At 70.3% G+C, this 56081-nt stretch carries 52 protein-coding genes (1 of these 52 only partly in view); 23 read left to right on the top strand and 29 right to left on the bottom strand.

Going from position 1 to position 56081, the window contains the following annotated elements; translation table 11 throughout:
• Positions 1-164: 164 nt before the first annotated feature.
• From NQK81_RS35895 to NQK81_RS35880, 4 genes are read right to left on the bottom strand one after another with little or no spacing between them, the layout of a single operon-like run.
• On the bottom strand, positions 165-638 hold the full coding sequence (locus tag NQK81_RS35895; protein WP_257485031.1) for a hypothetical protein: 474 nt from the start codon (positions 636-638) through the stop codon (positions 165-167).
• Positions 631-6999 carry a WXG100-like domain-containing protein gene (locus NQK81_RS35890; protein ID WP_257485030.1) on the bottom strand — a complete coding sequence of 2123 codons (6369 nt, stop codon included), beginning with the start codon at positions 6997-6999 and terminating at the stop codon, positions 631-633. Before NQK81_RS35890 ends, NQK81_RS35895 begins: the two co-directional genes overlap by 8 nt.
• A 13-nt stretch (positions 7000-7012) precedes the next feature.
• Positions 7013-7336 (bottom strand): hypothetical protein, encoded by a 324-nt coding sequence (locus NQK81_RS35885; RefSeq protein WP_257485029.1) that lies wholly within the window; start codon positions 7334-7336, stop codon positions 7013-7015.
• A 5-nt stretch (positions 7337-7341) separates the two neighbouring features.
• A complete protein-coding gene (locus tag NQK81_RS35880) occupies positions 7342-7716 on the bottom strand; it encodes a YbaB/EbfC family nucleoid-associated protein (protein ID WP_306856006.1) in 375 nt (124 codons plus the stop codon).
• Between the two features lie 115 nt (positions 7717-7831).
• On the opposite strand from NQK81_RS35880, the gene mycP reads away from it, so the two are divergent.
• Positions 7832-9118 (top strand): type VII secretion-associated serine protease mycosin, encoded by a 1287-nt coding sequence (gene mycP / locus NQK81_RS35875; RefSeq protein WP_257485028.1) that lies wholly within the window; start codon positions 7832-7834, stop codon positions 9116-9118.
• A 59-nt stretch (positions 9119-9177) separates the two neighbouring features.
• Here mycP and NQK81_RS35870 read toward each other — a convergent pair whose 3' ends face one another.
• A complete protein-coding gene (locus tag NQK81_RS35870; protein WP_257485027.1) occupies positions 9178-9480 on the bottom strand; it encodes a WXG100 family type VII secretion target in 303 nt (100 codons plus the stop codon).
• A gap of 18 nt (positions 9481-9498) precedes the next feature.
• On the bottom strand, positions 9499-9846 hold the full coding sequence (locus NQK81_RS35865) for a hypothetical protein (RefSeq protein ID WP_257485026.1): 348 nt from the start codon (positions 9844-9846) through the stop codon (positions 9499-9501).
• 131 nt (positions 9847-9977) lie between these two features.
• Between NQK81_RS35865 and eccCa the strand changes: the two genes are divergently transcribed.
• The 5 genes from eccCa to NQK81_RS35835 all read left to right on the top strand — a co-directional run bounded on the left by eccCa (position 9978) and on the right by NQK81_RS35835 (position 17510).
• On the top strand, positions 9978-13955 hold the full coding sequence (eccCa, locus tag NQK81_RS35860; RefSeq protein WP_257485025.1) for a type VII secretion protein EccCa: 3978 nt from the start codon (positions 9978-9980) through the stop codon (positions 13953-13955).
• A 97-nt stretch (positions 13956-14052) separates the two neighbouring features.
• Positions 14053-14463, top strand: a complete 411-nt coding sequence (locus tag NQK81_RS35855; protein WP_257485024.1) for a hypothetical protein — start codon at positions 14053-14055, stop codon at positions 14461-14463.
• A 31-nt stretch (positions 14464-14494) separates the two neighbouring features.
• Positions 14495-15871 carry a hypothetical protein gene (locus NQK81_RS45300; RefSeq protein ID WP_306856005.1) on the top strand — a complete coding sequence of 459 codons (1377 nt, stop codon included), beginning with the start codon at positions 14495-14497 and terminating at the stop codon, positions 15869-15871.
• Between the two features lie 11 nt (positions 15872-15882).
• Positions 15883-16293 carry a hypothetical protein gene (locus tag NQK81_RS35840; protein ID WP_257485021.1) on the top strand — a complete coding sequence of 137 codons (411 nt, stop codon included), beginning with the start codon at positions 15883-15885 and terminating at the stop codon, positions 16291-16293.
• 11 nt (positions 16294-16304) lie between these two features.
• Positions 16305-17510 carry a hypothetical protein gene (locus NQK81_RS35835; protein ID WP_257485020.1) on the top strand — a complete coding sequence of 402 codons (1206 nt, stop codon included), beginning with the start codon at positions 16305-16307 and terminating at the stop codon, positions 17508-17510.
• Positions 17511-17676: 166 nt separating this feature from the next.
• Here the strand turns inward: NQK81_RS35835 and eccB are convergent, their stop codons facing one another.
• Together eccB and eccD are read right to left on the bottom strand one after the other, a co-directional pair.
• Entirely contained in the window at positions 17677-19110 is a 1434-nt protein-coding gene (eccB, locus tag NQK81_RS35830) for a type VII secretion protein EccB (protein WP_257485019.1), read from the bottom strand.
• 4 nt (positions 19111-19114) lie between these two features.
• Positions 19115-20497 (bottom strand): type VII secretion integral membrane protein EccD, encoded by a 1383-nt coding sequence (eccD, locus tag NQK81_RS35825; RefSeq protein ID WP_257485018.1) that lies wholly within the window; start codon positions 20495-20497, stop codon positions 19115-19117.
• 102 nt (positions 20498-20599) lie between these two features.
• Here eccD and NQK81_RS35820 point away from each other — a divergent pair, with 102 nt between their 5' ends.
• On the top strand, positions 20600-22006 hold the full coding sequence (locus NQK81_RS35820; protein WP_257485017.1) for a serine/threonine protein kinase: 1407 nt from the start codon (positions 20600-20602) through the stop codon (positions 22004-22006).
• Between the two features lie 86 nt (positions 22007-22092).
• Here NQK81_RS35820 and NQK81_RS35815 read toward each other — a convergent pair whose 3' ends face one another.
• From NQK81_RS35815 to NQK81_RS35800, 4 genes are read right to left on the bottom strand one after another with little or no spacing between them, the layout of a single operon-like run.
• Complete coding sequence (locus NQK81_RS35815; RefSeq protein WP_257485016.1) at positions 22093-24264, bottom strand: transglutaminase TgpA family protein; 2172 nt, start codon at positions 24262-24264, stop codon at positions 22093-22095.
• On the bottom strand, positions 24261-25388 hold the full coding sequence (locus NQK81_RS35810; RefSeq protein WP_257485015.1) for a DUF58 domain-containing protein: 1128 nt from the start codon (positions 25386-25388) through the stop codon (positions 24261-24263). The genes NQK81_RS35815 and NQK81_RS35810 overlap by 4 nt, the downstream gene beginning before the upstream one ends.
• 2 nt (positions 25389-25390) lie before the next feature.
• On the bottom strand, positions 25391-26344 hold the full coding sequence (locus NQK81_RS35805) for an AAA family ATPase (protein ID WP_126734414.1): 954 nt from the start codon (positions 26342-26344) through the stop codon (positions 25391-25393).
• On the bottom strand, positions 26341-28458 hold the full coding sequence (locus NQK81_RS35800; RefSeq protein WP_257485014.1) for a fibronectin type III domain-containing protein: 2118 nt from the start codon (positions 28456-28458) through the stop codon (positions 26341-26343). Before NQK81_RS35800 ends, NQK81_RS35805 begins: the two co-directional genes overlap by 4 nt.
• Before the next feature lie 127 nt (positions 28459-28585).
• Between NQK81_RS35800 and NQK81_RS35795 the strand changes: the two genes are divergently transcribed.
• Positions 28586-29902 carry a type VII secretion protein EccE gene (locus NQK81_RS35795; protein ID WP_257485013.1) on the top strand — a complete coding sequence of 439 codons (1317 nt, stop codon included), beginning with the start codon at positions 28586-28588 and terminating at the stop codon, positions 29900-29902.
• On the opposite strand, the gene NQK81_RS35790 is transcribed toward NQK81_RS35795, so the two are convergent.
• Positions 29895-30371, bottom strand: a complete 477-nt coding sequence (locus tag NQK81_RS35790) for a TspO/MBR family protein (RefSeq protein ID WP_257485012.1) — start codon at positions 30369-30371, stop codon at positions 29895-29897. The two genes, NQK81_RS35795 and NQK81_RS35790, sit on opposite strands and share 8 nt — an antisense overlap.
• Before the next feature lie 86 nt (positions 30372-30457).
• On the opposite strand from NQK81_RS35790, the gene NQK81_RS35785 reads away from it, so the two are divergent.
• Positions 30458-31222 (top strand): nucleotidyltransferase domain-containing protein, encoded by a 765-nt coding sequence (locus NQK81_RS35785; RefSeq protein ID WP_257485011.1) that lies wholly within the window; start codon positions 30458-30460, stop codon positions 31220-31222.
• A 56-nt stretch (positions 31223-31278) separates the two neighbouring features.
• Positions 31279-31404: a hypothetical protein gene (locus NQK81_RS35780; RefSeq protein ID WP_007031507.1), complete on the top strand. Its 126-nt coding sequence runs from the start codon at positions 31279-31281 to the stop codon at positions 31402-31404.
• A 263-nt stretch (positions 31405-31667) separates the two neighbouring features.
• On the opposite strand, the gene NQK81_RS35775 is transcribed toward NQK81_RS35780, so the two are convergent.
• Both NQK81_RS35775 and NQK81_RS35770 read right to left on the bottom strand, forming a co-directional pair.
• Positions 31668-31856: a hypothetical protein gene (locus tag NQK81_RS35775; protein WP_257485010.1), complete on the bottom strand. Its 189-nt coding sequence runs from the start codon at positions 31854-31856 to the stop codon at positions 31668-31670.
• A gap of 62 nt (positions 31857-31918) precedes the next feature.
• Positions 31919-32533, bottom strand: a complete 615-nt coding sequence (locus tag NQK81_RS35770; RefSeq protein WP_257485009.1) for an HSP18 transcriptional regulator — start codon at positions 32531-32533, stop codon at positions 31919-31921.
• A gap of 105 nt (positions 32534-32638) precedes the next feature.
• On the opposite strand from NQK81_RS35770, the gene NQK81_RS35765 reads away from it, so the two are divergent.
• From NQK81_RS35765 to NQK81_RS35755, 3 genes are all read left to right on the top strand, one after another.
• Complete coding sequence (locus NQK81_RS35765; protein ID WP_257485008.1) at positions 32639-33079, top strand: Hsp20/alpha crystallin family protein; 441 nt, start codon at positions 32639-32641, stop codon at positions 33077-33079.
• A gap of 73 nt (positions 33080-33152) precedes the next feature.
• The gene (locus tag NQK81_RS35760; RefSeq protein WP_257485007.1) at positions 33153-33533 is read left to right on the top strand and encodes a DUF6292 family protein; all 381 of its coding nucleotides are present in this window, start codon (positions 33153-33155) and stop codon (positions 33531-33533) included.
• Positions 33534-33586: 53 nt separating this feature from the next.
• Positions 33587-34324, top strand: coding sequence for a maleate cis-trans isomerase family protein (locus NQK81_RS35755; protein WP_257485006.1), 738 nt, complete (start codon positions 33587-33589; stop codon positions 34322-34324).
• Here the strand turns inward: NQK81_RS35755 and NQK81_RS35750 are convergent.
• On the bottom strand, positions 34314-35099 hold the full coding sequence (locus NQK81_RS35750; protein WP_257489914.1) for a SigB/SigF/SigG family RNA polymerase sigma factor: 786 nt from the start codon (positions 35097-35099) through the stop codon (positions 34314-34316). The two genes, NQK81_RS35755 and NQK81_RS35750, sit on opposite strands and share 11 nt — an antisense overlap.
• Before the next feature lie 196 nt (positions 35100-35295).
• Between NQK81_RS35750 and NQK81_RS35745 the strand changes: the two genes are divergently transcribed.
• Entirely contained in the window at positions 35296-35628 is a 333-nt protein-coding gene (locus NQK81_RS35745) for a plasmid stabilization protein (RefSeq protein WP_126734424.1), read from the top strand.
• Positions 35629-35639: 11 nt separating this feature from the next.
• Complete coding sequence (locus NQK81_RS35740) at positions 35640-37082, top strand: aminotransferase class I/II-fold pyridoxal phosphate-dependent enzyme (RefSeq protein ID WP_257485005.1); 1443 nt, start codon at positions 35640-35642, stop codon at positions 37080-37082.
• Here NQK81_RS35740 and NQK81_RS35735 read toward each other — a convergent pair.
• A complete protein-coding gene (locus NQK81_RS35735; RefSeq protein WP_126734426.1) occupies positions 37079-37423 on the bottom strand; it encodes an STAS domain-containing protein in 345 nt (114 codons plus the stop codon). The genes NQK81_RS35740 and NQK81_RS35735 overlap by 4 nt on opposite strands.
• An 86-nt stretch (positions 37424-37509) precedes the next feature.
• Between NQK81_RS35735 and NQK81_RS35730 the strand changes: the two genes are divergently transcribed.
• Together NQK81_RS35730 and NQK81_RS35725 are read left to right on the top strand one after the other, a co-directional pair.
• Positions 37510-37887 (top strand): VOC family protein, encoded by a 378-nt coding sequence (locus NQK81_RS35730; protein WP_126734427.1) that lies wholly within the window; start codon positions 37510-37512, stop codon positions 37885-37887.
• Positions 37888-37973: 86 nt separating this feature from the next.
• Positions 37974-38756: a GAF and ANTAR domain-containing protein gene (locus NQK81_RS35725; protein ID WP_257485004.1), complete on the top strand. Its 783-nt coding sequence runs from the start codon at positions 37974-37976 to the stop codon at positions 38754-38756.
• 63 nt (positions 38757-38819) lie between these two features.
• On the opposite strand, the gene katG is transcribed toward NQK81_RS35725, so the two are convergent.
• Together katG and NQK81_RS35715 are read right to left on the bottom strand one after the other, a co-directional pair.
• Positions 38820-41054, bottom strand: coding sequence for a catalase/peroxidase HPI (katG, locus tag NQK81_RS35720; RefSeq protein WP_257485003.1), 2235 nt, complete (start codon positions 41052-41054; stop codon positions 38820-38822).
• Positions 41055-41078: 24 nt separating this feature from the next.
• Positions 41079-41504: a Fur family transcriptional regulator gene (locus NQK81_RS35715; protein WP_126734430.1), complete on the bottom strand. Its 426-nt coding sequence runs from the start codon at positions 41502-41504 to the stop codon at positions 41079-41081.
• A 126-nt stretch (positions 41505-41630) separates the two neighbouring features.
• On the opposite strand from NQK81_RS35715, the gene NQK81_RS35710 reads away from it, so the two are divergent.
• Positions 41631-42593 (top strand): NsdA family TPR-like regulatory protein, encoded by a 963-nt coding sequence (locus NQK81_RS35710; protein ID WP_257485002.1) that lies wholly within the window; start codon positions 41631-41633, stop codon positions 42591-42593.
• Here NQK81_RS35710 and NQK81_RS35705 read toward each other — a convergent pair.
• From NQK81_RS35705 to NQK81_RS35690, 4 genes are read right to left on the bottom strand one after another with little or no spacing between them, the layout of a single operon-like run.
• Positions 42569-43951, bottom strand: coding sequence for an MATE family efflux transporter (locus NQK81_RS35705; protein WP_257485001.1), 1383 nt, complete (start codon positions 43949-43951; stop codon positions 42569-42571). The two genes, NQK81_RS35710 and NQK81_RS35705, sit on opposite strands and share 25 nt — an antisense overlap.
• Entirely contained in the window at positions 43948-45006 is a 1059-nt protein-coding gene (locus tag NQK81_RS35700; protein WP_126734433.1) for a PLP-dependent cysteine synthase family protein, read from the bottom strand. The genes NQK81_RS35705 and NQK81_RS35700 overlap by 4 nt, the downstream gene beginning before the upstream one ends.
• Complete coding sequence (locus NQK81_RS35695; protein WP_257485000.1) at positions 45003-46349, bottom strand: type III PLP-dependent enzyme domain-containing protein; 1347 nt, start codon at positions 46347-46349, stop codon at positions 45003-45005. The genes NQK81_RS35700 and NQK81_RS35695 overlap by 4 nt, the downstream gene beginning before the upstream one ends.
• Entirely contained in the window at positions 46340-47323 is a 984-nt protein-coding gene (locus tag NQK81_RS35690; protein WP_126734435.1) for an ornithine cyclodeaminase, read from the bottom strand. The genes NQK81_RS35695 and NQK81_RS35690 overlap by 10 nt, the downstream gene beginning before the upstream one ends.
• Before the next feature lie 101 nt (positions 47324-47424).
• Here NQK81_RS35690 and NQK81_RS35685 point away from each other — a divergent pair, with 101 nt between their 5' ends.
• Entirely contained in the window at positions 47425-48717 is a 1293-nt protein-coding gene (locus tag NQK81_RS35685) for an amidase family protein (RefSeq protein WP_257484999.1), read from the top strand.
• An 88-nt stretch (positions 48718-48805) separates the two neighbouring features.
• On the opposite strand, the gene NQK81_RS35680 is transcribed toward NQK81_RS35685, so the two are convergent.
• Positions 48806-49225, bottom strand: a complete 420-nt coding sequence (locus NQK81_RS35680) for a GNAT family N-acetyltransferase (protein WP_126734437.1) — start codon at positions 49223-49225, stop codon at positions 48806-48808.
• Positions 49226-49318: 93 nt separating this feature from the next.
• Here NQK81_RS35680 and NQK81_RS35675 point away from each other — a divergent pair, with 93 nt between their 5' ends.
• Positions 49319-50002, top strand: coding sequence for a TetR/AcrR family transcriptional regulator (locus tag NQK81_RS35675; protein WP_192742850.1), 684 nt, complete (start codon positions 49319-49321; stop codon positions 50000-50002).
• On the opposite strand, the gene NQK81_RS35670 is transcribed toward NQK81_RS35675, so the two are convergent.
• Positions 49948-50904 carry an alpha/beta hydrolase gene (locus NQK81_RS35670; protein WP_257484998.1) on the bottom strand — a complete coding sequence of 319 codons (957 nt, stop codon included), beginning with the start codon at positions 50902-50904 and terminating at the stop codon, positions 49948-49950. The two genes, NQK81_RS35675 and NQK81_RS35670, sit on opposite strands and share 55 nt — an antisense overlap.
• 178 nt (positions 50905-51082) lie before the next feature.
• Between NQK81_RS35670 and NQK81_RS35665 the strand changes: the two genes are divergently transcribed.
• Together NQK81_RS35665 and NQK81_RS35660 are read left to right on the top strand one after the other, a co-directional pair.
• Positions 51083-52246, top strand: coding sequence for a DUF418 domain-containing protein (locus NQK81_RS35665; protein ID WP_257484997.1), 1164 nt, complete (start codon positions 51083-51085; stop codon positions 52244-52246).
• A gap of 128 nt (positions 52247-52374) precedes the next feature.
• Positions 52375-52893, top strand: coding sequence for a DUF4188 domain-containing protein (locus NQK81_RS35660; RefSeq protein ID WP_257484996.1), 519 nt, complete (start codon positions 52375-52377; stop codon positions 52891-52893).
• Between the two features lie 9 nt (positions 52894-52902).
• Here the strand turns inward: NQK81_RS35660 and NQK81_RS35655 are convergent, their stop codons facing one another.
• The 4 genes from NQK81_RS35655 to NQK81_RS35640 form a co-directional block, all read right to left on the bottom strand.
• Positions 52903-53937, bottom strand: coding sequence for an AraC family transcriptional regulator (locus NQK81_RS35655; protein ID WP_257484995.1), 1035 nt, complete (start codon positions 53935-53937; stop codon positions 52903-52905).
• A 69-nt stretch (positions 53938-54006) separates the two neighbouring features.
• A complete protein-coding gene (locus tag NQK81_RS35650; RefSeq protein ID WP_126734443.1) occupies positions 54007-54393 on the bottom strand; it encodes a hypothetical protein in 387 nt (128 codons plus the stop codon).
• A gap of 58 nt (positions 54394-54451) precedes the next feature.
• Positions 54452-54847, bottom strand: a complete 396-nt coding sequence (locus NQK81_RS35645) for a VOC family protein (RefSeq protein WP_126734444.1) — start codon at positions 54845-54847, stop codon at positions 54452-54454.
• Positions 54848-54901: 54 nt separating this feature from the next.
• Positions 54902-55648, bottom strand: coding sequence for a helix-turn-helix domain-containing protein (locus NQK81_RS35640; protein ID WP_257484994.1), 747 nt, complete (start codon positions 55646-55648; stop codon positions 54902-54904).
• 135 nt (positions 55649-55783) lie between these two features.
• Here NQK81_RS35640 and NQK81_RS35635 point away from each other — a divergent pair, with 135 nt between their 5' ends.
• Positions 55784-56081: the 5' portion of a YybH family protein gene (locus tag NQK81_RS35635; RefSeq protein WP_257484993.1), read on the top strand. It continues 131 nt past the right edge of the window; 298 of the gene's 429 nt are visible here — the first part of the coding sequence; the start codon lies at positions 55784-55786; its stop codon lies beyond the right edge, outside the window.

Here is a 56081-nt window from a genome sequence, read left to right as displayed (position 1 = left end):
CAACGCCCTTCACTGCCCGGCGTTCGCCGCGATCGGTGGGTCATACGCTCCTCGTGGGCGGCGGAGGCTCGAAGGTGTCCTGAAAGCCACTTTCAGGACACCAGACGTCTCGAAAGTGGCTTTCGCGACACGGCCCTCGTGTCACGCCGCCGTTGCCTTGCCCCTCAACAACCCGGCTCGACGGCGGTACCCCCCAGCAGCGACCGGAACTCGAAGGAGGGCGGCTCTCCCGCGTCGCGACGCGCGAACTCCTGCGCCCAAAGGGCGAAGGTCCGCGTCCACATCGAGTGGAGGAGGGCGTGCTCCTCCGGTTCGAGGCGCCGCGACTCCTCCCTCGCCTTGTCGTAGACGGCCTGGATGGCATCGTAGATCGCGAAGATCGGCCCGTCACCGCGAAGTGCCCGTGAACGCTTGATCTCGGTGAGTTCGACGTAGCCGGCCTCGTCCAGCACCGTGACGTCCTCTCCCATGGCGAACAGCACCTCGTGGACGTGCGAGGCGTCCTCGTCGATCCGTCCGGTCCTCAGGTTGAGAAGATGACCGGTCAGGCCACCGTCCGGAGTTCCGTCGACCCGGTAGGTCAAGCCGTGGTAACGGAAGAACATCGGCAGTTCGTCCGCCAGCGGGTTCTCACTCACGGTCTTTCCCTTCGTAGTCTTCGCGGCCGTCTTCGTCGTCCGCGGTCATTCCCCGGTTCGTCGCCTCCTGGAACAGTTCCCGTTCACGCCTGAGTATCAGTGCTTCGATCGCCGTCTCCTCCGGAGTCACCGCGCGGTCCTGTTCCCTGCTCACGGCCGCGAAGTCCCGCCGCACCTCGTAGAGGCTGTGTTCGTAGCGTGCCACCTCGTCGATGGACTTCAGATGCAGCCTGAATTCGGCGATATGCCCGCTCGACAGGCGAACGGACATCTGGATGTCCCGATAGCCGCTCTTCTGTGGTCCGGCGAAGCGGTCTTCCAGGTAGACGATGCTGATCGGCGACCCCTCCGAGGCCAGCCGGGCATGCAGGACCGCCAGTGCCCGGTAGACGTCGGCGACGGTGTCGAACCGCACGAGGGCACCGACCACGTCGGTCAGCACGGAGCCCGTGCCGTCGTCCTTCGCCAGCTTGTCCAACGCGCGCACCCTGCTCTTGACCTTGTCCCGGTACTTGGCGACCCCGCCCGCCTCCGCCGCCAGCCAGTCCGCCAGTTCGTTCAGCTCGTCCTGGTTCGAGCGCCACGACTCCTCCAGCCCGGACAGGAACTCGTTCTGATAGGCCAGGAGCTGCTCCGGCGTCGAACCGGCGGGCGGGGCGTAGCCGGACTGGCCAGGCTGTACACGCCGGTCCTGCTCGGGAATCCCGGACACCGCGTCCTCTACCGCCTGACGCTGGAAATCGGTCAGTTCGATCGGACCGGGCCGCGGTGTCTCCCGGTGTTCGCGAAGAATGTCCTCCGCACCTCTGGCTTCCAGTTCGGCCAGCGATTCCAGGACGATCTCGACCGCCTCCGGATATTGGAGCACGTTTCCCAGCGTCTGCGGCCTGGCCAGCAGGGAGTTCAGCAGGAACGGTGTCCGGAGAAGCGTTTCCACGAACTCCGGATGCCGTTGCAGCAGCTTGGCGATCGCGTCGCCGATATCGAATGGGACACCGTCGACCTTGATCCGCGAGTCCGGGTCCCGACGGCTGATCTCGTTGCCCCGCTGCAGCGCGTCTTGGACGTCGGCGCGGCCGAGGAACTCCGCCGTTTCGTCCCGGCCGGGGTTGATCACCGCGTCCAGGGAACTGGGCGTACCCGGGCTCCCCGGCCCGGATTCCGCCGACGGCAGGTTGCCCGGCGCCGGAACCTCGACCGGTGCCGACGCACCGGGAGTGAACCTGGCCCACCCCTTGCCGCCGGGGAATCCCTGCACCCGCAGCGATCCGTCCGGCATCACGTCCAGCCTCGCCATCGGCGCGATCACTTCGGCACCCAGCGCGTCGGCGTACCGTTGCGCCCAACCGGACGATCCGGAATGGCAGGAGTTCAACTGGACCGGGCGCCCAGGTGTGTAGTACGGACTGGCCAGCGTCGCCTCGGCCACCTGCTCGGGGCTGAGCATGAAGATCTCTTCGATGTCCCGCATCTGCTCTTGGGTCAGGCGGCTGTCCACGGTCAGGCTGAGGCCGGGGATCGGGTGGCCGTTCCCGCTTCCGTGCAAAGTGACCACGTAGGCTCGCGCGCCGTCCGGGCGCTGGGCGATCATCACCCGCATATGCGCGTTACGGGTGGTCATGTCGTCACCGATCGACATCCCGCCAGGCGCATAGAGAACGCCCTCCCCGGTGACCACGGCTCCGTCCCATGGCCCAGGAGCGACCTTTCGCCGGGCTTCGATCCACCGTGAGCCGCCCACTTCGTCGTGCCGTGACGCGCCCATCGTCGCGGGGCCGGGTGACTCGCCGAAGGTGATCTCCCCGGTGTCCGGATCGATCCGTGCGGTCGTGTACCGGCCGTTCGGATCACGGGGTGGCAGGCCTTGCGGACGACGACGGCGAGGGCCCTGTTCGTCGGTGTTCCGCGGCCGGATGACGTCGGAGGGCCCGCTCTTGGGCGGTTTGAGCTCGAGGGCGCTGTCGATCGTGTTCGGGACTCCGAGGAGGCGCACGGCGAGAAGGATCCCCATGAGGATGCGGCGCCCGGAGGACAGCACAGGGGCGTTGGCCGCTTCCATCGCCCGTTCGATCGCGTCGGGTTCGTTCGGGCTCGCGGGAATCTCACCCGGAGGCCCCGGCAATGGGCTCGGGAGGGCACCCGGCGGCGCGGCCGGATCCCCCGGACGCAGGGTCTCCGTCTCGAAGAGACCGCGAGCGAAGGTGTTGCCGCGATGGACCCGGTCCCGGCCGGGTGTGCGGCTCCCGGTGTTGAGGTCGTAGGCGTGCACGACCACCGGCTGCCCGTCCACGACGAAATCGAGCGTGAGGTTGGGGACCACCCACCCGGAGTAATGCGACGGTCCGCCCGGCGCACGGCCCTGCCCGTCGAGGGAATACGACGGTGAGGTGCGCAGCCGGAACCGTCCGAAGTGGTCGCCGAGGATCTCCTGTTCCCTGGCGACGACCTCCTCTGCGAAGATCTGCTGGATGAAGATCCCCCTCAGCGCGGGGGTCATCGAGTCGTTCCTGACGTGTTCGGCGATCTTGCGGGCCCGCTCGGACTCGGCGGGAACGAGCCCTTCCGCGAGCTTCGCGAATTCGCGGGCGGCGTGGTCGGCGGTCTCCTGCAACGCGGACCGGATTCGCGAGCGAACCCAGTGGGCCTCCAGGATTCTGGCGACGTCGCGGACGCGGACCGGCCGCGAATCGGCGGGCAGCAAACCTTGTTCGAGCAGGATCAGGCGCAAGTCGTTCCACGCCAAGCCCGCCTCGGCCATCAGCGTGCGGAGCGCGGTCTCGCTGCGGAGACTGAGGAGCAACCGACTCCGCGTGAAGTCGTGCTGGGGCAACGGATGCTCTTGCCGGGCCGGATTGCCCGGGTGGTAGAACCGCTCCGCGTGCGAGGAGGGTTGCACCGGCGGCCCCGGCGGTGGTCCGGGAGGGTTGCTTGGCGGCCCCGCGGGTGGCGACATGTCGACGTCCACGTCGCCGGTGCCCAGGGTGAACCGAGCTCGGCCTCGCCATGGCGGGTTCTCGGGATCGTCCGGTGGAGGGCCCGGCTTACCGGACTGGTCCGGGTCCGCCTCTTCTTCATGACGTTTGCGGATCAGTTCCACCGGGCCGCTCTTGGGCGGTTTGGTCTCCATGGCGCTGTCGATCGTGTTGGGCAGGCCGAGGAGCCGGACGGCGATGAGCACTCCCATGAGGAACCGCCGCCGGAGCGAGATCGCGCCGGCGGTCTCCGCCTCCATCGCCCGGCGGATGGCCTCCGGATCCTCTTGCCCGGCACGGGTTTCGTCGGCCAGCGGATTCCCTGAAGCAGCGGGTGGCAACCCCTGGGGACCTGGCGGATTCGGGGAGGCGGCGGCGGACGGTCCGTCCGGATCCCGCCGGGCGACGACGGTGAACCGCAGGCCGTTCCACTGGAGGACGGCGTCGGCACCGGCGGCGATCGCGCCGTCGACCTCGCCGGTCAGTTCGTTGCTGAACACGGCGATGACCAGCGCATCGGGGCCCGCGTCGCGCCGGTGCTTTTCGATCTGCTTGACGATCGACGTTTCGCTGTTCGCACCGACGTTCTTGACCTCGAACCGGACCTCGACGGGGTTTCCCTCGTGTGCGCTGTCCTCGAGCACTCCGTGGACATCGATGTCGGTGTCACTGGTCTTGATGCCGAGCCCGGTGACCCGCAGGCCGGTCAAGCCCAACTCGGCGAGCTGGTCCGGGGTGAGCTCGGTGAGGGCGAGAGCCACCCGGAGCTCGCCTTCGAGGCCGGTGAGATTCGCTTGGTCACCGTTCAGCTGTTCCCGGGTCGCCGGGGCGCCCTCGGCCAGCAGCCCGAGGGCACGCTGCAGATGCTTGCGGACGCTTTCGCCGATCTTGTCGAGACCCGGCACCCCGTTGACGGCCAGATGGTCGAGGATCTTGCGGAGATGGGTTTCCAGCGTCAGCGGCAATTCGGCGTTCTTGCCCTCGGCTTCGGCGGTCTCCGTCAGCTCGGCGCTGAGCCCACCGAGCTTCCGCAACTCGGTTTCGGCCACCGCCCGGCCATACGGACGCGGCTTCTTCGCGGCCACTTCGCGGATCGCGGCGCCGGCCCTGGCGGTGAACACCTCCAGTGGTGTCACCCGCGACATCCCGGCCGCCCGGTTCGCCAGCATGGCCCGGATCTGTTCGGCGTACAGGGCCTTGAGCTGCTCTTCGAGCGGACGGGTGGTCCGGTCGCGAGGAATCAGTTGCGCGAGAACACTCTTGAGCAGGCCTTCCAGTTTCCTGCCCGCGACTGCCGGGCCGGCCTCGCGGACGGCTTCCTGGACGTCCGGCGGCAGACCGTCCCACGCCTCCTCCACCTCGGGCGACAGGTCATCGGGATTCTCCGGGGGTGTTTCCTCGTTTTCGTTCCGCAACGGGCCGTTCTTCCCGCCGGACGCCCGCGGGGACGACGCCGGGACGAAAACCGGTGCCGAGGGAAGGACAGGCTCTTCCCCCGGAGTCGCCGGTTCCGCCGGATCACCTTCGGCGGGACCGTCAGGGTCGTCCGGTGGCCCCTGCTCATCGGGAACCTCGGCGGGCAGTACGGGTACGTCGGGCGCGGGCTCGGACGGGACCTCCGACGGCGTGGTCTCCCCGTCCTGGCCGGGATCCGTCCCCGGCTCGGACCGGTTCGGTTCACCCTCCGTCGGTTTCGCGTGCGGAGTCCTTCCCGGAACGTTGGCAGGGCCCGGCTGCGCCGGGTTGACCGGTGCGGAAGTGCTCTGGCTCGATCCGCCCTGGGCCGGACCCGGTTGAGCGGTGGCGGTCGAAGCTTGGGCATGACCGGGTTGGGCCGTCGCCTGTGTGGAAGCCGCGGGCGTCGAGGCCCCGTGCCCGGACGAGGCTTGTCCAGCACCGGGCTGTGCCGAATCAGGCGTCGTGGACGACACCGATGTCTGCGCCGGCGTACTCGTACCGCTTCGGGACGTGTGCTCCACGGCTGAAGCCGAGGACGAGTGGCTCGACGCTGCCGTACTGGCGCTCCGATCGCTCGCTGAAGTGTCGGTGTTCGCCCGGCTTTCTCCGCCGCTGAAGGTATCGGCGCCCCGGCCGGGTCCCGTCGTCGCTCCGGCCGAATCGGAACCTGTCGACGAGGCTCCCGTCGAAGTCGAGGCACCCGCGTGAGCACCGGCCTCTTGGCCCGCGCCGGTCGCCTGCGATGCACCGGATTCCCCCGCGACCCCCGCGGAGGTGCCCTGTCCCGCACCGACCGTGGCGGTTTCCGGGGCCATCGCTGTGGGTGGAGTCGGACCACCGGGCGGGTTCCCGGACTTCGCCACTTCTCCCGGCCCGGTCGAAACGTCTTGGCCGAAGACGGCGTTGTGCGCCTGCACACCGGCGAGGTGAGCGTTCCCTCGAATGGGGCCGATCGCCCCCGAGGTGAGCCAGTTCTCCTTGATCGACTTCTGGTAACCGGACACGTCGTCCAGCGCGCCCCAGTTCCCGTTCACCATGTTCTCCGCCGCGTAGCTGGAGATCGGTGAGGAGATCGCGTTCGTGGTGAAGGAGCTCACGGCGGTCGAAACGTGCTTGCCGACCGGGTTGTCCAGCGCGTTCTTGCCGACGTCGGTCTTGCGGATCCCCTTGCCGAGCAACGCACCGGGCGTTCCGACCACTGCGCTCACCGGTGCGCCGACCGCTCCCGCGACGGCGTTGGTGAAGCTTTCCTTGACGTTGAAGCCGTCCTGATACCCCTGGGAGATGTTGAGGCCCTGCTCGATACCGTTCGTGAGGACCTCGTCTCCCGCCTCCTTGATCGGGATCATCACGACCTTCCCGGCCTTGGCCGCCCAGTTGCCGAGGCGGCCCCCCAGGCTCGCGATCTTGACCAGGCTCGCGAGCCTGAGCGCCATCCTGGACGCGAACAACCACGGGCCGCCGGGAATGGCGAACATCAGGGCGAAGTCCACCGCCGCGTGGATCAGCTCCGATCGGATCTGATTCCGTGCCCGCGCGACCTGCTCGCCGTACTGATGGCAGAACTCCCCGATCCGGCGCATGCTGGCGGCGAGGTCCTCGTAGCCTTCGCCGCCGCCTCCGTACTGGCCCTTGTTGACCTCACGGATGAGGGCGTACATGTCGTAGCCGTTGGCGTCCGGCCAGGTCTCCTTGATCCGCTCACCCGCGCGGGCGGCGGTCCCCACCGCCAAGTCGAGGGCGTCCGCCCCCGCGATCCAAGCGTCGCCCAGCGCTTTGGCCGTGTCCGGATCGTCGGGCGGCCAGATGTCGTCGATAACCCCGCCTGCCGCGTTCCACGCGCTGACGGTCCAATCCCACAGAGTGCCGCCGACACCGGCGGCCGCCTCGCCGACGCCCGAGAACGGGAGATTCACGGAGGGATAGGACATCGCCTTCGCCCGCTCAGGTTCCGAGGATCTGGGTCGCCTCGGTCTGACCGTCCTCGTAGACGTTCGCGCCGGTTCTTCCGTTGGTCGCCACGTTCCCGTAGTTCACGGACACGGAATCGGCGCTCTTGAGCAAGAGAGGGGTGTTGGTCTTGCAGTCCTGGAACATTTCCCCCATCTTCCCGCCGCCCAGTTGCTTCGTGAGCTCTTCGATCGTGCCGCGCAAAGGCGCCCACTTCGTCTGGAAGCCGGACCCCGCGGCACTCAGCGCGTCCAGTTCCCGCCTTGTCTCCTCGAGGTAGATGTCGATCCGGCCGTCACCGTTGCGGTCCGTCGCCACGCCGCTCACCGCCCGCCGGCGCGCTCGTCGAGCCGGTGCAGCAACGGCCCGAACCGCAGATCCGTTCCCTCCGGAGTCGCCCCCTCCGGCAGGAAGCTCGCGGCGATGGCCAGCCCCTTCTCCTGGGAATCGGCCGCCGCCCGGTGCATGGTCTCGGTGATGCTCTCCGCCAGCGCGGCCGAATCCAAGGTCCGGTAGACACGAGGGTCCAGCCACAGCTCGATCAGCTCACCCGCGCCGCCGACCGTCACACTGATCAACCCGTCGCCGGAATCCGCGGTGACGCGGATCCCGGCCATCCGTTCCTGCATAGTCCGGACGTCCTCGGCAAGCCGTTCGTAGTCGGCGTACATGTCCGCCCCCGGAAACAGCGCTTCCACGGCACCTCCTAGATCGCTTACGGCCAGTCTTGCCTCCGAACCGAGCGCGAACGACGCGGTGGCCGCTTGCGGCCACCGCGTCGTTCCGGCTCATGACCGGATCGACGATGGCGGAATGAGACGACTCCGGATGTCCGCCGTCGCCGCCGTGGTGGCCGCGACGGCCGTTCAGTCCTTCGCCGGTGCGGGGACGGCGCACGCGGCGCCGCCGCCCGGTGCCTGCCGGGACCCGGAACCCGCGCGAGCGGCGGTTCCCGTCCAGCCGTGGGCTCAGCAATCTCTTGCTCCCCAACGGGTTTGGCCGTACAACCGCGGCGCGGGAGTGCTGGTGGCGGTGGTCGACTCCGGGGTCGACGCCGACCACCCACAGTTGGCCAGGCCGGGCAAGGTGCGCGCGGGCCGGGATTTCTACCTCGCCGGTGCGCTGCCGGGAGCGTTCGACTGTGTGTCGCACGGCACCGGGGTCGCGGGGATCATCGCAGCCGATCCGGTAGCCGGTATCGGTTTCCACGGGATCGCACCGGACGCGGAGATCCTGCCGGTGCGGATCAGCGACCGTGACGTCGGCAGCCAGGGCGAGTCCCTGCGGATCGATCCCCAGGTGGTCGCCAACGGAATCCGCTACGCCGCCGACCAGGGCGCCAAGGTGATCAACCTGTCCCTCGCCGGGCACGAGGATTTCGCCGTCATCCGGGACGCGGTCGCGCACGCCGTGGCCAGGGATGCGCTCGTGGTCGCCGCCGCGGGCAACACGCAGCGCGACACGGCTTCCGAGATCCCCTCCTTTCCCGCCGCCTACGACGGGGTGCTCGGCGTCGGCGCCGTCGACATCGACGGGGCGAGGATGTCCGGCTCGCAGGTCGGCCGGTACGTGGACCTCGTCGCGCCGGGCGCCAAGGTGCTGGCGCCGACACGAGTGGGCGGGCACGCGTACGCCGACGGCACGAGCTATGCCGCGCCGTTCGTTTCCGGCACCGCCGCCCTGGTCAGATCGGCCTGGCCGCGGCTGTCCGCCCCGGAGGTGGCGCGCCGGCTGATGGCGACCGCGAACCCGGCGCGCGGCGGCCTCGGCAGCCCGGCGTTCGGCGCCGGCCTGGTCGATCCCTACCGGGCGGTCACCGATGGGCTGGACACGGCGAACCCGGCCGCTTTGCCCGCGTTCGTCCCCGCGCCACCGGACCAGGCACAGCTCGATCTGATCGCCGCGCGGGAAGAGACGGGCACCGTGGCGAAATGGCTCACCGCCGCGGTATGCGGCGCGATCGTGCTCGCCGCCCTCGTGGCACTGGTGCTTCCGCGCGGTCGCCGTCGTGGCTGGCGGCCCGGCCTCGCGGCCCCCGTCTCCGCCGAACCGAAGGTGGACGAACCGCCGGAACAGATCTTCCTGATCTCCGGGAGATGACCCAAAACCGAAGCCCCGGCGCGAGATTCGCGCCGGGGCTTCGGTATGACCGATCGTCGCTAGGAGTTGACGATGTTGCTGACCCGGGCTTCACAGCTCTGGCCGATGTGTGACACGTTGCCGTAGTCACAGCCGCTCTGGTTCATGCCGTCGACGTGGTAGCCGGTCCGCTTCTGCATCAGGGCGAACTGCTGGCCCATCTCCTCGGCGTTGTTCCCGCCCCAGCCCGCGCCGATGGTGTTGCGCATCCTGGCGACCTGGTCCTCGGCCGCCTGCCCGATCTGCGCCGCGGTGTTCTGGATGTCCCGGCCGGCCGTGTCCATGGCCTCGTAGACGATCTTGAAGTGATCTCCGCCGTTCATAAGCCCGTCCTTTCGGAGCTAGGGGTTGATACCGCTGTCGATGGCGCCGCCACCGGCGAAGTTCTGCTTGGCGAACGTCTGTGCCGCGTCGCCTTGGAAGCCACCGGTGACGTTCACCACCGAACTGCCCTTTTCGACCAGTGACTGCGCGAAGGCGTGCACCTGGTCGTAGATCTCGGAACGCCCTTGATTCTGAGACAAGGCCGCGTTCTGAACGATCCCCGCGAGGCCACCACTGATGTTGTCGTAGTCCCGCCCCTGGTGGGACCGGTGCGCGCTGAGCTGATCCTGCTGACTGCTGTCGGTGTTGTTGATCAGGTTCTGCACGATCCCGAAGTCGAAATCGACCAATCCGCCGTTGCCCATCACCCCTCCGTTTCTTCAGTCGCTTTCCTGACAGAGATCAGCTAACCCCCGGAGCGGGTGGATTCGACCGGTGCGGCACGTTCCTGCCATCGCCCCCGGCGGAAGCCGTTGTTCGCGAACGATCGGTGAGTATGGCGACAGTCGTGGTGAAGAGGCCGACCCGTAAACCGGCGCCGGAGATGCCGGCCGGTGAACTGCTCCTGCAGGCTCCGCCGGAGATCCCGCCCCCACCGGGGCGGCAATGGACCCAGGTGCTCACGGTGCTACCGATGGTGGCCATGATGGCCGCGATGCTGCTGATGTACTCCGGCAGCATGGCCGGCTCGATGCGGTTCGTCATCTTCGGGATGATGGGCGTCGGCATGCTCGGCATGGTCGCCATGAGCTTCCTGCAGGGCGGCGGCCCCAGCAAACGGGAAATGGGCCACGCCCGCCGCAAGTACCTGCGGCACCTCGCCCAGCATCGCCTGCGGCTGCGCCGTTCGGTGCGTGGCCAGCGCCGCACCATGGAGTACCTGCACCCGGATCCGGCGTCTTTGTGGTCGCTGGCGGCGAGCTACCGGCTGTGGGAACGGCGCAAGGACGACCAGGATTTCGCCATCGCCCGGATCGGGACCGGACCGCAGGCCCCGGCCGCCACGCTCGTCGCCCCGGACACCAAACCACTGGAGGAACTCGAACCGCTGTCCGCGCTCGCGCTGCGCCGGTTCATCGCCACCTATTCCACCGTCGGCAGGCTGCCGATCGCCATCGCGGTCAACGGATTCAGCCGGATCCACCTGCGTGGCGATCGCGCCGCCACACTGGGTCTGCTCCGTGCGGTACTCGCCCAGCTGGTCACCCTCCAGTCACCCGACGACGTACGGATCGCGATCTGCGTGAGCGAAGACCGCCGTCCGGACTGGGAATGGGTCAAGTGGCTGCCGCACGCGTTGCATCCCGAGCGGACCGACGCACTCGGCGCGCTACGGCTGGTGGCGCCGTCGGTCCAGGCACTGGAATCGATGCTGGAAGAGGAACTCTCCAAACGACCGAGGTTCGATCCGGAGGCCGACATCCGCGTACCCGGCCCGCATCTGGTGGTCGTGCTCGACGGTGGCGCCATCGCCGGCTCCGATCACCTGATGACCGGCGGCGGCGTCGAGGGAGTGTCCATCGTGGACCTGACCACCATGCCGCCGAGGGCCTTGGACCGCACCACGGTCGTGCTCGACGTGGACGCCGACGGGGACCTGGTCAGTGAGACCAGTGACGGTGAAGCCCCGCTCGGGCGCGCCGATTTCCTCGGCGTGGTCGCGGCCGAGGGGCTTGCCCGGCAGCTGGCCCCGTTACGGCTGACGGCCGGGCTGCGGGGAGACACCCCGATGAGCACAGAGCTGGGACTCGCCGAGCTTCTGGACCTGGGTGACCCGTACGAGTTCGACCCCGCCGACACCTGGGAGCCGCGGCCGAACCGGGACCGGCTGCGGGTCAAACTGGGCATCCAGGCCGACGGTGTCCCGATCGAAATCGATCTCAAGGAGTCCGCGCAGGACGGGATGGGGCCGCACGGGCTGCTGATCGGCGCCACCGGTTCCGGCAAGTCCGAGTTGCTGCGGACCCTCGTGCTCGCCCTCGCCGTGACACATCCCCCCAGTTCGCTGAACTTCGCGCTGGTGGACTTCAAGGGCGGCGCGACCTTCACCCGGCTCGACACCCTCCCGCACACCAGCGCGGTGATCACCAACCTCGCCGACGAGCTGCACCTCGTCGACCGGATGACCGACGCGATCAACGGCGAGCTGATCCGCCGCCAGGAACTGCTGCGCGCGGCGGGCAATTTCTCTTCGCTGCGCGACTACGAGAAGGCGCGTGCCGCGGGAGCCCCACTTCCCGAGGTGCCGACCCTTCTGGTGATCTGTGACGAGTTCTCGGAGCTTTTGTCCGCCAAGCCGGACTTCATCGACATGTTCGTCCAGATCGGACGTGTCGGCCGTTCGCTGGGCGTTCATTTGCTGCTGGCCTCGCAACGGCTCGAAGAGGGCAGGCTCCGCGGCCTGGAAACCCACCTGTCGTACCGGATCGGCCTGAGGACCTTCTCCGAGATGGAGAGCAGGGCCGTGCTGGGTGTCACCGACGCGTTCAAGCTGCCGCGGGCACCCGGGCACGGATTCCTCAAGGTCGGCACCGACCAGATGGACCGATTCCGTTCCGCCTACGTCTCCGGGGTGTACCAGCGCGCCACCGGTGGCGGTGTCACCGCTTCCACCGGGGAGCAACTGGTGCTGCAGGAATACACGACGAGCTACCTCGGCGCCGAGATCGACACGGGCGAAGAGGAGATGGACGACCAAGCAGCGGAGAACGACGCCGCGGTCGGCGAAACCCTCCTGGACATCCTGGTCGACCGGTTGGCAGGCCAGGGCGTGCCCGCGCATCAGGTCTGGCTGCCGCCACTGGCGGATTCGCCCACTTTGGACGGTTTGCTGCCCGAACTGGTCGTCCATCCGCAACGAGGTCTCACCGTCGACCCGACCACGATGGCGGGGTCGCTCCGGCCGGTGCTCGGTACGGTGGACCGGCCCTTCGAACAACGTCGCGACCCGCTGGTGCTGGATCTCTCCGGCGCCGCTGGGCATGTCCTGGTCATCGGCGCCCCTCAGACCGGGAAGAGCACCATGGTGCGCACGCTGGTCACCAGTCTCGCGCTCACGCACACTCCCCGTGAGACACAGTTCTACTGCCTCGACTTCGGCGGCGGCACCCTGGCTTCGATCGCCGGGCTGCCGCATGTCGCCGGTGTCTGCGGCAGGCTCGACACCGGTGCCGTGCGGCGGACCGTCGCCGAAGTCGCCACTCTGCTGGCACAACGCGAGCGGATGTTCGCCGAGCACCAGATCGACGGCATCGTCACCTACCGGAGGCTGCGAGCCGAGGGACAGTTCGCCGAACAGCAGCACGGCGACGTCTTCCTGGTGGTGGACGGCTGGCAGACACTGCGAAACGACTTCCCCGATCTTGAGGAGACGGTCGGCGACATCGCCGCGCGCGGTCTGTCCTACGGCGTGCACGTGGTGGCGGCCTGTTCGCGCTCGTTCGATCTGCGGATGAACGTCCGGGACCTGTTCGCCAGCAGGCTGGAACTGAAGATCGGTGATCCCATCGACTCCGTCATCGACCGGCGCGCGGCGATGAGCGTTCCGCCCGACGCTCCGGGCCGCGGAATCTCCATGAGCGGGCATCAGATGCTCGTGGCGCTTCCCAGGATCGACGGCGTCACTGATACGGACGATCTGTCCAGGGGTGTGAACGAACTCGTCGAGGCGGTCAAGGCCGCGTGGCCAGGCGCTCCCGCGCCTTCGGTGCGGCTACTGCCCGGCGTGTTCCCGTACGAGGAACTCCCCGCGAAGGACGAGATCACCGGGACGGAGGCGGGGCTCGCGGTCGGCATCCACGAGCACGACCTCTCCCCGATGCGGCACGACTTCGCGGCGGACCCGCACTTCTTCCTGCTCGCCGACACCCAATGCGGAAAGACCTCCTTCCTGCGGACGCTGGCCCGCCGGATCGAAACCACCTACCAGCCCTCGGAAGCCCGGATCGTGCTGGTGGACCACCGGCGCGGGCTCCTCGGCGAGATCGGCGACGAATACCTTCTCGGCTACGGCACCAACGACTCGCACAGTGCCGGGCTGATGACCGAGGTCGCCGCTTCGCTTGCCAAGCGGCTTCCGGGGCCGGACGTCACACCGGAGCAACTGCGGGCCAGGAACTGGTGGCACGGGCCGGAGATCTTCGTTCTGGTGGATGACTACGACATGGTGGCCACCCACGAGAACCACCCGCTGATGCCCCTCCTGCCGCTGGTCGCGCAAGGCTCGGACATCGGCTTGCACGTCGTGCTCGCCCGCCGTTCCGGTGGTGCCGGCCGCGGACTGTTCGAACCCTTCCTCACCCGGCTGAGGGAAGTCGGTACCCCTGGCCTGATGATGTCCGGTGACCGCGACGAAGGTCCGCTGCTCGGCGGGATGCGTGCCCAGGTACTGCCGCCCGGCCGCGGCTGGCTGATCGACCGTCGTGGGCACAAGGGCCTGGTCCAGCTCGCGTGGCTTCCGCCGCGGCATCCCTGAGGTATGGCCGGAAGCTGCCGGAGGCCCCACCGGGGCTCGTGGTCGTGTTTGGCTTTCGGTGCACGACTGGGTTTTCGCCGCTGTTCCGGGAGGAAACATGGGAATCAACGCTTATCTGCCCGCCATCCAGAAGTTCGCCGACACGGTCTCGCAGCAGGCGTCGAGCCCGCCGAGTATCGACCGGCCGTTGAACGACGGCTGCGGTGAAATGGCGGAATGCGGGCTGCTCGCCACCGCCGACCGGGAAAGCACCGAGGCTCTGCGGAATTTCCTGACCGCCGCCGAGAAAGGTGTCCGCGGGTACATCTCCATCGCACGGCAAAGCCTGAGCACCTATCAGAACGCGAGCGAGGCCGCTGTCTGGGAGCTGACGAAGAGGTCACGTCCGGACGAATCCCGTGTCCCTGTCGAGGGACTGGCGCCCACCACGCTGGGACCGAGCCCGCTGGCGCCCGTCGCGGTCTTGCAGCCGGGAACGGGCACCGTGATCGACCTCCTGCCGCATTGATTCCTCCGCGCCGAGCAATCCGGGACTTTCGATGAGCTATTGCCAGACCCCGTTCATAGACCAGGTAGGAATTCTCCGGGCCGAAATCGCGCACACCCGGCCCCGGCTCCATGCCGCCAAGAAGATGTGGACGGACGCCGAAAGATGGATCGACCGCACGCACATGATGCTCCGGGACGCGGCGGACGCCGTGTCTTCGGGCTGGCTGGACCGGCCAGGGGAAGAGTTCGTGGATCGGCTGAGGGCCAACTGCCTCTACTCCTTCGGATCGTGGGGAGGTTTGGAAGGGTCGAAGGACACCAAACTCCCCTCGTTCGCGGGCACGCTGTTCGGTCAGCCGGTCGACGGCGGCATCACGGCATCGGGTGTGATCACCCAGCTGGACATGGCCGACGCTCAGCTCGTGGTCGGTGCCTTCGTCGCGGCGGGTGAGATCTCCAAGGTCGAGCAGAACGCCGATTACACGCCTCAGGCCCAGGAGAACCTCGGCAGGAAACTGGACGAAATCGCGACCCAATATCGGGTGACCGCCCAGGCGATGCTCGCTGCCCGCGGCCGCCCCTGGGACGGCCCGAGTGCCGAAGCCGGCTCCGGCCTCCCCGACAACGGCTCGGTACCTTCGGCGGCCGGAACCGGCGGGCCGAACCAGAACGGCGCGCCGGTCGACCCGGGCACACCCGAGGTTCCGGGCGAGCCGAGCCCGCAGAATCCGCAAGAAGACCCCAGCGCGCTCGAACAGGCTTCGAACGCGCTGAGCGCGTTGAGCCAGGCCGCGGAGTCCGCGCAACAGTTACTGGGCAACGGCTCCTCCGTGAACCTGCCCGACCCCAACGCGATCGATCCCGCGGATTGGACGCTTCCGCCCTACGACGGCTCCGCCTATCCGGGGCTCGAAGACCCTCTCGGCGCGCCGGGTGGCTCGGGTATGCCGAGCCTGGCGGGTAGCGGCGGCTTGCCGGGTTCCGGCGGTGGGATGGGCGGCCTCGGCGGTATGCCCGCCATCCCGGACCTGAACGGCTCACCGGGAGGCGCGGCGGCAGGCGTCGGCTCGATGCCCGGGATCGCTTCCGCGGGAACGGCGGGAAGCTCCGGCTCCGCCTCGGGCGCCGGAGGAATGCCGCCACCGATGGTGCCACCCAACGGTGGCGGGAAGAACTCGCCGTCGGGCATCAAACCGGGCGACGCGGAATACACCGGCTCGAGCAGGCAGCGCGGGCCGAAGGGTGGTGGCACCCCCGGTGTCACGCTCCTCGGCCGGTCGCGAGGCGGCGGCACCCGGCCGGCCACGGCGCAACGCAGGTGGGACACCGAGAACGACACCGTCCAGTTGCTCGACGACGAACTGTGGCAAGTGCAGGAAACGACCGATTCGCACGGCAAACCGGCGAAGTACCGCGCCGGACACTGAGGAGGGGGCATATGCCCGGAACCGAGATCAACGGCAACATCACCGCGATGAGCGCGGTGTCCCAGCAACTCAGCGCACCGGACCTGCCACCTTCACTGGCGAGGCTCGGCACCATGCCCAGCCTCGCGGGACTGTTCGAGGGCATCGCGATGTCCGTACTGGACAAGGCCGCGACCGCCAGTATGAGCGCGTTCATGGGGAAGGTGACCGAGGACATCGCGACCTTCTCCGGCAAGACCAGGACGGCCGCGATCACTTACAGCGCCGCCGACGTGGCCAGCGCGCTGGAACTGGCCGGCAAGGCGACCAAGGTCATCAAGCAGGGCGTGGACTTCGTGAAACAGTCCTCGGCCGCCCAGCCCGTCGAAGAGAAACCGTCCACCACCGAACCCTCCGGCGAAAACCCGCCGGCCTCCGTCTGAGGAGCCGAACCATGACCGCCGTTTACAACGCGTTCCCCATGGAAGTTCTCATGGGGATGATCCGGGCCGAGTTCGCGAACGTTTCGACCCTTCACGACGCTGCGAGGATGTGGACCGAAGCACGGGCGTGGATCGAGGAAGCGCAAGTACAGCTCAACAGCAGGATCAGCGAGCTCACTCCTGAATGGACGGACAACAACGGCCGCCAGCTCCAGGAGAAGATGGAGCGCTCGGCCGCCGAGCTGAAATTCTGGGGAGACCGCATCGACCTGGCGAAACCCGCGGAGACCTTGACGACGCTGGCGTCCGGGATCACGGAGACGCACGCGACGATGCTGGGGATGGAGGCCGCGTACTCGGCGGCCGTCGCGGCGTCGCTCCTCAATCCGTTCGCCGCCATGGAAGCCCTGGCCATCCAGCAGGCCGCCGGGAGCAAGATGACCCAGCTCGGCGGGGAGTTCGACCTGTCGATGCTGCAGGTGGTCGAAGCGTCCGGGATCAAGTCGCCCGACCATATGGTGCCGACGGCCGCCCCTTCCGCCGAAGGCAACACCCCGGCCGATTTCATCGCGGCCGCCCAGGCCGGCATGGACACGCTGAGCGAATTCCAAGGGCTGGGCGAGTCACTGGGTGCCGGCGGCGGCAGCTCGAACGTCTCCCTTCCGGAAATTCCGGGCTACGACGGCTCTTCCGGTGTTTCGCTCGCCGGCCTCGCTCCGCTGCCGCCCTCGGCGAACGCGCTCTCTCCGCTCGGAGGGCTACCCGGTGGTTCCGGCTCCGCGCCGGTCTCGGCGGGATTGCCGGGCGGTTTCGGCGTCGCGGGCGGTATGGCCGGCCTTCCGGTGGCAGCGAAGCCCGTCGGAGCGAAGAAGGCGCCCAGCCTCGCGTCCGAGGTCCTTCCGGGCACCGCTGCGTCGTCCGGCGCGAAGGCGAGCGCCAGCCCGATGTCGCCGATGATGCCCCCCAGCGCGGGTGGGCAGTCCACCGCGGGCACGCTGCGCCCCGGCTCGAGCGACCAGCCGACGGGACGGAACGGTGCGTCGCGAAGGACGTCCTCCGGCGGTAGCGACGGCGTTCCGGCGAAGCTGCGCGGCCGGGCCGCCAACGGCAATCCCGACGCGGGGTTCACGCTGACGCGCGGACGGCGGCCGGGTGAGTCGGAGTCGGGTTCGGTGCAGATGCTCGACGAAGACCTCTGGCGGCCGACCTCCCGCTGAGCAGATACGTGAAGGCCCCCTTCACTGCGCTGGACGCAGTGAAGGGGGCCTTCACGTCGTTCCCGTAACTCGCGTGTTTGAAGGCGTAACTCGCGTGTTTGGAGGCGTAACTCGTGAGTTACGCCTCCAAACACGTGAGTTACGCCTCGGGACACGCGAATCGCGGTCAGCCGCCCAGGGTCTGGCGCCGCGCGGCGGCCGGGTCCAGGCTCGGGCCTTCGGGCAGCCGCGCGACCAAACCGGCGGGAAGGCGCACCGGGCGCGCCGACGGGTAGCCGAGCATCTTCAGCACGTCGGGTGAAGCCAGCGGGTAGCGGCGCCCCATGTCGGTCACGACGGTCAGCGTTCCCACGGCGGCAGAAGACGACGGCATCGCCTCGACGACGATCGCGCTGCCGGGCGGCACGTGGACGCGGTCCGCGAGCGGGGTCCCGGTGGCGGTCCGGCGGGCGGTGGTGGACATCGGGTCCGCGGCGGGCATCGCGGGGTCGACGGTCAGCGCGGGGGCCGCGGAGCCGTCGCCGAAGGTGGCACACACGGTGGCGTCCTGATCGCGCAGGCGCGCGATGGCCGGGCGGGTCGCGGGTGCGGCGCCCGCGTCGGCGCGGACCGGGTCCAGCTGACGGGACATGGTCGCCAGCGAAGGCGGCAGCGGCACGGTCTTCGGTTCGGCGCCGGGATAGGCGGCGAGCATCTGGGCGCTCGCGCGCTGGACGTCGTACTGCAGTTCGGTGATGGGGCGCAAGGCATCCCGCTCGGCGAGGTAGTGCTGCTGCCCGCCGCCGGAGGTCTGCACCATCAGCAGCATCCCGTTCCGGATGTCGGTCCGGCCGGGCACCGCGGTGGACACCTCGCCCGCGGCCGCCACCGGCAGCGGGCCGATCGGCGTGCCTTCCGGGAGCACGTCGAGCCACGCCCGGCCCACCCGCGCCCATGGTTCGGCGGTCAGCGCGAGCCCGGTGCCGACGGCGCCGTAGTCGTTGATCCGGTGCCGGTGCCCGCGCCACACGACGAACCGGTCGCCGGTCGACGTCGATTCCACCAGCAGCGCCTGGTCTCCCAGTTCCGCGCCGCCCGACGGCGACGCGCCCGCCAGCAGGACCGATTCCTCGATCCGGCTGCCCGCCAGGTCGCTCGCGGGCGCCGAGCACAGCGACCACGATCCGGTGAGCAGCTTTTCCGGGCCGGGCAGGCCGTCCGGCGCGTCGGCGATGCCGATCCGGGGCCCTCGCGGGACTCCGGCGAGTGAATCGCGCGAAACCCGTTCCGTGGTGCCGTGTTCGCCGAGCAGCAACAGGGCGGACGCGTAGTTCGCGACGGGGTGGAGCCGTTCGTCGAGATAGACGTACCGCGTCCCGCTCTCCTTCTCCACGATGACGGCGGCGTTCTTGCGCCAGGCGTTGTTCCCGCCGGGCACGATCATCCCGTAGACCCCGACGCACGCCAGCGCCACGATCGCCAGCGCGACACTGGCGAACGCGGCACCGGACGGCCGCCGGAACGGCGGCTGCTCCGGGTCGGTCTCCCTCGTCACGAGCGCGGAGATGGCGCGCTGCACCAGGAATTGGTACGCCTGCAGTTGATCCCGTTTGGACGCCATGGTTTCAGCCCCCCAGCCCGCGCACGTAGCCGTACAACCCGAGCACCGAACAGGCCACCGGGACGACGGCGATCGTCAGCAGGATCTCGAAGTATTCGGCGATCCGGCCGAGATACGGGTTGGCGGCGCGGGTGCTCAGCACGACACCGGACGCGATCACGCCCGCCGCCACCGCCAGGGACAGCGGCCCGGCCAGGACGAGCAGCAGCGAACGGTCCGCCATGAGCGGGCCCGCCAGCAGGCAGCCGGCGCCGAAGATCCCGGTCACCAGCACGAGCAGCCGTTGCCGCAGGATCGGGTACAACCGCGCCCGCACCAGGAAACCGGCCGCGAGCAGGGCGACGAGCACGACCGCGGCCTCGCTGTCGCCGCGGATCAGCTGCAGCTGGCAGTACATGACGACGATCGCCGCACCGCCCAGCATCCCGGTGAGCAGCGCGTCCGCCCTGGCGACGGCGGCGTGCACGAGATCGAGCGGCGGCTGGGGATCGTCGCGGACCAGGTCCGCGGTCGAGCGCGGCAGCACCGGCATCGGCACCCGGCCGAGCCGCAGCGCCAGCGGCGCGAACGTGGTCGAGAGCACGAGGACCCCGCCGCCGATCACGGCCGCCGACCGGTACCCGGCCAGGTCGTCGAAGGTGGCGAGCCAGCCGCCGAGCACCCCGAGCAGGCCGACGGTGGCGGCGCCCGCGAACAGTTCGGGCGCGGCGATCACCCCGAGATGGCCGACGACGGCCGCGAGCAGCAGCGCCGCGCTGGCCAGCAGCAGATGACCGGCGGACAGCGCGCCGATCGGGTCGTCACCCGCCAGCAGGAGCCCGCCGCCGGCGAAGGCGAACGGAAGCGCGACGGCGGCGAGCACCGCACCGGCACCGGCGTCGCGCAGTGCCCGCGAGAGCAGGACACCGGCGGCCAGCAGCAGCGCGGAGACGGCCAGCGCCCACGCCGCCGGTGACGTCCACGGCGGGCCGGCGCGCAGGACGGCGAGCAGGCCGAACGACACCGCCACCCCGCCGACGGCCAATCCGGCCTGCCGCGTGTGTCGCGGCCCCCAGGCCTTGCCGGTGCGACCGGACCCGGTGGCGATCGCGTCCACCAGGTCGTCGTACTCGGGCTCCGGCCATTCGGCGCGGCGCGGCGTCAGATGGAGGATCTCCCCGTCCCGGACCCGGTGCGCGCCCAGCGTCCGGTCCAGATCGAAGGGTGTCCCGTCGGCGCGGCGCAACTGCCAGCCGCCGCCGGCGACCCCGTCGTCCGCCATCCCCTCGCCCGCCCGCGCGAGCAGGCCGGGGAGGATTTCGGCGACGGACGCGTGTTCCGGCAGCGCCATGTCGATGCGCCGGTGCGGAGTGGTGATGGTGACCCTGACCAGGCCGGCAGTCTGCATGGGAAAAGGGTCGGCCAGCGGCCCGCCCGGCGGGCCCCGGCGGCAGGAACCTGCCGTCGGGAAAGTACTCCGGATCCGGTCTTCTTGCGCGACAATGGGGTCATGAGCATCGAGACAGGAGTCGGCGGACCGAGGCTGCTCGCCCAGGGCCCCATCGCCACCGTCTACGCGGGCCGGGATCCCGCCAGCGGCAACGACTTCGCGATCAAGATGTTCCCCGGCGCCTTCGACCGCGAGACCTCCGCGTGGCTGGAACGCGAGCGGAAGGCGCTGGCCGCCGTGCGTTCGACGCGCTCGGTGCTGCAGATCGACGACGTCCTGACCGACGCGGGCGGGCGGTCCGGCATCCGCCGCGAACTGTGCCCGGGTTCACTCGCCGGTCTGCTGGATTCCGGTGCCAGGCTGGGTGTTCCCGACGTGCTCGCCCTCGGCGCCGCGATCGCGTCGGCGCTCGCCGCGGCGCACGGCGCGGACGTGCTGCACGGCGGGGTGACCCCGCACAACGTGCTGTACCGCGCTTCCGGCGAATTCGTGCTCGCCGACTTCGGGGTGGCCCTGCGGCGGCGATTCCCGCGCGATCCGATGTACGCGGTCGAGTACACCGCGCCGGAAACCCTGCGCGACGACACGCTTTCCCCCGCGTCCGACCTTTATGGACTCGGCGCGGTGCTCTACGCCGCGTTGACCGGGACGCCGCCCTTTCCCCGGCACACCGGGCAGCAGCCCGGCGAGCGGATCCTCCAGGTACTGCGGGAACCGGTCGCGCCGATCCAGGATCCCGGCGTCCCGAGGGAGCTTTCCGCCACGATCCTCCGGTTGCTGGCCAAGGAACCGGCCGACCGGCCGCAGGACGTCGCGTCGCTGGCGCGGTTGTTCACGAAGCTGCGGCAGCCCGGCGGCGAAGTCGTCACCGCGGAACCCGTCGACGTATCGGTCGAAGAGGAAGACGCCGACGTCGAGTTCGACGATTTCGCCGTGGTCCAGCAGCAGCCCGCCGCCCCGTCACCGGTCCAGGTGGTGCAGGCGCCGCCTTCGGGCGGCCGGACCCTGATCCGCGAGTTCAGCGGCCCGCTCAAGACAGAGCGCCGGCTCCCCTGGAAGCCCGTCGCGCTCGCGGGCGCCGGGGTGCTCGCCGCCGGGCTGGCCGTGGTGCCGCTGGTCCTCGGCCCGGCGGAGATCGGCGGGCAGGCCGTCCCGGTCGCGGCCGCGATCCCGCCGCCCGCACCGGCTTCCGCTCCGGCGCCGGACGTCAAACTGGCGCTCGCCCCGCCGCGGGACCAGAGCGATCACGTGCAGCTGAACTGGACCGCGGAAGGCGAACTGGACTTCGTCGTGATCATGGCGGGCGAGCGGCTCGAGACGAAACAGCTCGTCGCCCACCGCCAGCGCAGCCTCGACGTCCCGGTCGACCCGGCGCGCCGGTACTGCTTCCAGCTCAGGGCGACCGACGGCCGCCACATCTACACCACCGAACCGGTCGCGATCCGCGGCGCCCGCTGCAACCCGTGAGCTGCCCGGAACAGGCCCGGCCGTGTCGCGAAAGCCACTTTCGGGACGTCTGATGTCCTGAAAGTGGCTTTCGCGACACGCCACCTTCAGCCCTCTTTACGGCCCTTGACCGGCACCAGGGTCCGCGGCTCGAGTGCCGCCAGCACCCGAGCCGCGAACGGTCTGGTGGCCAGGCCCCGGCGTACCTCGGCGACCTCCTGCCACGCCCGCCGGACCGCGCCGTCGCCCACCGGGACGCCGGACCACAGCGTCACGTCCAGCACCTTGGCCAGCCGGGCGACCGGCTCACGGATCCCTTCCCCGGCAAGCGATCCGGCCGATTCGGCGAGATCGCGCGGGGTCATCCCGATCCGGAACGGCACGCCGTGCGCGCGCAGCCGGTCGCGGATCTCGTCCCAGGCGCCGAGCACGCCTTCCTCACCGGACCGGCGGCGACGACGTCGAGCGCGGATCACCTTCGCCACCGGCACCCCCACCAGCCACAGGAGTCCTAAAAGGACGATCGTGCCGACGAGAGCGGGCCACCACCAGCTCACCCCCGCTTCCGCGCTCTGGTCTTCGGCGGAGTCGGGCTGCGTACCCGGCGGCAGCTGCGGCGGCCGCAGCTGCTGTTCGGCGGGCAGCTGGGCCCTAGCTTTGGCGACGGCCTTGCCGGGACCCGCCTGGTTCCGGCTCGATCCCACGGCCGCGGCGGTGGGGTCGAGCGCGACCCAGCCCGCCCCGGTGACCGCGACTTCGGGCCACGCCAGGACATCGCGGTTCCGGACGACGTGCGTGTCGCCGTCTTTCTCGGCGTTGCCCCGGAATCCGACGACGAGCCGTGCCGGGATACCGCTCATCCGCGCCAGGACCACGTACGCGGCGGCGAACTGCTCGCTCGTCCCCCGCTTGCTCTCCAGCAGGAAGTGCCGGAGCTGCGGCCAGCCGTGCCCGGTCGGCAGCTCCTCCGTGCCCGTCGCGACCTGGTAGTTCGTGCTGAGGAACCGTTCCAGCTGCAATGCGGACTGGAACGTCGGGCGCAGCCCGCGCACCGCGTCCTTCGCCACCTGCTCGACGTCGGGCGGCACCGTGCCGAGTCCGCCGAGCCCGCCCGGTGCGCGCGCGTCGACTTCGCCTGCACCGAGATCGACCTCGGGTGAGGACCAGGTGAGCCGGTAGTCCCGCACCGAGGTCGTCGACGGCGATTCCAGCATCAGCGTGCCCGCGGCCTGGTCCACCAACGGGGTCACCCCGTCCACCCCGGTCAGATCCTGATGGCTCGGCAGCCAGGGACCCGAAAGCCCGCGCACTTTGAGCTCGGCGCTGCCACCCGCACCGCCCGGAGCACCCTCCAGACCCGCGCCGAGCCGGTGGAGCCGGGAATCGGACAGCCAGTTCGCGCCGTCGAAACCGTTGAGCACGATCAGGCGCCACTGGTCGACCGGGGCGTCGCCGCGGTAGCGGAACACCTCCTCGCCGGGCTGGATGAGCCGCTGGGCGATCTCGTCCAGCGGGTTGCCCATCCTGCTCCTCGGCGGCGGCGCGGCCTGGGTGTCCTTGAGCGTCAGCGGATCCCGGCCGACCGGATCGAGCGCGGCGAACGCGACCGACCCGGCGACCAGTGCGACCACAGTGGACAGTGTGGGCCACACCGCCGACCCCGTCACCCGCCACGAACGCGGCACGCCGGGTGCCCGGCTCACGGACCGGACGCGGCGCCCCGACCACAGCAGGAGACCGGCGGGCAGCGCGTACCCCAGCGCGGCCGCCACCGCGACGAGTCCCGTCGACGCCTGATACGCCTGCGCGAGCCCGGCGACGGCCAGGCTCGGCACGAGCGCCACGAGCGGTTTGCCCAGCCGCAGCAGCACTTCCAGCCCGAGCACGACGGCGAGCAGCACCGACAGCGGGACGAACAGCAGCTGTTCGGGGACCGGCAGCGCCGGCCAGGTGGACTGCAACGTGAGCCGCCAGCCCTCGGTGAAGCCGCGCGTCAGCCCGCGCAACGAAGCGCCGGTCGGCAGCGCGGCGAGCGTCGTCGACGTCAAGACCGTCTCGATCAGCCCGAGCAGACCGAGTACCGCGACGAGCAGCGGCCGATACGGTGACAGTTTGGGGAACCTGGCGGTCAGTTCGACGCAGCCGTACGCGATCAGGACGACCACGAGCACCGGCACGAGCAGTTCCGCCCAGCCGAACACGGGCGCGAACAGCAGCCCGGCGACCCCCGTCGCGCCGAGCAGGCCGGCGACCGCGAGCCGATCGAATCGGGCGCTCATGCCTTCCCCGCCAAGGAGTTCCATTGGGCCGCGGCGCCCGCGGCGTCGACCGCGACGATCACGCCGCCGGAGCCGGCCGACGGCCTGAGATCACCGAGCCGGACCACCGTGTCGGGCCGCCAGCGGGCCGCGTGGCCGAGGTCGGCGTCCGGGCCGGTGACCACCACGAGCACCCCGCCGGGGCGTTCGGCGGCGGCGAGCGCCGAGGGCAGCAACGGGGCGTCGTCCGCCGCGTCCTGCGTGACGAGCGCGAGTTCGTCCAGCAGCGTCCTCGCCGCGCGCACCCCGCTGTCGGTCAGCGTGTCCGCGCCGGCGGAGGTGATCAGGCGGCAGTGCTGCCCCGACGACGCCGACGCGTAGAACAGGGAGGCCGCCACCTCGACGGCCTCTTCGAAAACGGCGGGGGTCATCGACGCGGGCCGCGTGTCGAGCACGGTGGTGAACCGGGGCTGGGCGGGGTCGGCGTACTCGCGCACCATGAGGCGTCCGGTCCTTGCCGTCGCCTTCCAGTGCAGATGCCGGACCTCGTCGCCGATCACGTACTCCCGCACCGCGCGCAGATCCGCCGAACCGCGCAGCGGCGGGTCGGTGATCGGGCCTTCGTGGTGGTGCCTCGGATGCCCGGCCTGCGCAGCGCGCACCGCGTGCCGTCGCGGATGCACCCACAACCACGCGGAATCCCCGACGGTCGAGTCGCCGCGGGCGAGATCGAACAGGTCGGGCCGGTGCACCACGAGCGGCCCGACGCGCAGTTTCCCGCGTTTCGTCGTCGGAAGCTCGTAGTGGTACGTCGCTTCGGCGCCGGGCGCGAGCGGGCGGACCCGCAGGCGGTGCGTTTCCGTCCCGATCCCGTCCCCCGCGGCGAAACCGCCGTGCCGCCGCGAACCGGGGTTGCGCACGACGAGCGAGGCCAGCGCGGGTTTCCCCCGTTCGACCCGGTCCGGCTGGACGGTCCGGCCGATCTCCACCCGCGGCCGGAACCTGGTGGTGACCAGTGCGATCAGCACCGCGCCCGCGGCGATCCCCCCGATGGCACGGAAAAACGGGTACCCGGCCAGTTCGCCGAGGGCGTAGGACCCGGCGGCGAAGGCCAGCACGATGACGCCGCGGCGGGTGAGCCGCACGCCTACCTCCCCATCGCGGCCATGGGAGCGGCCGTCGCGCCCAGGAGTTCGTCGACGATGTCGGCGGTCCGCCGCTGGTTGAGTTCCGCGTCGGCGGTCAGCACGAGCCGGTGGTCGAGCACCGGATGCGCGACGTCCTTGACGTCGTCGGGGGTGACGAAGTCGCGGCCGAACGTGGCCGCGAGCCCTTGCGCCGCACGGATCAGCGCGATGCTGCCGCGCGGGCTCGCACCATAGCGGACGTCCGGATGCGACCGGCTCGACGCGGCCAGCCGGACCGCGTAGTTGACGATTTCCGGTGCCAGATGGGACTTCCGGACCTCGTCGATGACCGACTGGACGTCGGCGATGCTCAGCACCGGCTTGAGTTCGTCCGGCGTCACCCCGGCGCAGTCCCCCATGACCACGCGCATCTCGGATTCCACATCCGGGTAGCCGACCGAGATACGCATGAGGAACCGGTCCAGCTGCGCCTCGGGCAGCCGGTAGGTGCCCTCCAGCTCGATCGGGTTCTGCGTGGCCACCACGAGGAACGGCCTCGGCACCGCCTGGCCGACCGAATCGACGGTGACGCGGCGTTCGGCCATCACCTCCAGCAGCGCGGCCTGCGTCTTCGGCGTGCCCCGGTTGATCTCGTCCGCCAGCACCACGTTGGCGAAGATGCCGCCGGGGTGGAACTGGAAGCGTTCGGCGTTCTGGTGGTAGACCATCACGCCGGTGATGTCGCCGGGCAGCAGGTCGGGGGTGAACTGGATCCGGCTCCACCGGCCGCCGATGCTGGCGGCGACGCAGCGCGCGATCGTCGTCTTCCCGACGCCGGGCACGTCCTCCATCAGCAGATGCCCCTCGGCGAACAGTGCCGCCACGGTGAGCCGGACGACCTCCGGTTTACCGCGCACCACCGATTGCACGTTCTCGGCGATCTGCTCGTAGGCGACCCTGGGTGTGAGCGTCACAGAATTTCCTTTTCCTTTCGTCGGCGCAGGCCGACCAGTGCCAGCGGGCCGAGCCACACCAGCGCGCCGCCGTTCACCGTGGGCACACCTCGCCAGGTGTCCGAGGCGGTACCCGCGGAGGTCTTGACGGTCGCGGTGATCGTGATGGCACCGACCCAGGCGACGCTGGGGATGGTCAGGGTCGTGGCCCCGGAACAGGCCGTCGGCTTGGTCTCGCTGAAGAACTCGGCCGTGCAGGTCGCGGGAACGCCCTTCCCGTCGACGTTCACGGAAACGTACAGGGCGTTGTCCTTACCCCGAACCTGGGTGATCGTGATGGTCGGCGGCCCCGAGGCCACCGGGACGGTGATCTTCCGGCTGCCGGTGGCGCCGTTGACCTCCGCTCCCGAACCGAACTTCGTCACCGCGCGGACCGTGACGGTCGCGGTGCCGGTGACGCCGGTGAAGTCCGCGGACGTGCTCGAAACCGTGCGCTGTCCCTTGCCCGTCACGCTGACCAGGTAATGCACCAGGGTGCCACCGCGGAGGTCGGGCTGGGTCCACCTCACCGAAACGTTCCCGGCCGCGGTGGCGTTCGCGGTGACCGCGGGCGCGCCGGCCGGCCGGTTCGCGGGTCCTGGGATGACCGCTTTGGCACTTGCGCCAGGGCCGATGCCCGCCGAGTTCTCCGCGACGACGGTGATCACGTACGGGGTTCCGTTGGTCAGCCCGGAAATCGTCGCCCCTCGTGACGATCCCCCGACTCGCATGGAGCCTCCGGTCCAGGTCACCCGGTAGCCGGTGATCCGCGCGCCGTTGTCCGCGGCCGGGCTCCACGAGACCTTGATCGAGCCGTCCCCGGACGTCGCGCCCACCTTCCTCGGAGCGCCGGGCGGAGTCGCCTTCGCCACCGGCGGGGGCGGCGCCTGCTGGGTGTTCGGCGGAGCCTGCTGCTGTTGCGGCGGCGGCGCGGGCTGGTCCCCGGACGGTTCCGGACCGGCCGACGGCGCGCCCGCGGTCTGGCTGCTGGCCGCCTTGTCGACGTCGACGTCGACCACCGTGCCGTCGTCGCCGTTGACGACCAGCACGTGCGAGCCGTCGGAGCTGTCGACGTAGATCCGGTTGTCCTCGCCCTTGGCCAGCCTCGGCGCCGTTCCCTGGCCCGGCACCTTCGTGGTGGACCGGAGCTTGCCGGTGGCGTCGTAGGTCAGCACCTCGCCGCGGGTCTCGTCGACCATGGCGACGACGTTCGACGACGAGAGCGGGCCGTTGAAGCGGCTGCCCTTGGACAGCTCGACCGAAATCGGCTTCGCGGACGGGCGGTCCTCGTCGAGGCCGCTGATGTCGATGAGGTGGAGCTGGTTGCGCTCCGGGTCGGCGATGGCCAGCCGGTCGCCGACCGCGCTGTTCGCGACCTGCGCCGACGGCGAAAGCTTGATACCGAGCGGAAGCGCGTCGCCGAGCCCGTCCGGGCCGACGCGGTGGAGGCTGTCGCCGGTGGTGTCGAGCACGACCGGCCGGTCGCCGACGAGGGTGAGCCCGCCGCCGTGCCCTGGCGGGAGCTGCGCGGGGCAGGCCATGACGGCGGCGCCCTTGGGCAGCTCGCAGACCGACCCGTTGTCGACGCGGTGCGTCCACACGGTTCCCTCGGTCGTCGCGACCGGCCGGGACAGTGGCCCCCCTGCGGGCACTGTCGCGGCCGGGTCCCCGAGCCGCACGATCTGGCCGGCGTTGCGGTAGACCAGGTACGGGCCGCCCGCGATCTCCAGCACGAACGGTGTTTCCGGCGCGGGCGGCGGCACGGATTCCTCCACGCTCAAGGTCGCCTTGTCGAACTCCGTGATGCGGTTCCGCTCGACCACGTAACCGGAACCGTCCCCCTGCGCGACCTGGCTGCCGTTCGCGCCGGGCACGTCCGCGCGCGCGTCGACGCGGTTCGTCGAACCGTCGACGTGGAACGCGGACTGCGCGGCGTCGTTGTAGACCCAGTGACCGACCTGGACGAACTCCAGCCGTTCCGGGGTCGCCGCCTGTCCGGTCACGGCGAGGCCGACCAGCGCCAGGCAGCCCGCGACCACCAGCGCCACGGCCATCCGCGTCCTGGCCACCGCGCTGAACCGCTTCTCGGTGTTCACGCGATCAAGCTAGAGAGCGACCATGAAATTTCGATGAAACAGCCTGTCGCGGCCTCGCGGTCGCTTGTCATCGAAACCTCATGTTCGCCGGGGACGCTGGGGCGACACAGCTTGAGGAGGCACGACGATGACCGATCTCGGCGCGGCCAGGACGGGCGGGCGGTACCAGGCGCCGCCTCCACCGCTTCCCCAAGCGGGACCTGCCGTCCCGCGGACCGCGGCCACGCCCGATCCGCTCGCCTACGCCGCGCCCGCCGCGCGGGCCGCCGCCCGTGAAGCCGCGCTGGCCGCACTCACCGCCGCTCGCCAGGCGGAGCAGCGGCCGCGGGGGTTCGCGGCGGTACCCGTCCCCGCCCCGATGCCCGGTGCGCCACGGCCGAGTCCCCCGGAGCCCGTCCCAGTGCGGCGTTCCGGCCGGTTCGGCGGGATCGGGGTGCCGCAGATCGTCTGCTGGCAACTCGTCCTCGTCGCGCTCGTCCTGGTGGCGGGGCGGCCATGGCCGCTGGCGGCCGCGGTGGTCACCGCCGCCGTCGTGGTCCTCGCGCTGACCGCCGTGCGGATCCGCGGACGCTGGCTCTACGCCTGGCTCGGTTCGGCGTCCGGCTATCTGACGCGTGACCGCGACCGGGATCTCCGGAACGCGGGCGAGGCCGGCCGGGCGCTGCTGCGCCTGCTGTCGCCGGAAGCGACGGGGACCGCGGGCGAGATCGGCGACGAGACGGTGTTCATGGTCAGCCGCGCCGACGGGGTCACCGCTGTGCTGCAACCGAAATCGGCCGCCCGCGAGCTGCCGATGCCCGCACCGCTCACGCTGCTGCCGCCCGCCCGCGAACAGGCGTCGGACGTCGCCGCGCAGGTCATCCACCACGTCGGCGCGGACCGTTCACGGCCGCCGCGGGGCTGGGTCGCGTTGCAGGCGCTGCGCACCGTCGACGTCCACCGCGACGCGGACGTGCGGCAGGCGCTGGGGAACACGGTCCGGCGGGTGCGGCGGCAACTCCGTCGCGACGGCCTGCCGGTGCGGGCACTCGCCGAAAACGAGGTCCTCGGCGTACTCGCCTCGCTGGCGCACGTCACGGCGGGCCGGGCGCGTATCCGCGAGGACTGGCGGTACTGGCACAGCGGCCCGATCTGCCAGGCGACGTTCCGCCTCGACGGCTGGGACGCGCTTTCCCCGGTCCTCACGGCGGACCTCTCGCGCCGTCTGCTCGCCGCCGCCCCCGGAGCCGCGGTGACGCTCGCCGTGACCGCCCGCCGGGGCGCCGCCGAGACCGAACCGCACGTCAGCGCCTCGATCCGGATCGCCGCCGCGGGGACGCACGCGGTGGAACACGCGGTGCGGGACCTGGAACTCGCCGCCCGCCGGGGCGGGCTCACCCTCGACCGGCTCGACGGCAGGCACGCCAAGGGAGTGGCCGCCACGTTGCCGCTCGGGGTCAGTTGAGCACGACGATCGCGGCGGTGAGCGCCGTCGCGTACAGCGTCCAGGCGAGGTACGGCACCAGCAACGCGGCCGAAACCCGGGAGGACCGGCGGAAGTACAGGGCGGTGACGACGATCGCGGCGTCGAGCAGGACGATGTCGGCGAGGGCCAGGCCGTAGGCGCCTGCCGCGAAGAACAGCGGCGTCCACGCGGCGTTCAAGGCCAGTTGGAGAACGTACCAGTTCAAAGCGCGGCGTTCGCCACCGGATTTCCAGTACAGCCAGCCGGACACCGCGATGGCGAGGTACAGCACCGTCCACACCGGACCGAACAACCACGCGGGCGGCGCGAACGACGGCAGCTCTAGTCCACTGTAGACAGAGCGGGCGCCGGACGCGGCGAGCCCGCCGACGAGCGCGACCACCGCGACCGCGGCCAGGAACGGGAGGAACGCCAGCGGCGCGCGGAATCGTCCTGGGATCGCGGTCATCCTTCGAGCGTAAGGCCGGGAACACGCTCTCGCGCGCTCAAAACCGGTCGCGTCCACGCGGGCCCGACCCTAAACTCGTCCGCGCGATGAACGACGACACCTTCCTTACCCACGTGGCCGACACCCTGGCCGCGCTTCCCGCGGTGCACGCCGTCACCCTCGGCGGGTCGCGCGCGCAGGGCACCAACGACCCCGGCAGCGACTGGGATTTCGCCGTCTACTACCGCGGCGGCTTCGACCCGGCGGACCTGCGGGCCGTCGGCTGGGACGGCGAGGTCTCCGAACTCGGCGCGTGGGGCGGCGGCGTGTTCGACGGCGGTGCCTGGCTCACGATCGACGGCAGGCACGTCGACGTCCACTACCGCGACCTCGGCTCCGTCGAGCACCATCTCGCCGAGGCGCGGGAAGGCCGGTTTCACTGGGAACCGCTGATGTTCCACCTCGCGGGCGTCCCGAGCTACCTGCCCGTCGCCGAACTCGCGGTCAACCGCGTGCTGCGCGGCGACCTGCCGCGGCCGGACTACCCGGAAGCGTTGCGGGAAACAGCACCGGCGATGTGGCGAGGCCGCGCCGGCCTGACCTTGCGGTACACCCGCGGCGCCTTCGTCCCGCGCGGGCAGTCCACGGAGGTCGCGGGCGCGCTGGCCACCGCCGCGATGGAGACCGCGCACGCGATCCTCGCGGCCCGCGGCGAGTGGGTCACCAACGAGAAAAGGCTGCTGCTGCGGGCCGGATTGCGCGAGATCGACACGGTCGTCGCGGGTTTGCGCTCGGATCCGGACGCCCTCGCCAAGGCGGTGGACGACGCGGAGTCGCTGTTCCGCGCGGCTGTGGCGCGCGTCACGGAATGACGGGCGATCTTCAGCGCTACAGAGAGATAAGACCCGTTCCGTACCAAGGGAGTGACATGTCCGCCACCGCCACGCCGGAAGAAACCGCTCTGGCCGTCCCCGCGCTCGACGACTTCGACTTCCCGCTCACCGATGGTGCCGCGTGCCGCATCGACGACCCGGACTGCGAAGCCTGCCAGTAGGGCTGCCGACCCGAGTACGTGAAGGGCCCCTTCTCTGCGCCTGACGCAAGGAAGGGGCCCTTCATGCACTCGGGGGCGTGGCGACCGATGTCGCGAAAGCCACTTTCGGGACATCAGACGTCCCGAAAGTGGCTTTCGCGACATCCACAACGGCACCCGAGGGCCCCGCACGCCACCGCCGGACGGCTCACTCGCGTGTTGCGAAAGCCACTTTCGCAACGTTGAAGGTTGCGAAAGTGGCTTTCGCAACACGCGACCAGGCGTCAGTTCACTCGTCCGTCCACGGCCGCCACGATGAGCGCGGCGCACCGCTTGACCGGCAGCCCCCGCTCCCGCGCCATCGCTTCGAGGGCCGCCTGCGCGGCTCGCCCGTGCAACCCTTCCGCGGCGAGCACCTTCAACGCCAGCTCGACGACGTCAGCGGCCGGCAGGGAATCGGATCGGACCAGCATCGAAGACCTCCGGCTCACTCGGCGGACGACAGCGGATACCCGTCCCGCGCCGTGTTCACACCTCACCGTGAAGAGTGACGATCCCTCCGGTCGTCGACGGCGGACCGCCGGACCTGTTCGGTGTGCATGCCGATCTCACCCAGCCGTTCGGCGAAGCCGGTGTGCTCGCGGGGCAGATGGGCGCGCAGGTCGGCCAGCGGCGCCAGGAGACCGGTGACGTCGTCCTCGCCGAGCACCGCGTTCAGCCGTTCGGCGCTTTCCCTGGCCTTGGCGTTCAACCCGTCGAGCGCGCCCGCCTGGCCCGCCAGCTGCCGCAGGATGGCCGAGTTGCGCCGCGCCCACTCGGCCACCGCGCGATCACCCGCCCGCCGGTCGCGTTCCGCGTCGACCCGCGCCTCCCCCGTGCTCTCCCCGCCGTCGGACGGCCGCAACCGCAGGAACCGCCGCTCCGCCGCCTGACGACTCGCCACCCCCAGCGCGGGGGCGAGCGCCGTCCAGCTGGTGCCGCCCGCGCGAGCGGCCGCGATCAGCTCCGGCTCCCAAGCCGCCAATTGCTCGCGGACGGCCTTCAACGCGGTCAGCGCCGCCAGGACCCGCTCCGGCTCCGCGACACCGGAACGGGCCTCGGCCACCACGTCGCGCACGCTGCGCACGGTCAGGGTGGGGTCTTCGTCCATGGTTGTCATCCAATCGACGACTTGGTGGTTGTCATCGTTTCGATGACATGTTAGAACAGTAGTGCGTGTTGACACCAGAGACGACGACCCAGGAGGTGGAACCCGATGTTGATGCGCACCGACCCGTTCCGCGAACTGGACAGGCTGACCCAGCACATGTTCGGCGCCGCGAATCCGGGCACCTGGTCCAAGCCGGCCACCATGCCGATGGACGCGTACCGCGAAGGCGACGAGTTCGTCGTCTGCTTCGACCTCCCCGGCGTCTCCGCCGACGCGATCGAGCTGGACGTCGAGCGCAACGTCCTGACCGTCAAGGCGGAGCGGCGGCCGTTCGCCGGGAAGGACGTCCAGATGCAGGTCTCCGAACGTCCGCTCGGCGTCTTCTCCCGCCAGCTGTTCCTCGGCGACGCGCTCGACACCGACAACATCGCGGCCGGCTACGAGGCGGGCGTGCTGACCCTGCGCATCCCGATCGCCGAGAAGGCCAAGCCCCGGCGCATCGAAATCACCGGTTCCGCGTCCGACCGCAAGGAGATCCAGGCCTGAGTGTCCCGTCCGGTGCGGGCCCGCGCCCGCACCGGACGAGGCCGGGGAGGAAGGGAAGTCCTCGTTGCTCACCATGCCTGTCCGTCACCCGCACACCCGCGACGCCGTGTGGGGGTATCTCGCCGAAGTCACCGAGGTCCTCGGCGTCGGCCTCGAATCCTGCACCGTCGACCACGACAGCCCGGTCTCGGCGTACGTCGCGCTCGACGAGCGGCTCCCCACCCATCCGGAGCGCGACGTCGCCCTGCTGTGGGACGAGATCCACGGCTGGGCCGTGGCGATCGAGACCCACTCCGGCGAGGATCTCATCGTTCTCCGTTACCTCGGCGGGAAGACCGCCACCCCGCGCCCGGCCCAGGTCGCGCGTTTCCTCAAGGCCGTCCGCGAGGACGACCACAGCGTCGGGCAGCTCACTCCGCCGGAATTCGGCGTCGTGCCCGCCTCTCACGAGTGACCGCGGCTCGCGTCGGGTACCTCCGAAGGGCTTCGACCCGGAAGGAGTGAGCCGTGACCAGGATCGGCCTGCTGTACCCGACGCGGGACTGCGGTGAGGACGATTTCCTCGCCCTGGCGGGAAAACTGAGCCCGGATCTGGCCGTGGACTTCGCCTACGTCCCGTGGGGAGACGACATCGGCCGCGTCGAAGACCTCGACGCGGCCGGAAAACACGAGGCCGTCCGCGAACTCGGCGCACCGGACCGTCTCGTGGCCGCCGCACGGTTCGATACGGCGCCGGACGTCGTCAGCTGGGCCTGCTCCAGTTGCAGCTTCACGCGCGGCCTCGACGGCGCGCTCGAACAGTCGCGTGTGCTCGGCGAGCGGCTCGGCGTTCCCGCGCGCAGCACCTCGTTGGCGTACCTCACCGCGCTCGCCCACCTGGGCGCCGGGCGCGTGGCGCTCGCCTCGGTCTATCACCGCGACACGACCGCGACCTTCGCCGATTTCCTCGCGGAGGCGGGTGTCTCCACCGTTCGTTCGGTCTCCGCCGACGCGCCTTCGGACCGGGCGCTCGCGGCCTGGGACGGCGACCGCATCACCGCCCTCGCCGCGGCGGCCGACCACGACGAGGCCGAGGCGCTGCTGATCCCCGAAACGGCCCTGCACACGACGCCGTTGCTCGAAGACCTCGAAACGGCCCTCGGCAAACCCGTCCTGACGGCCACCGCCGTCACCCTCTGGGATTCCTTGCACGCACTGGGGGCCCCGCCGATCCGGCCGGGGCTCGGCGCGTTGTTCAGCCGCTGAGCCTGCCGCGCAGATCCTGCAGGATCTTCGTGAGCAGCCGGGAAACGTGCATCTGGGAGATCCCGATGCGTTCGGCGATCTGCGACTGGGTCATCCCCTCGAAGAACCGCATCGTGACGATCGCCCGCTCCCGCTCCGGCAGCTTTTCGAGCAGCGGGACCACGGTGTGCCGATCCTCGATGTGCTCGAAGCGGGAATCCAGTTCTCCCACCACATCGGACAGCGGAAGCGAACCCTCGCCGTCGTTGACCGGCCGGTCGAGGGACGACGTCTGGTAGCTGTTCGCGGCGAGCAGGCCTTCGCGGACGGTGTCGACGTGCACGTCGAGATGCCCGGCGAGTTCGGTGGGGGTCGGCGCGCGGCCGAGGGTCTGGGTCAGTTCCGTGGTCGCCCGCGAAAGCCGGGTGCGCAGTTCCTGCATCCCGCGCGGGACGTGGACCGCCCAGCCGGTGTCACGGAAGAACCGCCGCACCTCGCCCATCACCGTCGGCACCGCGTACGCGAGGAATTCCCCGCCCTGCCCCGGATCGAACCGGTCCACGGCCTTCATGAGGCCGATCCGCGCCACTTGGATCAGGTCTTCCCGCGGCTGTCCTCGTCCACTGAACCGGACGGCGATGTGCTCGGCGATCGGCAGCAGTTCGAGGATCAGGCGTTCCCGAAGACGCCCCCGTTCCGGGTGACCGGCGGGCAGGGCCGCCATCTCGTCGAAAAGGGGACGGCAATGGGAGTAATCGTCCTTGCGCCGCGTACGGCGGGCGCGAGGAGCCGGCATCACGTCCTCCCGCAGGACGACGTGATCGATGTCTTCCATGAGCGACGTAGCGTTCACCAAAGTCACCTCTCCCCGTGTCGCCGTACCGATACCCGGCCCGCGGAATCGGTAAACATCGCCCTGCCCTGGACGGGTGATCTTGCGATTGACCGGCGGGGCGAACGGGTATCCGCAGGTCACGAGCGAAGGAGGAACCGTGCCTGAACAGAGCTGGAGCGACAAACGCGAACGTCAGTACGAGCACATCAAGTCCTCTCAGAAGAAACGCGGCGCGAGCACCGGCCGCGCCGAGGAGATCGCCGCCCGCACGGTGAACAAGAACCGCGCCCAGTCCGGTGAATCCAAGACCGCGAGCAAGAGCTCGACCAAGGACAAGTCGCCGCAGAAACGCGGTGGCGAACGGTCCGGCAACCGGAAGGGTCCCGGCGGGCCGACCAAGGACCAGCTCTACAACGAAGCGAAGAAGCGCAACATCAAGGGCCGGTCCAGCATGACCAAGAAGGAACTGCAGAACGCGCTCGGCCGCTGATCGGAGACAGGATGGACCACTCGCGCGCACCGGTGCTGGAAGCCATCGACGCCTACCGCCGCGCGGGCGGGCTCGCCTTCACCCCACCGGGTCACAAACAGGGCCGCGGCGCGGATCCGCGCGTGCTGGACCTGCTCGGCCGTGACGCGTTCGCGTCGGATCTGCTCACCCTCAACGGTTTGGACGACCGCAGGATGTCCCGCGGCATCCTCAGCCAGGCACAGGAACTGATGGCCGACGCGGTGGACGCCGAGCACACCTTCTTCTCCACCTGCGGGAGCTCACTCTCGGTCAAGAGCGCCATGCTCGCCGTCGCCGGGCCGGGTGAACGACTCCTGGTGTCCCGCAACGCCCACAAATCGGTCGTCGCCGGACTGGTGATCAGCGGTGTGCACCCGGTCTGGGTCCGCCCCCGGTACGACGAGGAGCACCATCTCGCGCATCCTCCCGGCCCGGAGGAGGTCGAAGCCGCGCTAGCGGCCGCGCCCGATGTCAAGGGCATGTTGCTGATCACCCCGACCGACTACGGCACCTGCGCCGACATCCGCGGTGTCGCCCGCGCCTGCCATGCGGTGGACAAGCCGCTGATCGTCGACGAGGCATGGGGCGCCCACTACCCGTTCCACGACGACCTGCCGACCTGGGCGATGGACGGCGAAGCCGACCTCTGCGTGACGAGCACGCACAAGATGGGCGGCGGGCTCGAACAGGCGTCGGTGTTCCACCTGCAGGGCGAGCGGGTCTCCCCCGACGTGCTCAAGGCCAGGGAGGATCTCCTCGGCACCACGAGCACCTCCGCCCTGCTGTACGCCTCCCTCGACGGCTGGCGCAGGCAGATGGTCGAGCACGGCGAGGAACTGCTGGGCGACGCGCTCGCGTTGGCCGCCCGCGTGCGGGCGAAGATCGAAGACATCCCCGGGCTGCACGCGCTCGCCGCGGAATTCCACCCGCTCGCGTTCGAACACGACCCCCTCAAGATCGTGATAGACGTCGCCGGGCTCGGCATCACCGGTTACCAGGCGGCCGACCATCTCGCCGAACGCCATCTGCACACCGGCCTGTCCGACCACCGGCGGATCGCGGTGCAGATCACCCACGCCGACGACGAGGACACGGTGTCCGCCCTGATACGCGGCCTGCGGGGGCTGTCCCGCCACGATTTCGAGCGGCGGCCGGCGGTCGACCTGCCCTCCGCCGCCGAACTGACCCTGGAGATGCGGATGCTGCCCCGCGACGCGTTCTTCGCCGACGCCGAGCATGTGCCGCTCGACAAGGCCGAGGGCCGCGTGAGCGCCGAGATGGTCAGCCCCTACCCGCCGGGCGTGCCGGCGATCGCGCCCGGTGAGGTGTTCACCGACGCGATCATCGATTATCTCCACACCGGCGTCCGCTCCGGCATGTTCATCTACGATGCCGCCGATCCCGAACTGGGCACGGTCCGCGTCGTCGCTTAGGCTCCGGCCACCTTCAAGGTGGGCAACAGCCCGGTGAGCTCCAGTGCCCGGCGCAGGACCTTGGACGGCGCGAGACTCAGGTCGATCCCGGCTTCCTGGCAGTGACGATTCAGCTGCACCAGCACGGAAAGACCTGAGGAATCACAGAAACCGACGCCGGTCATGTCGATCACCGCGGCGTCTGGGGCATCGGCCAGCAGCTCGAAGAGCTCGGCGCGGAGCCGGGAACTGGTCGCGATGTCGATGTCGCCCGCCACCTCGACGGTGATCGCTGCTTCCGAGCGGGCCGCCTCGACCACGACGAGAGGAGCGGCTTGCCCGGCTTCGGTATCGATCGCCATTCCTCGACGGTAGAAGGGCGCGGACGGGACCGCAACCGTCGCACCGGGACGGTCCGCTCCGGACGAAGGCGGGCTATCCTCGCCGTATGGCCTGCCGTATCACCGAACTCATCCTCGACTGCGCCGACCCGGTCCGGATGGCGGCCTTCTGGTGCGAAGTGCTCGGGTACGTCGAAATCGGCAAGGACGGCGAAGACATCGAGATCGGGCCGCCCGGTGTCGGCTTCGGCGGACCTCAGCCGACGTTGATCCTGAGCCGCAGCGACGATCCGAAGCCGGGCAAGCTGCCCCTGCACATCGACGTGAACCCCACCGACCGCGATCAGGACGCGGAACTGGAGCGGTTGCTCGCCGCCGGGGCGCGGCCCGCCGACGTCGGCCAGACGGGGGAAGAGTCGTGGCATGTGCTCGCCGACCCCGAGGGAAACGTGTTCTGCCTGCTCCGGGCAAGGGTCGACCCCTGAGGCACTGTCCACATCGGACTCTCGATTGGCGGCTGACGCCGCAGGGTACCCGGTGAGGGACGGCGGACACGAGTGGATGGTCAGTGATGGCGGACGAACGACTGTGGCAGCGTGACAAGGCCGGCTTCGGCTCCGGCGAGAGCCCGTCCTCGGGCCCGCTGGCCGAGCAGTTCGTCGAGCTCACGCGCCTGCTGCTGGCGGCCTCGACGCCCGCCCAGGTCCTGGAGCAGGTCGTCAACGCCGCGTACCGGGTCGTCCCGGGCGCGGACCTGGTGTCGGTCACCCTGCGCGCCCCGGACGGGACCTTCCACACCCCCGTCTGGACCGGTGAAGTGGCGCTGGCGCTCGACCAGGTGCAGTACCGCGCGGGTACGGGGCCGTGCGTCGACGCCGCCGACAGCGAAAGCCCCGGTTACATCCGCAGCGAGGACCTGAAGGCGGAGAAGCGGTGGCCGGACTTCTCGCAGGCCGCCGTGCGGGAGGGTTACACCGCGATCCTGTCCACCGTGATGGTGCCCGACGCGCCCCCGCCGAGGGTGCCCGGCGCGCTGAACATCTACAGCCGCCGCCCCGGCGCGCTCGATTCGCGCGCACAGGACACCGCGTTGCTGCTCGCGACCCACGGCTCGCTCGCGCTGGCGGCCACGAAAGCCGTGAGCCGGGCGGAGCTGGAGGCGAGCCATCTCCGGCGGGCCGTCGAATCGCGTGACGTCATCGGGCAGGCGAAGGGGATCCTCATGCAACGCCGCGGCCTGACCGCCGACGAGGCCTTCGACCTGCTGCGCCGCACCTCCCAGGACCTCAACGTCAAGCTCGCCGAACTCGCCCGCACCCTCGCCACCCGGCACACCGAGCTCGACGTTCCGTGAAGCGCGTGAAGGCCCCCTTCCCTCGGCTGAGCCGAGGGAAGGGGGCCTTCACGCGCAAGGGCCTCAGGCGAGGTCGAACCGGTCCAGTTCCATGACCTTGGTCCAGGCCTTGGCGAAGTCGGCGGCGAACCGCTCGCGCGCGGCCTGCCCCGCGTAGACCTCGGACAGCGCCCTCAGCTGGGAGTTCGAGCCGAAGACGAGGTCGACCGCGGTGGCCGTCCACTTCACGTCGTCCGTGGTGACGTCACGGATCTCGTAGACGTTCTCCTCGGACTCCGACACCTTCCACCTGGTCCCCGGCGAGAGCAGGTTGGTGAAGAAGTCGTTGGTGAGCACGCCCGGCCGGTCGGTGAAGACCCCGTGGCGGGTGTCGCCGGCGGTGATCCCGAGCGAACGCAGGCCGCCGACGAGGACGGTCATCTCCGGGGCGGTCAGGTCGAGCATGTAGGCGCGCTCGACGAGCAGGACCTCCGGCTGCAGCTTCTCCCCGGGACGCAGGTGGTTGCGGAACCCGTCGGCACGCGGTTCGAGCAGCTTGAACGACTCGACGTCGGTGTCCTCCTGCGTGGCGTCGGTGCGGCCGGGGTGGAACGCCACGCTCACCTCGGTGCCGGCGTCGCGCGCGGCCTTCTCGACGGCGGCCGTGCCCGCCAGCACGATCAGGTCGGCCAGCGAGATCTTGGCGCCACCGGCGTCGTTGAACTCGCGCTGGATGCCTTCCAGCGTCGCCAGGACGCTCCTGAGCTCCTCCGGCCGGTTGACCTCCCAGTCACGCTGGGGCGCCAGGCGGATCCGGGCACCGTTCGCGCCGCCGCGTTTGTCGGTGGACCGGAAGCTCGCCGCGGAGGCCCACGCCGTGCCGACCAGCTGGGCGACCGTGAGCCCGGATTCGAGCACCTTCGCCTTGAGGGCGGCGATGTCGGCGTCCCCCACGAGCTCGTGGTCGACCTCCGGCACCGGGTCCTGCCACAGCTGCGGCTCGGGGACCCACGGGCCAAGGAAGCGGCTGACCGGGCCCATGTCGCGGTGCAGCAGCTTGTACCAGGCCTTGGCGAAGGCGAGGGCGAACTCGTCCGGGTTCTCCAGGAAGCGGCGCGAGATCTTCTCGTACGCCGGGTCGACGCGCAGCGCCAGATCCGTCGTGAGCATGGTCGGCTTGTGCTTCTTGGCCGGGTCGTGCGCGTCCGGGATGATCGCCTCGGCGTCCTTGGCGACGTACTGCTTCGCGCCGCCGGGGCTCGTGGTGAGCTCCCATTCGTAGCCGAAGAGGATCTCGAAGAACCGGTTGCTCCACTGCGTCGGCTTGTCGGTCCACGTCACTTCGAGACCGCTGGTGATCGTGTCGGCGCCCTTGCCGCTGCCGTGGGTGCTCAGCCAGCCGAGGCCCTGCGTCTCGATCGGGGCGGCTTCGGGTTCCGGGCCGACGTGGTCGTCGGCGATACCGGCGCCGTGGGTCTTGCCGAAGGTGTGCCCGCCGGCGATGAGCGCGACGGTCTCCTCGTCGTTCATCGCCATCCTGGCGAAGGTCTCCCGGATGAAATGCGCCGCCGCGGCCGGGTCCGCGTTGCCGCGGGGCCCCTCGGGGTTGACGTAGATGAGCCCCATCTCGGTCGCGCCGACGTCGGGCACCATCTCGGAGTCGCTGGCGTAGCGCTCGTCACCCAGCCAGGTGTCTTCCGGACCCCAGAAGATCTCCTCGGGCTCCCAGGTGTCCACCCGGCCGAAGCCGAAGCCGAAAGTCTTGAACCCCATCGATTCCAGCGCGACGTTCCCGGCGAGCACGAGCAGGTCGGCCCAGGAGATCTGCTGGCCGTACTTCTCCTTGACCGGCCACAGCAGCCGCCGCGCCTTGTCGAGGTTGGCGTTGTCGGGCCAGCTGTTGAGCGGGGCGAAGCGCTGCGCGCCGTCTCCGGCGCCACCACGGCCGTCGTGGATGCGGTAGGTGCCCGCGGCGTGCCAGCTCATCCGGATCATCAGGCCGCCGTAGTGGCCGAAGTCGGCGGGCCACCAGTCCTGCGAGGTGGTGAGCACCTCGACGATGTCCCGTTTGAGGGCCTCGACGTCGAGTTTGGCGAATTCCTTGGCGTAGCTGAAGTTCTCACCGAGGGGGTTGGCCTTCGGCGAGTGGGCGTGCAGCACCGACAGATCGAGCTGGTTCGGCCACCAGTCCTTGTTGGTGCGCGGGCGGCCGCCCGTCTTCGGCGTCGGCGAATCGATCGCCGGGTTCTCGCTCTCGCTACCGTGCGCGGTCACGGAGTCGTGGGCCACGGGGCAGCCCTTCTCCGGGGTGTCACTCATTTCTTTCCTTCCGGGCAGGCGATTTCATCGCTGGACGGGTTCGGCCGCGCAACCGGGGCACAGGCCCCAGTAGACGACCTCCGCCTCGTCGATCACGAACCCGTGATCGCCCGAGGCGGTGAGACAGGGGGCATGGCCGACGGCGCAGTCGACGTCCGCGATCGCACCGCAGGACCGGCAGACGACATGGTGGTGGTTGTCCCCCACCCGGGTCTCGTAGCGGGCGAGCGCGCCCGCCGGCTGGATACGCCGGATCAGCCCGGTTTCGGTGAGCGCCCGCAACACGTCGTAGACCGCCTGGTGGGAGACCGTGGGCAGGTCGGCCCGCACCAGCGCTATCACCGTTTCGGTGTCGACGTGCGGATGATCGCGCAGCGCCGCGAGCACGGCCAGCCGGGGCCGAGTCACGCGCAGCGAAACCGCTCGCAGCTGTGCCTCGAAGTCGGACATCACCATGGACCCTAAGAGCGTCTTTGGAACCGGTCAAATCAAGGCCCCCCGAGGAGTGACGGCCGGTTTCGGAGGGGGCGGCTCCGGGTAGCCGGAGGAAGGCCATGACTTGCGTGAGGTGAGTTCATGACAACGACCGGAAAAGGCGGACCGCCGGGTCGCATCGGCACCACCGACGTCGAATGTCTCGAAAACGCCGTCGACGTCCTGCGCGCGCTGGACTACCGGCAGGGCGGCGCCTTTTCCCACGACGCGGTGCACGTCGTGAAATCGGTCAGCCTGCTGCTCAATTGGGGTTCGGTGCCCGGCGCGCTGCGCCCGCGGCTGCTGACCGTGCTCGCCGATCTGCACAATCTGCTCGGCTGGACGGAATTCGACATCGGCCGCCGGATCCCGGCGCGGATCCGGTTCGACCGCGCGCTCGGCCTCGCCGCCGAAGCGGGGAACGACAATCTCGTCGCCAACATCCGGTACCGCCTCGGCAGGCTGGCCCTGCACCACGACGACCTCGAGGACGGGCTGAGCCAGCTCCGGCACGGCCAGGCCGCGGCCGAGCGGTCCGGATCCCGGCGGGCGCGGGCGATCCTGACCGTCAACGAGGCGTGGGCACTGGCCAAGACCGGCGACGAACGCGCCACCCTCGCGTGCCTCGCGCGGGCGGAATGCCAGTTCGAGAGCGCGGAAACCTGGGCACCCGCGCACCCATGGGAAGCCTTCTTCGGCACCACGGACATGGCCGCGATGCGAGGGACCGTCCTGACCGAACTGGCCAGGACGGTCGCCTCACGCCACAGCGACGAGGCGATCGCGCGGCTACGCGACGCCGTCGACGGCTACGGCGCGGAAATGTCCCGCAGCCTGGCGCTCACCTTGATCATGCTCGCGCAGAACCACGCGCTCCAAGGCGATTTCGACGAAGCCGTCCGCACCGGCTCCGAAGCGCTGGACCTGGCACGCGGCCTCGGTTCCATCCGCACCAAGGACCGGCTCGGGCCGCTGGCGGCGCTCCTGCGCGGGCACGCGACCGACCCCGCCTCCCGCGATCTGCTCCACCGGATCGACCGCTACCGCGCCGAACCAGGCCCGTGAGCGGCGAACCGCCGTGCGAGCAGCGCCGCCGTCGCCGCGAAACCGAGGCACAGCCCGGTCCAGACACCCCAGCCGCCCCAGCCGAACACGTAGGCGCACAAGAACATCGCGGGCACACCCACCGCCCAGTAACCGACGAGGGTGCAGCGGAGCCCGGAAACGGTGTCGCCGAGGCCGCGCAGCAAACCGACGAGGATGTTCTGGGTTCCCTTGCTGTACTGCTGCGCGATGGCGAACACCAGCAGTGCCGACGCCGTGCCGAGCACCACCGTGTCGGCCTCGTCGTGCAGGAACGGCCACAACAGCGCTTCCGGCACCACCAGGTACGCCAGGCTCACCACCGCCATCAGCGACCAGGAGAGGGTGAACGCCTGGCGGGCGATCACCGGCGCCCGCCCGTGATCGCCGTGGGCGACCGCGCGACTGACCAGAATGGACGATCCCTGCGACAGCCCGATGTTCGCCTGGTAGACGATGTACGCGAGCTGGTTCGCGACGTTCGACGCGGCGAGCATCGCCGGGCCGAAGGCGCCCATCAGCATGGTCGCGATCGAGGTGATCGCGGCCTCCGACCCGTAGGTGAAACAGATCGGCGTCCCGTGCCGGACGATCCGCCGGACCACCACCGGATCCGCGCGCCAGAGCGCGAGCGACACCATGGGGCGCAGCGAGGGATCCCGCCGGACGGCCGAGGCGAACACGGCGAGTGTGAAGAACTGGACCAGCGTCGTCGCCAGCCCGATCCCGGCGACGCCCAGCTCCGGCAACCCCGCCCAGCCGTAGATGAAGGCCGCGTTGAGGGCGGCGTTGACCGCGATCGACACCAGTGTCACGGCGAGGAGCGAACCCGGACGCCGCAGCCCGACGGCGAACTGGCGCACCACGTTCAGCCACACCATGGGGAACAGCCCGCCCGCCAGCGCGAACATCATCGCCCTGGCGAGCGACACGATCTCCGGTTTCTGCCCGAGCAACGGCAACGCGGCCGCCAGTCCACAAAGGACGGCCGCGCCCGCCGCCGCGGTCAGCGTCGCGACGAGCAGCGCGGACCGCAGGAGCGACCGGATCTCGTCCCGCGCCCGCTCGTCGAGTTCCCCGGTGCCGGTGCGGAGTTCCCCCGCCCCGGCCGCCGTGGCCACGAGGTTCCCGACGCCGGTGACCATGCCGACGCACATGGTGCGGATCTGGTTGTAGAGCAGGATCGCCAGCCCGCCCGCCGCCACCGCGGTCACGCCGAGCAGCCCGAGCATGGCCAGGTCGACGCTGGTGAGCGCCACCTGCGCCAGCTGGATCCCCGCGATCGGCGCGGCCAGCGCGACGAGCGCGCGGTAGCCGCGGGTCTCCACCGCCGTGCTCATACGCCCACCGCCACCGGCGCCGGGCGAGCCGTCCGGTCGCGGGTGGCCGCGCGCACGGACGCGGCGTAGGTGGCGAACCAGCGCTCCATCCGGCGGTGGGCCAGTTCGTCGAGCACTCCCCTGGCCCGCAGCCATTCGTCGTCGTAGACCGAGTCGAGGTACTTCTCCCCCGCGTCGTTGCACAGCACCACGACGACGCTTCCGGCCGGATACGCGTAGAGCCGCCGGAGCGCGACGTGGATCGCGCCGCCGGTGGTCCCGCCGACCAGGACGCCCGTGCGCCTGGCGACGACGCGGGCCCCGGCGAAGGCGTCGCTGTCGGACACCCGGTGGGCTTCGTCGATCACCGACCGGTCGACGTTGTCCCCGACCGGGAAACCGGCCGGGCTGCCCGCCCCGGTCTGGTGGTAGATCCCCGGAGCGCCGCCGAAGATGATCGAGCCGACGGGTTCGACCGCGACCGCGCGGGTGCCCGCCCCCGCCGCGCGCAGGGAACGCGCCGTCCCGCACAGGGAGCCGCCGGTGCCGATCGCCGCGACGAGCACGTCGACGTCGCCGAGCTGGCCGATGAGTTCCCGCGCCAGCCCGGCGTACCCGTTGCCATTGCCGGGATGGTTGTGCTGATCGGGATGGTAGGCCCCGTTTTCCGCGGCGATCCGGGCCGCGACGAGCCGCCGCTGGACCGAGCCGACCCCGCCGTCCGGCGGGTTCTCGACGAACACCAGTTCCGCGCCGAGGGCGCGCAGCATCCGGAGCTTCTCCTTGGCGGCGTGGTGGTCGACCACGGCCGTGAACCGGTAGCCGCGTTCCAGCGCCACCAGGGCGAGCCCGTTGCCGGTGTTGCCGGAGGTGGGTTCGACGATATGCCCGCCCGGCCGCAGCCGCCCTTCGAGTTCCGCCTCGTCGATCATCTGCCTGGCCATGCGCACCTTGCACGAGCCGGTCGGGTTGAGGTGGTCGAGTTTGAGCAGGAGGCGCGTCCCGGTGCCGGTGCGCGCGAGCTCCAGCAGCGGCGTGTTCCCGATCAGCTCGGACGCGCGCTGGACGATCGTCATCGGATCTCCTGGATCGGGTAGTCGGTGTCGACGTGCCAGCGGTCGCCGTCGGTCACCACCTTCGGGGGAAGGGGAAGCTGATGGAAGCCGCTCTCGTTCTTGTCCATCTGGTAGCCGGCCGTGTTGGGGTACACGAGCAGATCGCCGGTCCTCGGCCGGGCGGGCAGCTCCACCGCGCGCCAGGTCAGCACGTCGTACTCCATGCAGCTCGAACCGGCGACGACGGTGCGCACCGGCCCACCGTCCGTGGCTTCCCGGCGTACGAGAACCGGATCGGGCAGGAACTCGCTGCCCTTCCACTGTTCGGACAGGCTCATGGACAGACCGGCGACCGTGGTGATCAGGTGGCCTTCGGCCGGTTTGCAGCCCAGCACCGGGAAGACCGAGAACCCGGCGCCGTCGACGAGGGCACGCCCCGGTTCGAGCAGCAGCTCGATCCCGGCCGCGCGCAGCCGCTCCGCGAGCGGTTTCCCGGCGATCTCGTGGCGCAGGATCGCCGTCACCATGGCCGCCCCGGCCGGCGCCTGGTGGTACGGATAGGTCTTCGACGGATTGCGGCCGGCGTGGAACCAGCCGTCGTTCCTGCCGGACTCGAACCGCGCCCAGTCCCCGGCGTCCACATAGGACACCGCGATCCCGCCACCGATGCTGATCTTCGACGCGGGCTGCCCGAACGCGCGGGCGTCCTGGCACAGATCGATCAGGTACGCGGCCAGTTCCGCCCGCGGCACGGGATCGTAACCGTCGAGATGGAACGAGAAACCGCGCAGGACGACCGATTCGGCGCACTGCCGCACAGCCGTTTTCAAGGCGTCGGGAGCGAAGCCGAACCGGCTCTCCGGCGCGGACGGCGGCCGCACCCGCAGCAGCACCTGGGCCGTCTCCCCGAGCTCGGCGGCCATGCGCGCGACGCGTTCCAGCTCGTCGGCCGCGTCCACCGCGAGCAGGCAGCGGTGCCGCAGGGCGAGCCAGAGGAGGCCGTCCGGTTTGGCGGCGCCGGTGACCCCGATCGATTCGCCGCGCAGACCGTTTCCGAGGGCGTGCACCAGTTCGGGCACGCTCGCGACGTCGACGCCCGTGCCGGGCCGGACGCATTCCCGCAGCCACGCCGCCGCTTTGTTGGCCTTCTTTCCGTAGTAGACGGTACCTTCGACGCGCTCGGCGGCGAGCGCCGCGACCATTCCTTCGAGGTTCCCGGCGAAAGTCGCCGGATGGATCACGTGGAACGGCCCGCCACCGACGGCGCGCGCGATCTCCCACAGGGTCTCCGAGTCACGTAATCGCGGTGCCCAAGGGCGTTCGAGCGCGGGCAGGGGCGGGGAAAGGGTGTCGATCAGGTCCACAGGGCCACCTCGCGGCCGCGGCCCGCCGCGATGGCGCGGGCGGCCAGCGCGTGCGCCACCGGGATGTCGGTGATGATCATGCCGCTGCTGAAGGCGAACACCCGGTCTTCGTCGCCGCGGCGGCCGGGCGCGCGACCGGCGAGGATCTCCGGCAGTTCGGCGTCGATCCGGAACACGCCGTCCGGGCCCGCCATCCGCTGTCCGGTCACCTCGACCTGCGCGCCGCTGGTGGCCACGGTGTAGTCCGCTTCGGCGAGCGTGCCCTCCTGGACCCCCTTGCTGGCGACCGAGATCAGCAGCCCGCCCGGCGGCAGCCAGCCGAGCCGGATCTTCGGGTGGGCCGCGCGGCCCGACGCCGCGACCACGATGTCGGCCTCGCGCGCCGCGGCCTCCACGTCGTCGACGAGTTCGACCTCGCGGTCGGGGAACCGTTCCTTCACCGCGGCGACGCTGTCGCGCAGGCCGTCGGGATGCGTGCCGAACAACCGCAGCCGCTCCAGTTCCGGCAACGCGGTGAGCAGGTACGGCAGCGTCCGGATCCCTTGCGCGCCGGTGCCGACCATGAGCGCGGATCGCGCGCCGGGCCGGGCACAGGACCGCGCGATCAGCGCGGTGCTGGCGGGCGTGCGGGTGGCGCCGACGCGGTGGCAGTCCATGAGCGCGAACGGCATGCCCGTGGTGTCGTCGTACAGGGTGATCGTCGTGTAGTACTTCTCGGCCGACGTGCTGCCCTGGCGGTAACTCGTCTTGAACGCGGCCTGTTCGAGGGAGCCGTCGTAGCCGAGCATCGAGTACGCGACGGCGTCCCGCGCGGGATCCGGCATCGGCACCATCAGCTTCGCCGGGTTCCGCGAGGCTCCCGACGCGTAGGCCAGGTAGCCGTCTTCGACCATGGTGATCGCCTCGTCCGGGGTGAGTTCGAGGTTGTGCAGATCCGAGCGCGTGAGAATGTGCAGCGAGGGACCGGAGCTCATGAACGATCGACCTTTCTCGTGGGAAGGTGGCGCGCCGCAGCTTAATGAAAACGATTGTCTTTTTCGTTGAGTGTGGCACTTGTCACGCTAAGCTGGCAACCGTGAGTGGGCCTTGGAGCGCTTCGGAAAGCCGTTCGCGCGCGGAAGAAGTCCGGCATCTGAACGCGATCAGCCATCTCGCGCCGGAGGACGGCGCACCGGGGACGAGCGGTCCGCTCAGCGGTATCCCGTTGGTGGTCAAGGACAACATCCACGTCGCCGGCATGCCGAACACCGCGGGCACCCCGGCGCTGGCGCACCACGTTCCGCGCGAGCACGCGGAGGTGGTCCGGCGCCTGGCCGACGCGGGCGCCGTGATCGTCGGCAAGGCGGCCATGCACGAACTCGCGTTCGGCATCACCTGCGACACGACCCCGCTCGGCCCGGTGCGCAACGCCCGCGACCCGTCCCGGTTCGCCGGGGGCAGCAGCGGCGGGACCGCGGTCGCCGTCGCGGCGGGCATCGTTCCGGCGGGCCTGGCGACCGACACCGGAGGTTCGGTGCGGGTTCCCGCCGCGCTCAACGGCGTTTGCGGTTTCCGGCCGACCTCGGGCCGCTATCCGTCCGGCGGCATGACCCCGTTGAGCACCACCCGGGACACGGCCGGGCCGATCGCCCGCACGGTCGCCGATCTCGCCCTTCTCGACGCGGTGCTCGCGGGCGAGGAGCCGGAACCGTTGGTCGAGCGCTCACCGATCCGGCTGGGCGTTCCGCACGGCTTCTTGACCGGCGATCTGGCCGAAGAGGTCGAAGAACTGTGGGACGCCGCGCTCGCCCGCCTGCGTTCGGCGGGTGCCGACCTGGTGCCGATCGACGACACGCCCCTCGCCGAACTCGTCGCCGACCAGGGAATGCCGCTGGTGATCCACGAAGCGGGCGTCGCGCTCCGGTCCTATCTCGCCGAATACGTGCCCGACGTCTCGTTCGAGCGCCTCGTCGCCGAGGTCGCCGCCGCCGACGTCCGGGCGATCTTCGCCGAGGCGGTCGTACCGGGTGTCGGGCCGGGCGTCTACGAGGCGGCCCTCGCCAACCGCTCCGCGTTGCGCGACACGTACGCGAAGATCTTCGCGGACAACGGGATCGACGCGCTGGCCTTCCCCACCACCCCCGCGACGGCCCGGGATTTCTCGGCCGTCGAGGAATTCGTCCACCGCGGGCGCGCGGTCCCGACCTTCCCGACCTTCATCCGCAACTGCCAGCCCGGCAGTATCGCGGGCTTCCCGGGATTGACCGTCCCGATGGGGCGCGACCGCGACGGCCTGCCCGCCGGACTGGCCCTCGACGGTCCGGCAGGCGAAGACCGGAAACTGTTGGCGGCCGGGGCTTTCGTCGAGCGGGTGCTGGGCGCCGGCTAGGCGGCCGCGTCGCGAAAGCCACTTTCGGGACATCAGAGGTCTCGAAAGTGGCTTTCGCGACACCGGCCACGAGACCCGGCGGCCTACCTCAGGAGTCGAGCACCCGCCGCATACCGACGGTCCCGGGAGCGGTCTCGACGAACCCGTGCCGTTTGTACAGCCGCCAGCCGGGCGGGTCGCCGAGCAGATTGACGTACGCGCCCGGAGCCGCGGCGTCGATCTCGGCGAGCAGAGCCGCGAGGACGGCGTCCCCGATACCGCGCCGCTGATGCGCGGGGAGGACCGCCATGTCGACGATGTGGAAGTACCACCCGCCGTCGCTGATCACCCGGCCCATCCCGACCGTCTCACCGGTGGGCCGGTGGATCACCTTGACCGAGGCCCAGGCACCGCCGACCCCACGTTCGGCCTGTTCCCGAGGCGGTTCGCTGAGCCCCGCCTCGCGGCGCAACCGCAGGTAGTCGTCGACCGGCGGCGAGCCCGCTTCCAGGCGGTAGGAGTCGTCCATGGTCGATCACCCCTTATCCGAGCCGACGGCGTTGCACCCGGCGCGTGCGATCGTAGACTGTGCCACTGACGGCGACAGGAAGAAGTACCGGTGATGACAGGCCGACGGCGCTGGACCAGCGACGACATCCTCGACGCGGCAGGCAAACTCCTGGAGGGCGGCGACGCGGAGGCGTTCAGCGTGCGCAAGCTCGCCGCGGTGCTCGGCACCGATTCCTCCAGTCTGTACCGGCATTTCCGGAACAAGGCCGAACTCCTGCGCGCCGTCGCGGACCGCGCCCTCCTCACCGCCATGGAGGGCTACAGCCCCGAAGGCGACTGGAAAAAGTGCGTCACCGACATCGCGTTCCGGCTCCGCGACGTCTTCGCCCGCCGGCCCCAGATCGCCACCGTCTGGGGGCGCTACGCCTCGGGCGGCAGCGGATCGCGCGCCGTACTGGAAGCGCTTCTCCAGGCGTTGCGCTCGTCGGGCCTGCCCGACGAGCGCCTTCCCGTCCACTGCCACCGGATCGCGGTTCTCGTGACCGCGCTGATCTCCGCCGACGGCGGGATCAGCACCCTCGCCACGGAGGATCGCGAGCACGGCCTGGAATCGTTCCGGGTCGCCGTGCTCGGGGCCGACCCGGAGCAGTTCCCCGCGGTGGCCCATTTCGCCCGCGAGATCCGCCCGCTCGGCACCGACCGCCGGGACGCCTACGCGGACATCCTCGCCGCGCACCTCGATCAGATCGAGGTCGAAGCGAGCGCCTCGCGCAGGAATTCGGATATCTCCGCCTGAGCGGCCGCGGCCTGCGGCTCCACCCCGGGCAGCGTCAGGAATCCGTGCCGCGCTCCCGGATATTCCGAAAGCCGGACCTCGGTCCCGGCTTCACGCAGCCGTTGCGCGTAGCGGCGGCCGTGGTCGGCGAGCGCGTCACGGGTGGGCACCACCACGAGCGCCGGCGGGAGCCCACTCAAGTCGTCGAAGCGGACGGGCGACCACTCGCGGGCGTCGACTCCCGGCGGAGCCGAAAGCCGTTGGACGAGCTGGAGTTGAGGCAGTGCCCGGGTCGGGCGGTAGGCGTACTCGGCGATCGAGGGATAGTCGTACATCGACTCGGTCACGTCGACCGCCGGATTGACCAGCACCTGCGCCCTGAGCCGCGGCCCGGCTTCCCTGGACCGGACGGCGGTGAGCGCGCTGATCAGCCCTCCGTAGCTCTCGCCGACCACGGCCACCCGTTCCGGGTCGACACCCCATTCCCCGGCGTGGCGCACCACGTGCACGAGCGTGTCCCAGCCGTCGCCCGCCGCGTCCGGGAGCGCAATGCCCGGCGCGGCCAGACGATGCTCGACCGAAACCACCACCGCGGGCAGCCGCGCGGCGAGGATGCTGTTGGGCCAATCGCATTGCACCGCGGTGCCGACGAAGCAACCTCCGTGGACGTGGACCACGAGAGGCAGGGCGACGTCGCCGCCGACGGCCGGGCGGTACACCCGGACCGGCAGATCGCGGCCGGGCAACGCGATCATCCGCCAGTCGATCAGGGCGCTGTCGTCCGGTTCCCCGAGGAACGCCCGGGCCGCCTTCGACGCCCGTGCCCGGTTTTCCGCTTCACGATAGGCGATCAGCTCCTCGGTCGTGATCGTCGAAAAGTCCGGCTCCGGCGGCCGTAGCCCGGCGGCGATCTCGTCGGTCATCTCTTCCGCTCCCCTCCCGGCGTCACGCCGGATTCGTCTTCGCATGGCCTGTCCGCCATTATGCACGCGGTGCGTGCAACGGCAAGCGCATCACCGATCGGGCGTGCTACGAAGTGACGGTGCCGGGTCGTCCCAACGACGGAGGTAGGCGGCCGCGTGCGGTGACAGGCTCGATACCATGAGTCACCAAACGTCGGCAGTCGCCGCCGCGCGGCAATCCCGTGGCGGCCGGATCTCCTCCCTGGACCTGCTCCGAGGCGTGGCGATACTCGGCACGTTCGGCACGAACGTGTTCCTGTTCGCGCATCCCGGCGGGCCGGCCGGTTTCTTCCAGGACTTCGTCGGCACCGCGACGACCTTCGCGGAGCGGGCCGAAGTCGGCTTACGCGTGCTGACCAACGGCAAATTCCTCGCGCTGCTGACGATCCTGTTCGGCGTCGGCCTGGAATTGCAGTACCAGTCCGCCCGCCGGCGCGGCGCTCCCTGGCCCGGCAGGTACCCGCTCCGGGCGGGAATCCTGTTCCTGGAAGGGGTCGCGCATTTCCTGCTCGTGTTCGAAGGCGACGTCCTGATGGCCTACGGGCTCACCTCGCTGCTCGTGGCGTACCTCGTCGGCCGGAGCGATCGGGTCGTGCGGAACGTCGTCGTCGTGGTGGGTGGCGTGTACGTGACGCTGGTGCTCGCCGCGACCGCGTTGCTCGTCGCCACCCCGGAGGCCGCCGGAGAACCCGTCCCGGTCGACCCCTCCGAGACGGCGAGCTGGCCCGCCCAGGTCGCCGCCCGGCTGAACGAGTTCTTCTTGCTGCGAGCGGAGATCGTGCTGATCGTGCCCTCCGCCGTCGTCCTGTTCCTGCTCGGTTCCCGCCTCCGCAGGGCAGGCGTTTTCGGCGACACCGACAAGGGAGCGCGGCTCCGCTCGCGCCTGCTCGTGCTCGGCTTCGCCGTCGGCCTGCCGTTGAACGTGCTGACCGGGTTCAGTGGCCCGGACTGGCTGCTCGTCGACCGGTACCTCTTGCCCCCGCTCGTCGCCCTGGGCCTGCTCGCCCTGGTCACCCATCTCAGCCTCCGGATGCGCGAGCGGCCCGGGGCTGTCCGAAGTGGACTGATCGCGGTCGGCCGCACCGCGCTCTCCTGTTACGTCCTCCAGAACCTGCTGGCCGGCGCCCTGTGCTACGGCTGGGGTCTCGGCCTCGCCGAACGTTTCGCGGACGTCCGTCCATGGTGGATCGTCGGCCTCTGGGCCTTCGTGGGGCTGGTGAACGTCGCCTTCGCCGCCCTGTGGCTCCGGCGGTTCGACCGCGGCCCGCTCGAGCTGCTCATGCATCGCCTCTACACGCGATGACGTCTCGACGCGATGCGGAACGTGTCCGGTTCGCCCCCCGTGGTGGCCGTCGATGCCCTCCGCACGAAGACCCTCCGCGCGGTGAACTGGGCACCGGAAGGAATCGACGGTCCGGCGAAGGAGAACCGATGAAGATCACCCCCGGCAGGGTCACACATCAGTACGACGGGGAGCTGGTGGTGTTCCACATCGGCATGACGTTCAACCGGTGGTGGCGGCCCGATCTCTGGCTTCCGGTCTTCCTCGCCATGCCGGCGATGATGCGCGAACTCGCCGAAGACCCGGACTCCGGACTGCTCGGCTACGAGTTCCTGTTCAACCGCAGAGGGCCGTTCGCCGTGCAGTACTGGTCGTCGGCCGACAAGCTCTACGCCTACGCGTCCGCCGGGTCGCTGAGCCACCGGCCGGCATGGACGAGGTTCAACGCGATGGCGAGGAAACACCCGGAGGCGGTGGGAGTCTGGCACGAGACCTTCGTCGTCGAGCGTGCCGAAAGCATGTTCGTCGGGACGCCCGCCATGGGGCTGCCCAAAGCGACGAAGACCGTCCCCGTCGAGAAGCGACTCCACCGTGCCCGCACGCGTCTGGCGGACGGCGCCACCGCGCTGCCGTCAAGCGCGGAGGATCGGCTGTGCCAGGCCGGTTGACCTCGGTGGTCAGGTCTCGCCGGCCGGACATCCGTCGCCCGAGGTGCGGGCGGCAAGGGGTGCCCGGCCGGTCCAACGCCGGTAAGCACGGCGGAACTCGCGTCCATCGCTGAAGCCGACTTCGGCGGCCACGGCCGAGATCGCCAGGGTGGAATGCCTGAGCAGCGCGGTCGCGTGCCGCTCGCGGACACGGTCTCGGACGGCGGCGAAACTCTCGCCCGCCTCGGCGAGCTGCCGTCGCAAGGTGCGTTCGCTGATGTGCATCTGCGCGGCGATGTCGGCCATGGTGAGCGGGCGGTGGAGGTGCGCCTTCAGCAGTCCTTCCACCGCGGCGACGACTCCGGGCCTGGTCCGCTCCGGCGCGATCAGGCTCCGGCACACCGCGAGAGCCGTCCGCAGCGTCGGTTCGTGATGAGTGGGGATCGGCACTCGCAAGACGTCGGAACCGATCACCAGCCGGTCGGCGTCGGCGTCGAAGTGCACCGGGCAACGGAAGAACCGCTGGTATCGGGCGGCATGGGCCGGCGGGCGGTAGGAGAGGAACACCCGGGTGGGTGTCCAGGTCTCACCGAGGACGGAGCGCAGGAACGCGATGGTGCTGGCGAACGCCTCCTCGGCGAGGAACGGCAGCAGGACGGGGTCCGGCCAACGCTCCCGGAGATACAGTTCGATCTCGTCGCCGTCCCAGCCCTCCGCGGTGAAGTCGGCGAGGCTGCCGGAAGCCCGGTGCAGTTCGTCGACCACCCGGAACGCGTCGCCGACGGTCGCGGACGATCTCATCGCCACGCCGACGAAGCCGAAGGACAGCAACGCGTCGCGAGCTCCGACCTCGAGGCCGAGAGGACGGCCGGGCATCGCCGCGACGGCCCTGCGGAGCACCGTCCTGGCTTGCTCCAACGACACGCGGACATCGACGTCGTCGAGGAGACCGGGTTCGAGCCCGGTCCCCGAGAACCAGGCCGGGACCGGGAGCCCGACCCGCCTGCCGATCGCCACGACCGCGCTCAGCAGCGTCGGCGGGATGGCCGCGTCAGCGGGTGTCATCGACGAGCCGTTCCCGCCACGGTGCCCCCGTTTCCCCTCTTCGTCGCCGTGTCACCGTACTGGAAGGCTTCAGGCCAGGGGGCGGACGAACCCCGCGATCCGGGGCGTGACGACGGCGGTGCCGTCGTCGATCATCTCGCGCATCCCCGCCAGCACCCGTTCGTCCGGCGAGCCGTGCACCTGGAAGTCCACCACCGTGCAGTGCGCCGACACGGCGTTGATGTGGTTCTCGGAAACCCGCCAGTGTTCGAGGACGGCGTCGGAATCGGCGTACATCTGGTAGCTGTAGGCCAGCATCCGGTCGGCGTCCACGAACGTCTGCACCATCACCTGCGGCGCGTTGCGCTCCACGAAGTCGATGGCGTCCCGGACGGCGGCGGTGAACTCCTCCAGATGGCCGTCGGTGATCCGCATGGTGTTCCGGAACAGGAGCATTTCGTCAGCTTCGAGAGTCATGGCCTCATGGTCGGACCTCGACCCGGCTGGAGGTCAACGGGGCGTCCCGTGCGGTCCGTCACAGGGCGCCGGGGTCGTAAGCCAGCAGCTCCCAGGAGTGGCCGTCCGGGTCGTCGATCGCCCGGTTGTACAGCCAGCCCATGTCCTGTGCCGCGCGGGGCTCGGTGGCACCGGCGGCCAGGGCCGCTTCGGCGAGCCGGTCCACTTCTTCGCGGGATCCGGCGGCCAGCGCGTTGATCACCTCGATCGGGCCGTCCGATGTGGACCGCTTGGTGAACGTCGCGAACGTCTCGCGGGTCATCAGCTGCACCAGGATCGTGTCGGCGAACGCCACCTGGACGGAGGTGTCCCCGCTGAAATCGGGATTGACCGTTCCGCCCATCGCCAGGTAGACCTTCGTGCTCGCTTCCAGGTCGGTGACCGGCAGGTTGACGTAGATCTGGGTGATCGCCATGACAAGCCCTCCAGGATGTCTCGTGTGCCGGGCGCTCCCGGCGTCACCACGAAACTACGGGCGGACCATGACGTCGGTCTTGTACAGAAGCGACAACATCTCGTCGCCGTCGGCCCGCCGCAGCCGGGAGGCCGTGCAGCCGGTGAACCGGGTCAGGGAGCGCGCCAGGTGCGGCTGGTCGTGGTACCCGGCCAGCTGCACGACCTCGATCGCGGGTATCCCCTGCCCCAGCAGCATCACGGCCTGCCGTGCCCGCTCGATCTGGCGGATCGCGCCCTGGGTCAGCCCCGTGGCCGCGGCCACCCGCCGCTGCACCGACCTCGGCGTGACCAACGTGGCCGCGTCGCCGCGAAGAACGTCGGTGACCAGCGGGTCACGCATCAGCAATCCGGCACGGACCAGCCGATCCACGAAGACGTCGGCGTTGTCGTAAGAGGGCGTTTCCCACTCCTCGCCCTGCAGGACGAACGAGCGAGCCGTGGTGTGCGGGCTCGTCACGGCGGTGTCGACCAGTTTCGGCACCGGCAGCGGCGCCAGGAACGCACCGTGCGAGAAGATGATCCCGACCGTTTCACCCTCGCCGGGTTCCAGGTCCAGCACCGTGGGACTCGTCTCGGGGCCGCGCACCGCCACATGCGTCTCACCCCGGTCACGCCACACCACGAGCTCCCAGTTCGAGTTCGCGATGGACCGCATCCGCGCCGGCATCGCGACGGCCTCCGTCCCGGCCCGGTAAACCCGCTCCACGTACGGAGAATCGGACGGGCGCTGCTCGACGCCACCAGCCGGATCAAGGCTCACGGTCAAGAAACTAACACTCGGGCGAGGCCGGTGAAGCCCTCGTCCGGCCGCCTGACAATTCGCCGGGCCGCGTCGTCGGACTACCGGAACCACGGGGATCGCCGCCCCGAACCGGACGGTGAAAGGGAGAACACGATGACTTCACTCGATTCCGATGTCAGGGAATTCCTGGCGAGCCGGGTCGCCGCCGCCGAAGCGAAGGACATCGACCGGCTCATGTCCCACTATTCGCCCGGCATCGTCTACTACGACGCCGTTCCCCCGCTCCGGTTCACCGGAACCGACGAGGTCCGCGGCAACTTCCTGCGGTGGTTCGACGGCTACGAAGGGCCCATCGGCCTGCGGACGCACGAGTTGGTCGTCGCGGCGAGCGGCGACGTCGCGTTCGCGCACATGCTGCACCTCGATTCCGGGAAGCGCACGAACGGCCTGG

The sequence above is a fragment of the Amycolatopsis roodepoortensis genome (assembly GCF_024628825.1).
GTDB classification, from domain to species: Bacteria; Actinomycetota; Actinomycetes; order Mycobacteriales; family Pseudonocardiaceae; genus Amycolatopsis; species Amycolatopsis roodepoortensis.
This window is presented reverse-complemented; position numbering and strand designations above follow the sequence as displayed.

Excerpts from the sequence above, each read along its gene's own strand:
- NQK81_RS35890 (WP_257485030.1), bottom strand. The coding sequence starts at position 6,999 with ATGTCCTATCCCTCCGTGAATCTCCCGTTCTCGGGCGTCGGCGAGGCG.
- mycP (WP_257485028.1), top strand. The coding sequence starts at position 7,832 with ATGAGACGACTCCGGATGTCCGCCGTCGCCGCCGTGGTGGCCGCGACG.
- NQK81_RS35870 (WP_257485027.1), bottom strand. The coding sequence starts at position 9,480 with ATGAACGGCGGAGATCACTTCAAGATCGTCTACGAGGCCATGGACACG.
- NQK81_RS35865 (WP_257485026.1), bottom strand. The coding sequence starts at position 9,846 with ATGGGCAACGGCGGATTGGTCGATTTCGACTTCGGGATCGTGCAGAAC.
- eccCa (WP_257485025.1), top strand. The coding sequence starts at position 9,978 with ATGGCGACAGTCGTGGTGAAGAGGCCGACCCGTAAACCGGCGCCGGAG.
- NQK81_RS35855 (WP_257485024.1), top strand. The coding sequence starts at position 14,053 with ATGGGAATCAACGCTTATCTGCCCGCCATCCAGAAGTTCGCCGACACG.
- NQK81_RS45300 (WP_306856005.1), top strand. The coding sequence starts at position 14,495 with ATGAGCTATTGCCAGACCCCGTTCATAGACCAGGTAGGAATTCTCCGG.
- NQK81_RS35840 (WP_257485021.1), top strand. The coding sequence starts at position 15,883 with ATGCCCGGAACCGAGATCAACGGCAACATCACCGCGATGAGCGCGGTG.
- NQK81_RS35835 (WP_257485020.1), top strand. The coding sequence starts at position 16,305 with ATGACCGCCGTTTACAACGCGTTCCCCATGGAAGTTCTCATGGGGATG.
- eccB (WP_257485019.1), bottom strand. The coding sequence starts at position 19,110 with ATGGCGTCCAAACGGGATCAACTGCAGGCGTACCAATTCCTGGTGCAG.
- eccD (WP_257485018.1), bottom strand. The coding sequence starts at position 20,497 with ATGCAGACTGCCGGCCTGGTCAGGGTCACCATCACCACTCCGCACCGG.
- NQK81_RS35820 (WP_257485017.1), top strand. The coding sequence starts at position 20,600 with ATGAGCATCGAGACAGGAGTCGGCGGACCGAGGCTGCTCGCCCAGGGC.
- NQK81_RS35815 (WP_257485016.1), bottom strand. The coding sequence starts at position 24,264 with ATGAGCGCCCGATTCGATCGGCTCGCGGTCGCCGGCCTGCTCGGCGCG.
- NQK81_RS35795 (WP_257485013.1), top strand. The coding sequence starts at position 28,586 with ATGACCGATCTCGGCGCGGCCAGGACGGGCGGGCGGTACCAGGCGCCG.
- NQK81_RS35790 (WP_257485012.1), bottom strand. The coding sequence starts at position 30,371 with ATGACCGCGATCCCAGGACGATTCCGCGCGCCGCTGGCGTTCCTCCCG.
- NQK81_RS35785 (WP_257485011.1), top strand. The coding sequence starts at position 30,458 with ATGAACGACGACACCTTCCTTACCCACGTGGCCGACACCCTGGCCGCG.
- NQK81_RS35780 (WP_007031507.1), top strand. The coding sequence starts at position 31,279 with ATGTCCGCCACCGCCACGCCGGAAGAAACCGCTCTGGCCGTCCCCGCG.
- NQK81_RS35775 (WP_257485010.1), bottom strand. The coding sequence starts at position 31,856 with ATGCTGGTCCGATCCGATTCCCTGCCGGCCGCTGACGTCGTCGAGCTG.
- NQK81_RS35770 (WP_257485009.1), bottom strand. The coding sequence starts at position 32,533 with ATGGACGAAGACCCCACCCTGACCGTGCGCAGCGTGCGCGACGTGGTG.
- NQK81_RS35765 (WP_257485008.1), top strand. The coding sequence starts at position 32,639 with ATGTTGATGCGCACCGACCCGTTCCGCGAACTGGACAGGCTGACCCAG.
- NQK81_RS35760 (WP_257485007.1), top strand. The coding sequence starts at position 33,153 with ATGCCTGTCCGTCACCCGCACACCCGCGACGCCGTGTGGGGGTATCTC.
- NQK81_RS35750 (WP_257489914.1), bottom strand. The coding sequence starts at position 35,099 with ATGCCGGCTCCTCGCGCCCGCCGTACGCGGCGCAAGGACGATTACTCC.
- NQK81_RS35740 (WP_257485005.1), top strand. The coding sequence starts at position 35,640 with ATGGACCACTCGCGCGCACCGGTGCTGGAAGCCATCGACGCCTACCGC.
- NQK81_RS35735 (WP_126734426.1), bottom strand. The coding sequence starts at position 37,423 with ATGGCGATCGATACCGAAGCCGGGCAAGCCGCTCCTCTCGTCGTGGTC.
- NQK81_RS35730 (WP_126734427.1), top strand. The coding sequence starts at position 37,510 with ATGGCCTGCCGTATCACCGAACTCATCCTCGACTGCGCCGACCCGGTC.
- NQK81_RS35725 (WP_257485004.1), top strand. The coding sequence starts at position 37,974 with ATGGCGGACGAACGACTGTGGCAGCGTGACAAGGCCGGCTTCGGCTCC.
- katG (WP_257485003.1), bottom strand. The coding sequence starts at position 41,054 with ATGAGTGACACCCCGGAGAAGGGCTGCCCCGTGGCCCACGACTCCGTG.
- NQK81_RS35715 (WP_126734430.1), bottom strand. The coding sequence starts at position 41,504 with ATGTCCGACTTCGAGGCACAGCTGCGAGCGGTTTCGCTGCGCGTGACT.
- NQK81_RS35710 (WP_257485002.1), top strand. The coding sequence starts at position 41,631 with ATGACAACGACCGGAAAAGGCGGACCGCCGGGTCGCATCGGCACCACC.
- NQK81_RS35705 (WP_257485001.1), bottom strand. The coding sequence starts at position 43,951 with ATGAGCACGGCGGTGGAGACCCGCGGCTACCGCGCGCTCGTCGCGCTG.
- NQK81_RS35700 (WP_126734433.1), bottom strand. The coding sequence starts at position 45,006 with ATGACGATCGTCCAGCGCGCGTCCGAGCTGATCGGGAACACGCCGCTG.
- NQK81_RS35690 (WP_126734435.1), bottom strand. The coding sequence starts at position 47,323 with ATGAGCTCCGGTCCCTCGCTGCACATTCTCACGCGCTCGGATCTGCAC.
- NQK81_RS35680 (WP_126734437.1), bottom strand. The coding sequence starts at position 49,225 with ATGGACGACTCCTACCGCCTGGAAGCGGGCTCGCCGCCGGTCGACGAC.
- NQK81_RS35675 (WP_192742850.1), top strand. The coding sequence starts at position 49,319 with ATGACAGGCCGACGGCGCTGGACCAGCGACGACATCCTCGACGCGGCA.
- NQK81_RS35670 (WP_257484998.1), bottom strand. The coding sequence starts at position 50,904 with ATGACCGACGAGATCGCCGCCGGGCTACGGCCGCCGGAGCCGGACTTT.
- NQK81_RS35665 (WP_257484997.1), top strand. The coding sequence starts at position 51,083 with ATGAGTCACCAAACGTCGGCAGTCGCCGCCGCGCGGCAATCCCGTGGC.
- NQK81_RS35660 (WP_257484996.1), top strand. The coding sequence starts at position 52,375 with ATGAAGATCACCCCCGGCAGGGTCACACATCAGTACGACGGGGAGCTG.
- NQK81_RS35655 (WP_257484995.1), bottom strand. The coding sequence starts at position 53,937 with ATGACACCCGCTGACGCGGCCATCCCGCCGACGCTGCTGAGCGCGGTC.
- NQK81_RS35650 (WP_126734443.1), bottom strand. The coding sequence starts at position 54,393 with ATGACTCTCGAAGCTGACGAAATGCTCCTGTTCCGGAACACCATGCGG.
- NQK81_RS35645 (WP_126734444.1), bottom strand. The coding sequence starts at position 54,847 with ATGGCGATCACCCAGATCTACGTCAACCTGCCGGTCACCGACCTGGAA.